The 54,747-nt window shown below is 59.5% G+C and carries 47 protein-coding genes and 1 riboswitch; of the genes, 16 read left to right on the forward strand and 31 right to left on the reverse strand.

The genetic code is table 11. From position 1 onward, the window contains the following. Together NV64_RS17255 and NV64_RS17260 are read right to left on the reverse strand one after the other, a co-directional pair. The coding region (locus tag NV64_RS17255) for an MFS transporter (protein WP_233209026.1) at window positions 1–596 on the reverse strand (596 nt) is incomplete at its 3' end. A 265-nt stretch (window positions 597–861) separates the two neighbouring features. Beyond that, a complete protein-coding gene (locus NV64_RS17260) occupies window positions 862–1,863 on the reverse strand; it encodes an Rpn family recombination-promoting nuclease/putative transposase (RefSeq protein WP_056236353.1) in 1,002 nt (333 codons plus the stop codon). Between the two features lie 353 nt (window positions 1,864–2,216). On the opposite strand from NV64_RS17260, the gene NV64_RS17265 reads away from it, so the two are divergent. Both NV64_RS17265 and NV64_RS17270 read left to right on the forward strand, forming a co-directional pair. After that, the gene (locus NV64_RS17265; RefSeq protein WP_056235113.1) at window positions 2,217–3,608 is read left to right on the forward strand and encodes an amino acid permease; all 1,392 of its coding nucleotides are present in this window, start codon (window positions 2,217–2,219) and stop codon (window positions 3,606–3,608) included. 12 nt (window positions 3,609–3,620) lie between these two features. Beyond that, window positions 3,621–4,376, forward strand: a complete 756-nt coding sequence (locus NV64_RS17270) for a transporter substrate-binding domain-containing protein (RefSeq protein WP_101506415.1) — start codon at window positions 3,621–3,623, stop codon at window positions 4,374–4,376. A 139-nt stretch (window positions 4,377–4,515) separates the two neighbouring features. Here the strand turns inward: NV64_RS17270 and ssb1 are convergent, their stop codons facing one another. Further along, window positions 4,516–5,070: a single-stranded DNA-binding protein SSB1 gene (gene ssb1, locus NV64_RS17275; protein WP_056235107.1), complete on the reverse strand. Its 555-nt coding sequence runs from the start codon at window positions 5,068–5,070 to the stop codon at window positions 4,516–4,518. A 281-nt stretch (window positions 5,071–5,351) separates the two neighbouring features. On the opposite strand from ssb1, the gene uvrA reads away from it, so the two are divergent. The 3 genes from uvrA (at window position 5,352) to NV64_RS17290 (ending at window position 10,778) form a co-directional block, all read left to right on the forward strand. After that, a complete protein-coding gene (gene uvrA, locus NV64_RS17280) occupies window positions 5,352–8,180 on the forward strand; it encodes an excinuclease ABC subunit UvrA (protein WP_101506416.1) in 2,829 nt (942 codons plus the stop codon). A gap of 404 nt (window positions 8,181–8,584) precedes the next feature. Further along, window positions 8,585–9,637, forward strand: a complete 1,053-nt coding sequence (locus NV64_RS17285; RefSeq protein WP_056235101.1) for an NAD(P)-dependent alcohol dehydrogenase — start codon at window positions 8,585–8,587, stop codon at window positions 9,635–9,637. Window positions 9,638–9,779: 142 nt separating this feature from the next. After that, complete coding sequence (locus NV64_RS17290) at window positions 9,780–10,778, forward strand: aldo/keto reductase (RefSeq protein WP_056235098.1); 999 nt, start codon at window positions 9,780–9,782, stop codon at window positions 10,776–10,778. Window positions 10,779–10,851: 73 nt separating this feature from the next. Here the strand turns inward: NV64_RS17290 and NV64_RS17295 are convergent, their stop codons facing one another. From NV64_RS17295 to NV64_RS17325, 7 genes are all read right to left on the reverse strand, one after another. Continuing rightward, a complete protein-coding gene (locus NV64_RS17295; RefSeq protein WP_056235094.1) occupies window positions 10,852–12,030 on the reverse strand; it encodes an acetyl-CoA C-acetyltransferase in 1,179 nt (392 codons plus the stop codon). A 112-nt stretch (window positions 12,031–12,142) separates the two neighbouring features. Then, window positions 12,143–13,351 (reverse strand): MFS transporter, encoded by a 1,209-nt coding sequence (locus tag NV64_RS17300; protein ID WP_056235090.1) that lies wholly within the window; start codon window positions 13,349–13,351, stop codon window positions 12,143–12,145. Window positions 13,352–13,375: 24 nt separating this feature from the next. Continuing rightward, complete coding sequence (locus NV64_RS17305; RefSeq protein WP_056236350.1) at window positions 13,376–14,026, reverse strand: HAD family phosphatase; 651 nt, start codon at window positions 14,024–14,026, stop codon at window positions 13,376–13,378. Window positions 14,027–14,028: 2 nt separating this feature from the next. Then, complete coding sequence (locus NV64_RS17310; RefSeq protein WP_056235087.1) at window positions 14,029–14,253, reverse strand: tautomerase family protein; 225 nt, start codon at window positions 14,251–14,253, stop codon at window positions 14,029–14,031. 9 nt (window positions 14,254–14,262) lie between these two features. Then, window positions 14,263–15,093 (reverse strand): hypothetical protein, encoded by an 831-nt coding sequence (locus NV64_RS17315; protein ID WP_101506417.1) that lies wholly within the window; start codon window positions 15,091–15,093, stop codon window positions 14,263–14,265. Further along, complete coding sequence (locus NV64_RS17320; RefSeq protein WP_056235081.1) at window positions 15,086–15,856, reverse strand: AfsA-related hotdog domain-containing protein; 771 nt, start codon at window positions 15,854–15,856, stop codon at window positions 15,086–15,088. Before NV64_RS17320 ends, NV64_RS17315 begins: the two co-directional genes overlap by 8 nt. A gap of 15 nt (window positions 15,857–15,871) precedes the next feature. Further along, the gene (locus NV64_RS17325; protein ID WP_056235078.1) at window positions 15,872–16,480 is read right to left on the reverse strand and encodes a hypothetical protein; all 609 of its coding nucleotides are present in this window, start codon (window positions 16,478–16,480) and stop codon (window positions 15,872–15,874) included. A gap of 210 nt (window positions 16,481–16,690) precedes the next feature. Here NV64_RS17325 and NV64_RS17330 point away from each other — a divergent pair, with 210 nt between their 5' ends. Next, window positions 16,691–17,635, forward strand: a complete 945-nt coding sequence (locus NV64_RS17330; protein ID WP_101506418.1) for a LysR family transcriptional regulator — start codon at window positions 16,691–16,693, stop codon at window positions 17,633–17,635. An 83-nt stretch (window positions 17,636–17,718) separates the two neighbouring features. Here NV64_RS17330 and NV64_RS17335 read toward each other — a convergent pair whose 3' ends face one another. The 4 genes from NV64_RS17335 to dnaB all read right to left on the reverse strand — a co-directional run bounded on the left by NV64_RS17335 (window position 17,719) and on the right by dnaB (window position 21,907). Further along, window positions 17,719–18,912, reverse strand: coding sequence for an amino acid aminotransferase (locus NV64_RS17335; protein ID WP_199177689.1), 1,194 nt, complete (start codon window positions 18,910–18,912; stop codon window positions 17,719–17,721). 73 nt (window positions 18,913–18,985) lie between these two features. Further along, window positions 18,986–19,603 carry a YitT family protein gene (locus NV64_RS17340; protein ID WP_056235070.1) on the reverse strand — a complete coding sequence of 206 codons (618 nt, stop codon included), beginning with the start codon at window positions 19,601–19,603 and terminating at the stop codon, window positions 18,986–18,988. A 280-nt stretch (window positions 19,604–19,883) separates the two neighbouring features. After that, window positions 19,884–20,348: an Lrp/AsnC family transcriptional regulator gene (locus tag NV64_RS17345; protein ID WP_101506419.1), complete on the reverse strand. Its 465-nt coding sequence runs from the start codon at window positions 20,346–20,348 to the stop codon at window positions 19,884–19,886. Between the two features lie 143 nt (window positions 20,349–20,491). Next, complete coding sequence (gene dnaB, locus NV64_RS17350; RefSeq protein WP_056235065.1) at window positions 20,492–21,907, reverse strand: replicative DNA helicase; 1,416 nt, start codon at window positions 21,905–21,907, stop codon at window positions 20,492–20,494. A 100-nt stretch (window positions 21,908–22,007) separates the two neighbouring features. Here dnaB and NV64_RS17355 point away from each other — a divergent pair, with 100 nt between their 5' ends. Next, window positions 22,008–22,988 carry a quinone oxidoreductase gene (locus NV64_RS17355; protein ID WP_101506420.1) on the forward strand — a complete coding sequence of 327 codons (981 nt, stop codon included), beginning with the start codon at window positions 22,008–22,010 and terminating at the stop codon, window positions 22,986–22,988. 237 nt (window positions 22,989–23,225) lie between these two features. On the opposite strand, the gene pspG is transcribed toward NV64_RS17355, so the two are convergent. Together pspG and dusA are read right to left on the reverse strand one after the other, a co-directional pair. After that, window positions 23,226–23,459: an envelope stress response protein PspG gene (gene pspG / locus NV64_RS17360; protein WP_056235060.1), complete on the reverse strand. Its 234-nt coding sequence runs from the start codon at window positions 23,457–23,459 to the stop codon at window positions 23,226–23,228. A gap of 155 nt (window positions 23,460–23,614) precedes the next feature. Beyond that, window positions 23,615–24,613 carry a tRNA dihydrouridine(20/20a) synthase DusA gene (gene dusA, locus NV64_RS17365; protein ID WP_101506421.1) on the reverse strand — a complete coding sequence of 333 codons (999 nt, stop codon included), beginning with the start codon at window positions 24,611–24,613 and terminating at the stop codon, window positions 23,615–23,617. 194 nt (window positions 24,614–24,807) lie between these two features. Here dusA and zur point away from each other — a divergent pair, with 194 nt between their 5' ends. Next, window positions 24,808–25,323 (forward strand): zinc uptake transcriptional repressor Zur, encoded by a 516-nt coding sequence (gene zur, locus NV64_RS17370; RefSeq protein WP_056235055.1) that lies wholly within the window; start codon window positions 24,808–24,810, stop codon window positions 25,321–25,323. A gap of 237 nt (window positions 25,324–25,560) precedes the next feature. On the opposite strand, the gene NV64_RS17375 is transcribed toward zur, so the two are convergent. From NV64_RS17375 to NV64_RS17385, 3 genes are all read right to left on the reverse strand, one after another. Next, entirely contained in the window at window positions 25,561–25,770 is a 210-nt protein-coding gene (locus NV64_RS17375) for a CsbD family protein (RefSeq protein ID WP_056235052.1), read from the reverse strand. A 637-nt stretch (window positions 25,771–26,407) separates the two neighbouring features. Then, on the reverse strand, window positions 26,408–27,016 hold the full coding sequence (gene lexA / locus NV64_RS17380) for a transcriptional repressor LexA (RefSeq protein WP_056235050.1): 609 nt from the start codon (window positions 27,014–27,016) through the stop codon (window positions 26,408–26,410). A 161-nt stretch (window positions 27,017–27,177) separates the two neighbouring features. Next, window positions 27,178–27,546, reverse strand: a complete 369-nt coding sequence (locus NV64_RS17385) for a diacylglycerol kinase (RefSeq protein ID WP_056235047.1) — start codon at window positions 27,544–27,546, stop codon at window positions 27,178–27,180. Between the two features lie 127 nt (window positions 27,547–27,673). Here NV64_RS17385 and plsB point away from each other — a divergent pair, with 127 nt between their 5' ends. Both plsB and NV64_RS24380 read left to right on the forward strand, forming a co-directional pair. After that, window positions 27,674–30,139, forward strand: coding sequence for a glycerol-3-phosphate 1-O-acyltransferase PlsB (gene plsB / locus NV64_RS17390; RefSeq protein ID WP_056235045.1), 2,466 nt, complete (start codon window positions 27,674–27,676; stop codon window positions 30,137–30,139). Between the two features lie 12 nt (window positions 30,140–30,151). Continuing rightward, on the forward strand, window positions 30,152–30,283 hold the full coding sequence (locus NV64_RS24380; protein ID WP_255354427.1) for a hypothetical protein: 132 nt from the start codon (window positions 30,152–30,154) through the stop codon (window positions 30,281–30,283). Window positions 30,284–30,389: 106 nt separating this feature from the next. On the opposite strand, the gene ubiA is transcribed toward NV64_RS24380, so the two are convergent. The 8 genes from ubiA to pgi form a co-directional block, all read right to left on the reverse strand. Then, the gene (ubiA, locus tag NV64_RS17395; protein WP_101506422.1) at window positions 30,390–31,256 is read right to left on the reverse strand and encodes a 4-hydroxybenzoate octaprenyltransferase; all 867 of its coding nucleotides are present in this window, start codon (window positions 31,254–31,256) and stop codon (window positions 30,390–30,392) included. A gap of 1 nt (window position 31,257) precedes the next feature. Further along, window positions 31,258–31,785, reverse strand: coding sequence for a chorismate lyase (gene ubiC / locus NV64_RS17400; protein ID WP_056235041.1), 528 nt, complete (start codon window positions 31,783–31,785; stop codon window positions 31,258–31,260). A 45-nt stretch (window positions 31,786–31,830) separates the two neighbouring features. Continuing rightward, window positions 31,831–32,247 (reverse strand): phosphate-starvation-inducible protein PsiE, encoded by a 417-nt coding sequence (gene psiE / locus NV64_RS17405; RefSeq protein WP_056235038.1) that lies wholly within the window; start codon window positions 32,245–32,247, stop codon window positions 31,831–31,833. A gap of 158 nt (window positions 32,248–32,405) precedes the next feature. Continuing rightward, entirely contained in the window at window positions 32,406–34,499 is a 2,094-nt protein-coding gene (locus NV64_RS17410) for a YjbH domain-containing protein (RefSeq protein ID WP_056235036.1), read from the reverse strand. Then, window positions 34,499–35,254, reverse strand: a complete 756-nt coding sequence (locus NV64_RS17415) for a capsule biosynthesis GfcC D2 domain-containing protein (RefSeq protein ID WP_101506423.1) — start codon at window positions 35,252–35,254, stop codon at window positions 34,499–34,501. The genes NV64_RS17410 and NV64_RS17415 overlap by 1 nt, the downstream gene beginning before the upstream one ends. After that, window positions 35,251–35,898 (reverse strand): YjbF family lipoprotein, encoded by a 648-nt coding sequence (locus NV64_RS17420; RefSeq protein WP_101506424.1) that lies wholly within the window; start codon window positions 35,896–35,898, stop codon window positions 35,251–35,253. The genes NV64_RS17415 and NV64_RS17420 overlap by 4 nt, the downstream gene beginning before the upstream one ends. 75 nt (window positions 35,899–35,973) lie before the next feature. Continuing rightward, window positions 35,974–36,213, reverse strand: coding sequence for an exopolysaccharide production protein YjbE (yjbE, locus tag NV64_RS17425; RefSeq protein ID WP_072166337.1), 240 nt, complete (start codon window positions 36,211–36,213; stop codon window positions 35,974–35,976). A 526-nt stretch (window positions 36,214–36,739) separates the two neighbouring features. Continuing rightward, the gene (pgi, locus tag NV64_RS17430; protein WP_056235028.1) at window positions 36,740–38,386 is read right to left on the reverse strand and encodes a glucose-6-phosphate isomerase; all 1,647 of its coding nucleotides are present in this window, start codon (window positions 38,384–38,386) and stop codon (window positions 36,740–36,742) included. A 373-nt stretch (window positions 38,387–38,759) separates the two neighbouring features. Beyond that, window positions 38,760–38,952, forward strand: a riboswitch (Lysine riboswitch). Between the two features lie 81 nt (window positions 38,953–39,033). On the opposite strand from pgi, the gene lysC reads away from it, so the two are divergent. Both lysC and panS read left to right on the forward strand, forming a co-directional pair. Continuing rightward, window positions 39,034–40,386, forward strand: a complete 1,353-nt coding sequence (gene lysC, locus NV64_RS17435; RefSeq protein WP_056235025.1) for a lysine-sensitive aspartokinase 3 — start codon at window positions 39,034–39,036, stop codon at window positions 40,384–40,386. Window positions 40,387–40,690: 304 nt separating this feature from the next. Beyond that, the gene (panS, locus tag NV64_RS17440; RefSeq protein ID WP_056235022.1) at window positions 40,691–41,614 is read left to right on the forward strand and encodes a ketopantoate/pantoate/pantothenate transporter PanS; all 924 of its coding nucleotides are present in this window, start codon (window positions 40,691–40,693) and stop codon (window positions 41,612–41,614) included. Window positions 41,615–42,299: 685 nt separating this feature from the next. Here the strand turns inward: panS and NV64_RS17445 are convergent. Both NV64_RS17445 and metH read right to left on the reverse strand, forming a co-directional pair. Continuing rightward, window positions 42,300–43,934 carry a Na/Pi cotransporter family protein gene (locus NV64_RS17445; RefSeq protein ID WP_056235014.1) on the reverse strand — a complete coding sequence of 545 codons (1,635 nt, stop codon included), beginning with the start codon at window positions 43,932–43,934 and terminating at the stop codon, window positions 42,300–42,302. A 256-nt stretch (window positions 43,935–44,190) separates the two neighbouring features. Further along, window positions 44,191–47,874 carry a methionine synthase gene (gene metH, locus NV64_RS17450; protein ID WP_101506425.1) on the reverse strand — a complete coding sequence of 1,228 codons (3,684 nt, stop codon included), beginning with the start codon at window positions 47,872–47,874 and terminating at the stop codon, window positions 44,191–44,193. 199 nt (window positions 47,875–48,073) lie between these two features. On the opposite strand from metH, the gene iclR reads away from it, so the two are divergent. The 4 genes from iclR to NV64_RS17470 all read left to right on the forward strand — a co-directional run bounded on the left by iclR (window position 48,074) and on the right by NV64_RS17470 (window position 51,227). Continuing rightward, window positions 48,074–48,907, forward strand: coding sequence for a glyoxylate bypass operon transcriptional repressor IclR (iclR, locus tag NV64_RS17455; RefSeq protein ID WP_056235008.1), 834 nt, complete (start codon window positions 48,074–48,076; stop codon window positions 48,905–48,907). An 82-nt stretch (window positions 48,908–48,989) separates the two neighbouring features. Next, on the forward strand, window positions 48,990–49,655 hold the full coding sequence (locus NV64_RS17460; protein ID WP_056235004.1) for a CDP-alcohol phosphatidyltransferase family protein: 666 nt from the start codon (window positions 48,990–48,992) through the stop codon (window positions 49,653–49,655). Continuing rightward, complete coding sequence (locus NV64_RS17465; RefSeq protein ID WP_101506426.1) at window positions 49,648–50,298, forward strand: 1-acyl-sn-glycerol-3-phosphate acyltransferase; 651 nt, start codon at window positions 49,648–49,650, stop codon at window positions 50,296–50,298. The genes NV64_RS17460 and NV64_RS17465 overlap by 8 nt, the downstream gene beginning before the upstream one ends. Next, on the forward strand, window positions 50,295–51,227 hold the full coding sequence (locus tag NV64_RS17470) for a phosphatidate cytidylyltransferase (RefSeq protein WP_101506427.1): 933 nt from the start codon (window positions 50,295–50,297) through the stop codon (window positions 51,225–51,227). The genes NV64_RS17465 and NV64_RS17470 overlap by 4 nt, the downstream gene beginning before the upstream one ends. Here NV64_RS17470 and aceK read toward each other — a convergent pair. Together aceK and aceA are read right to left on the reverse strand one after the other, a co-directional pair. Beyond that, a complete protein-coding gene (gene aceK, locus NV64_RS17475) occupies window positions 51,218–52,957 on the reverse strand; it encodes a bifunctional isocitrate dehydrogenase kinase/phosphatase (RefSeq protein ID WP_101506428.1) in 1,740 nt (579 codons plus the stop codon). The genes NV64_RS17470 and aceK overlap by 10 nt on opposite strands. 334 nt (window positions 52,958–53,291) lie before the next feature. Continuing rightward, window positions 53,292–54,599, reverse strand: coding sequence for an isocitrate lyase (gene aceA / locus NV64_RS17480; RefSeq protein WP_056234991.1), 1,308 nt, complete (start codon window positions 54,597–54,599; stop codon window positions 53,292–53,294). Between the last annotated feature and the right edge of the window lie 148 nt (window positions 54,600–54,747).

Below are 54,747 nucleotides of genomic sequence, written 5' to 3' on the forward strand. Positions count from 1 at the left end.
AGGCCACCGACGATAAACGGAATGCGCCACGCCCAGTCGCGCATCTCGTCGGCGCTGAACAGCGTGGTGATCAGGGTAACGGTCAGCGCCGCCAGCATATAGCCGAAGGTCAGCCCGGCCTGCAGCATACCCAGCGCCAGACCACGGTGCCTGGCAGGCGTGTGCTCGGCAACAAACACCCAGGCATTCGGCACTTCGCCACCCAGCGCGGCGCCCTGAATAATGCGTGCCAGCAGCAGCAGCAGCGGCGCCCAGTAGCCGATCTGCGCATAGCCCGGTAGCAGCCCCATCGCCAGGCAGGGCAGCGCCATAAACAGCACGGTGAAGTTGAACATCCGCTTGCGGCCGTAGCGATCGGCATAGTGGGCAATCAGCAGGCCGCCGAGCGGGCGGGCCAGATAGCCCACCGAGAAGATAGTCATGCTCTGCAGCAGGCGCACCCACTCCGGCGTATCGGCGGGGAAGAAAACGTCGGCGATCACCGCAGACAGGAAAACAAAAATAATGAAGTCGAACACTTCAAGCGCCCCGCCTAACAGCGACAGGCCGATCATCTTGTAGTCGTGGCGGGTTAACTGATGGGTTGTTGTAGTCACGGAGACATCTCACTGCCATGCCGCAGACGCCGTCAAAGCCTGGCGGCTGCAGATCGGTTATACCGTAAATGCCGACCGGACCGGGCAAACCTCAGAGGCAGCGCGGCGCAGCTGGCATTCATGAAGGGCGCACGCCCTTATCACCGCCCGGCACACTCCGCCGGACGGTGCAGCAGTCTGCCACAAAATTGTCTTAAGGCGTCAGTTATCCGTACCCGGCGACCGGATCAGGAGTACAGCGTCGACGAGGCGAGCAGTCGGCGGCTTAACCCGCGTGCTGCTCAACGAGTCCGTCCAGCGCGTCTTGCGCCAGTCCGGTGGCTTGCAGGATAGTTCCCTCATCCAGTCCCATCTGTAACATTGTTCGGGCAATGCCTAACTGAGCCAGGTGCTGGCCTTCTTTAATTCCTTTCTCTATCCCTTTCTCTATCCCTTTCTCTATCCCTTTCTCTATCCCTTTCTCAATCCCTTCCTCTACCCCATTCGCTATGCCTTTCTGATAGCCAGTAAGTTCAAATTGCTCAGCAAGCGTCATCATTTCATCACCTCGTTGCGGCATCCGCCGCTTCAGTTCAGCTAATACGGCCTGTGCATCAGTCGACTTACCCATTTTAATCATATAGCTGATTAACAGCCTGAACTGCTCCCTGCTGAGCAGGCTGGACTGGATGACGGTGGTCAGCCGGTCAATAAGCGTCAGGAGGTCACGCTGCTGCGCATGTTTCAGTATCAGCGTCAGCGCAGCCATGCGGCGATGGTGCATGATTTCATCGTCCGGAATCACCGTCACATCCACCAGCGGAAAAGCGCAGTTGTAGAGCTGTTCTGCCACATCGGGGTGGCGAAACTCATCCAGCCACTTAGTCGAGTGAGGGTAGCCCTTACGCTTACCGGCATAAAACAGGATGGGGATCACCAGCGGTAAGTACTTATTACCGGCATCAAGATGGCGCTGCATCGCGGCAACCGCGTAACGCATTAACCGGAAAGCCATATGTTTATCCGGTGTGCTCTGGTGTTCGATCAGCACCTGAATGTAGCTATCTCCGGCGATGGTTTTAAGGCTGTAGAGCACATCGCTGAAACAGGATCGCAAATCCTCATCGACGAAGGAACCCTGTTCCAGCCGGAGAGTGCTGAGATCGCACATTTCCTGCAGCCGGGCAGGTAGATGCAGCGCAATAAAGTCCCGGGCAACATCGGGATCGGACAAATACTGTCGGAAGGTCGCATCGTGCGGCGTGGGCGTACTCTGACTCTGTTTCATCATCCCTGCTCCTGAAGATAAGAAGAACTCAACTTATCAGAATTATTTTCCATAAATTACCTAAAGGTGCTTGTTATTGCAGCAGCCGCGCTTGCACACCCTATTGCACCTTTATGGTTCACATCAGTCATTAAAGAGGCATCAACCGCTCGATTCGTGCATATAAATACGGAAAAAAGCACAGCATCAGAACCAAATCCCTGTGTAATGCATATCCTGTGAATTGACAGAAAAAAATAATTCTCTCTGTTTTTCATCGCCTTGAGTCAAAACGATTACTGAATAATTCTGCGCTGGCCTGGGAATTGCAAATTCTCCTGCAGACAATTATCGATACCTTTGGGGAAAGACGTATGGGCACCAGTCAGTCAGCAGGTCAGCTGCAAAGAGGTTTGAAAAATCGCCATATTCAGCTGATAGCGCTGGGAGGCGCCATCGGCACCGGGCTGTTTCTCGGTATTGCACAAACCATAAAAATGGCCGGCCCGTCGGTGCTGCTCGGTTACGCCATTGCCGGCACGATCGCCTTCTTTATTATGCGCCAGCTCGGCGAGATGGTGGTGCACGAGCCGGTCGCCGGATCCTTCAGTCATTTCGCCAGCCAGTACTGGGGCCGCTTTGCCGGTTTCGTGTCGGGCTGGAACTACTGGGTGCTGTATGTGCTGGTCAGCATGGCCGAGCTCACCGCGGTCGGGATTTACGTGCAGTACTGGTGGCCGGAAATCCCGACCTGGGTCTCTGCCGGGGTGTTCTTTATCGCCATCAACGTTATCAATATGACCAGCGTGAAAATCTACGGTGAGGTCGAGTTCTGGTTCTCAATCATTAAAGTCGCGGCGATTGTCGGTATGATCGGCTTCGGTGCCTGGCTGCTGGCCAGCGGTCACGGCGGCCCGGAGGCGAGCGTCGCCAACCTGTGGCAGTATGGCGGATTTTTCCCTAACGGCATCAAAGGGCTGGTGATGGCGATGGCGGTGATCATGTTCTCATTCGGTGGGCTTGAGCTGATCGGCATTACCGCCGCCGAGGCCGACAATCCACAGCACAGCATTCCGAAAGCCACCAATCAGGTGATCTATCGCATCCTGCTGTTCTATGTCGGCGCGCTGGCGGTGCTGCTGTCGCTCTATCCGTGGCAGAAAGTGATCGAAGGCGGCAGCCCGTTCGTACTGATTTTCCACGCCCTCGACAGCAATCTGGTGGCCACGCTGCTTAACGCAGTGGTACTTTCGGCTGCCCTGTCCGTGTATAACAGCTGCGTGTTCAGCAACAGCCGTATGCTGTTTGGCCTGGCGAAACAGGGTAACGCCCCGGCCTCCCTGTTAAAAATTAACCGTCGCGGCATTCCTTTTAACGCACTCAGCGTCTCGGCGCTGGTTACCGCGCTCTGCGTGCTGCTCAACTATCTGATGCCGGGCAAGGCCTTTGGACTGCTGATGTCGCTGGTGGTCTCTGCGCTGGTGATCAACTGGGCGATGATTAGCATCACCCACCTGAAATTCCGCCGCGCCATGCACGCCGCCAGACAAAAAACTCATTTCGCCAGCCTGGGTTATCCACTGACCAATATCCTGTGCCTGCTGTTCCTGGCCGCTATTCTGGTGATTATGCTGATGACCCCGGGCATTGAGATTTCAGTCTGGCTGATCCCCGTCTGGCTGCTGGTGCTGACCGTGAGCTATCAGTTAAGAAAAAAGAAAAACACCGAACCAACAGGCAAAATTGTTGAAACCAGCCACCTCTGAGACAGGAACAAAATGAAAAAACTATTACCTTTGCTGTTACTGGCAGCCGCCGGGAGCGCCAGCGCAGAATCACATCTGCAAACCGTGGTTAAACAGGGCACGTTAAACGTCTGCACCACCGGTGATTACAAGCCTTACACCTTTCTCAAACCCGACGGTAGTTATGAAGGAATTGATACGTCGATGGCAGAATCGCTGGCGAAAAGCCTCGGTGTAAAGGTTAACTTCGTGAAGTCGACGTGGAAAACCCTGACACCGGATCTGGTGGCGGGCAAGTGCGATATCGCGATGGGCGGGATTTCGGTCACGCTGGCGCGTCAGAAGCAGGCTTTCTTCGCGGAAAAGATCGACGTGGACGGTAAGATCCCGCTGGTACGCTGCGAGGATGTGAAAAAATATCAGACGATTGCGCAGATCAACCAGCCTTCAGTGCGTCTGATCGAGCCTGCGGGCGGCACCAACGAGGCGTTCGCACACGCCTTTTTACCGAAAAGTACGCTGATCCTGTCGCACGATAACGCCGGTATCTTCCAGCAGCTGGTCGATAAAAAGGCCGATGTGATGATCACCGAGGCGTCTGAAGCGCTGTATCAGAAGAAGTCGCACCCTGCACTTTGCGCGGTGAATCCGGATAAACCGATGCAGTATGGCGAGAAGTCTTACATGCTGCCGACCGACGATATCAGCTGGAAGCTTTACGTCGACCAGTGGTTGCATCTGGCCCGCGCCACCGGCGAATACCAGAAGATCGTCGCCGACTGGATGTAAGTGCTACCGCAGTCGGTGGCATGTGAGAGGCCGGGGAGCCCGCCACGGCCAGTCGTCATCCACTAAAAAGGGGCCATCAGGCCCCTTTCGATTGTTGTACCTGAAGCGGCACAACAGTCAGTCTGAACGACATTCAGCCTCAGAACGGAATATCGTCATCAAAGTCCATCGGCGGTTCATTGTTCGCCGGTGCGCTGTTCTGCTGTGGCTGCTGCTGCGGGCGAGACTGCTGCGCGCCGCCGCTGAACTGGTTGCCGCCCTGTGGCTGCTGTGGCTGGCCCCAGCCGTTGTTATTGTTGTTGCTGCCGCCCTGGCCGCCGCCTGCCGGTGCGCCGCCGCCCTGGCCACGGCCACCCAGCATCTGCATGGTGCCGCCGACGTTCACCACCACTTCGGTGGTGTATTTTTCCACGCCGGCCTGGTCGGTCCATTTGCGGGTCTGCAGGGCGCCTTCGATATAGACCTGAGAGCCTTTACGCAGGTACTCACCGGCCACTTCGGCCAGTTTGCCGAACAGCACCACGCGGTGCCACTCGGTCTTCTCTTTGGTTTCGCCGGTTTGCTTGTCACGCCAGCTTTCAGAGGTGGCCAGAGTGATGTTGGCAACGGCACCGCCGTTCGGCATGTAGCGGACTTCCGGATCCTGACCCAGATTCCCGACTAAAATTACTTTGTTTACGCCTCTGCTGGCCATGTTGCTCTCTCCGGTTAATGATCTGCTTTAAGTCTAGGCGCAAAATTCTAGCATGACACCCCCGCAGATCCTACTTTCGGATCGCGATCCGCGGGTAACGGCCTGACGTGCAGCGTTACATGCCGCCGTGGAAGCAGGTTCACACGGAACGCTGCTTTCCTGCGCACAGGCCGACAAAGCACTGTATATCCATTCAGGTTTTTTTGTGCCATAATTACTCGTTTCGTTTCTGGCCATGCCGGGCAGGCATGGTGAGGTTTGTGCTAATCCGGGAAGTGTGAATGGATAAGATCGAAGTACGGGGTGCCCGCACCCACAATTTGAAAAACATTAACCTGACCATTCCGCGTGACAAGCTGATCGTGGTCACCGGCCTGTCGGGTTCCGGCAAATCGTCGCTGGCGTTTGACACGCTGTATGCCGAAGGGCAGCGCCGCTACGTTGAGTCGCTCTCCGCCTACGCCCGTCAGTTCCTGTCGCTGATGGAAAAACCGGACGTCGACCATATCGAGGGGCTGTCTCCGGCGATCTCCATCGAGCAGAAATCCACCTCGCATAACCCGCGATCCACCGTCGGCACCATCACCGAGATCCACGATTACCTGCGCCTGCTGTTTGCCCGCGTGGGCGAACCGCGCTGCCCGGATCACGATGTGACGCTGGCGGCGCAAACCGTCAGCCAGATGGTGGATAACGTGCTGGCACAGCCGGAAGGCCGCCGCCTGATGCTGCTGGCGCCGATTATTAAAGAGCGTAAGGGTGAGCACACCAAAACGCTGGAAAACCTCGCCAGCCAGGGCTATATCCGCGCGCGTATCGACGGTGAAGTGTGCGATCTCTCGGATCCACCGAAGCTGGAGCTGCAGAAGAAACACACCATAGAGGTGGTCATCGATCGCTTTAAGGTGCGAGAGGATCTGGCGCAGCGGCTGGCCGAGTCGTTTGAAACCGCGCTGGAGCTCTCCGGCGGCACCGCCGTGGTGGCGGATATGGACGATCCTAAGGCCGAGGAGCTGCTGTTCTCCGCCAACTTCGCCTGTCCGGTGTGCGGCTACAGCATGAGCGAGCTGGAGCCGCGCCTGTTCTCCTTCAACAATCCGGCCGGTGCCTGCCCAACCTGCGACGGGCTGGGCGTGCAGCAGTACTTTGACCCGGACCGCGTGGTGCAGAACCCCGAGCTGTCGCTGGCCGGCGGGGCGATCCGCGGCTGGGACCGCCGCAACTTCTACTACTTCCAGATGCTGCGTTCGCTGGCCGAGCACCTGGATTTTGATATCGAAGCGCCGTTCAACACGCTGGATGCTTACAGCCGCAAGGTGATCCTCAACGGCTCCGGCAAAGAGAATATCGAGTTTAAGTACGTCAACGATCGCGGTGATACCTCGGTGCGTCGCCATCCGTTTGAGGGCGTGCTGCACAACATGGAGCGCCGTTATAAAGAGACGGAGTCCAGCGCCGTGCGTGAGGATCTGGCGAAGTTTATCAGCAACCGCGCCTGCGCCAGCTGTGACGGTACCCGTCTGCGTCGCGAAGCGCGCCACGTATTTGTGGAAGACACCACGCTGCCGACCATCTCGGATATGAGCATCGGCCATGCGATGGAGTTCTTCCAGAACCTGAAGCTCAGCGGCCAGCGCGCCCAAATCGCTGAGAAAGTGCTGAAAGAGATTGGCGATCGCCTGAAGTTCCTGGTCAACGTCGGGCTGAACTACCTGTCGATGTCGCGCTCCGCGGAGACCCTCTCCGGCGGCGAAGCGCAGCGTATTCGCCTGGCCAGCCAGATCGGGGCCGGGCTGGTCGGCGTGATGTACGTGCTGGATGAGCCGTCGATCGGTCTGCATCAGCGCGATAACGAACGGCTGCTGGAGACGCTGGTCCACCTGCGTAACCTCGGCAACACGGTGATCGTGGTTGAACACGATGAGGATGCGATCCGCGCCGCCGACCACGTGATCGATATCGGCCCCGGTGCCGGCGTGCACGGCGGGCAGATCGTCGCCGAAGGCACGGTGGACGACATAATGGCGGTGGACGCCTCGCTGACCGGCCAGTACCTGAGCGGCAAGCGCGGCATCCGCATCCCGGAAGAACGGGTTAAAGGCGATCCGTCGAAGGTGCTGCAGATCACCGGCGCGCGCGGTAACAACCTGAAAGATGTGACCTTAACGCTGCCGGTCGGGCTGTTTACCTGCGTTACCGGGGTTTCCGGTTCGGGCAAATCGACGCTGATTAACGATACGCTGTTCCCGATCGCCCAGCGTCAGCTGAACGGTGCGACCATCGCCGAACCGGCCCCCTACCGCGACGTCAGCGGCATGGAGCATTTCGACAAGGTGATCGACATCGATCAGAGCCCGATTGGCCGCACGCCGCGCTCTAACCCGGCCACTTACACCGGCATCTTTACCCCGGTGCGGGAGCTGTTTGCCGGGGTACCGGAGTCGCGCACCCGTGGCTACACGCCGGGCCGCTTCAGCTTTAACGTGCGCGGCGGGCGTTGCGAAGCCTGTCAGGGCGACGGGGTGATTAAGGTAGAGATGCACTTCCTGCCGGATATCTACGTGCCGTGCGACCAGTGTAAAGGCAAGCGCTATAACCGCGAGACGCTGGAAGTGAAGTACAAGGGCAAGAGCATCCACGAAGTGCTGGAGATGACCATCGAAGAAGCGCGCGAGTTCTTCGATGCCGTACCGGCGCTGGCGCGTAAGCTGCAGACGCTGATCGACGTTGGCCTCTCCTACATCCGCCTTGGCCAGTCGGCCACCACCCTGTCCGGCGGTGAGGCGCAGCGCGTTAAGCTGGCGCGCGAGCTGTCGAAGCGCGGTACCGGCCAGACGCTCTATATCCTCGATGAGCCGACCACCGGCCTGCACTTCGCCGATATCCAGCAGCTGCTGGAAGTGCTGCACCAGCTGCGCGACCAGGGCAACACCATCGTGGTGATTGAGCACAACCTTGACGTGATCAAAACCGCCGACTGGATCGTTGACCTGGGGCCGGAAGGCGGCAGCGGCGGCGGGGAGATCCTCGTGTCCGGCACGCCGGAAACCGTGGCAGAGTGCGAGCGTTCGCACACCGCGCGCTTCCTGAAGCCGCTGCTGGCGAAGTAACTCTCTGGCCGGACCGGTTTGCTGACCGGCTGGCCACGGCGGGGCAGATTATTCTGCCCCGCTCACTTCTTATGCGTTCTCGGCCGTCGATTCTGCCCATTTTTCCGCGGGTTCGTCAGGGTTCAGCGACACGCCGGCCCCTTCTTTACCACGCTAACCGGCTTTACCAATGGCCCGCTTGCGCCGCTATCCGCTGGCTTGTTCCTCCTGCGTATTCGCCCACTGGCCGCAGACGAAAATTGCCGGGTTCAGCAGGATCAGGCAAGATTTAGCGACATACTGACATATCCCGGTCACTCTCCGCTGGCTATGCTTACTCCTCAGCTTTAACGGAACGGGTAACGCTTGCCTGCCCGCCTTCCTTCCCTGGCCTCAGCGCCATCTGTGATTAACCGGAGACACCGATGAATATTACGCACGCTTATGCCGCCCAGGACGCGACCTCTCCACTGGCGCCTTTCCAGTATCAGCCGCGTGAACTGCGCGAACATGATGTGCAGATTGACGTGCTGTATTGCGGCGTCTGCCACTCGGACCTGCATCAGGCGCGCAACGAGTGGCGCAACACCGTGTTCCCGGTGGTGCCGGGCCATGAGATCGTCGGCCGCGTCAGCGCGGTGGGCGCGCACGGCCATAAATATCAGGTCGGCGACCTGGTGGGCGTTGGCTGTATGGTCGACTCCTGTCGCACCTGCGACAGCTGTCAGGAAGATCTTGAGCAGTACTGCGAAGAGGGCTTTGTCGGCACCTATAACGGCCAGGATCGCCACAGCGGCGACATCACCTACGGCGGCTATGCCACTTCCGTTGTCGTTCACGAAGATTTCGTGCTGCGCGTGCCGGAGAACCTCGACCCGGCGGCCGCTGCACCGCTGCTGTGCGCCGGCATCACCACCTTCTCACCGCTTAACCACTGGAACGTGGGTCCCGGCAAAAAAGTGGGCATCGTCGGCCTCGGCGGACTCGGCCATATGGGCGTGAAGATTGCCCATGCGATGGGCGCGCACGTGGTGCTGTTTACCACTTCGCCGTCAAAGATTGAGGACGGTAAACGTCTCGGTGCCGATGAAGTGGTGATTTCGAAAGATGCCGACCAGATGGCGCAGCATGCCAACAGCTTCGACTTTATTCTCAATACGGTGGCGGCCCAGCACGATCTCAACCCGTTTATCTCGCTGCTGCGCCGCGACGGCACCCTGACGCTGGTCGGCGCGCCGGAGCACGACCACCCGTCACCGCAGGTGTTTAACCTGATTATGAAACGCCGCAGCGTGGCCGGTTCACTGATCGGCGGCATCAAAGAGACCCAGGAGATGCTGGATTTCTGCGGCAAACACAACATCACCTCAGATATTGAGCTGATTGATATCAAAGAAATTAACAACGCCTACGAGCGCATCCTGAAAAGCGATGTGAAATACCGCTTTGTGATCGATATCGATTCACTGCGCGGATAAGCCTTAAGGGTGGGCGTTAGCCCACCCTCACTCTGTCCCCCCCCTTCCTTCCCTGAATTGATACTAAAAAAGTATCGCCATAATTGAAATTCAGCGCGGGATCCCGTTGTGAAACAATCACCTTCCACAATCAGGAGGGATTATGCAAACCAGACACTTATCTCAGGATCTTCACGTTGGCGCGATCGGCTTTGGCGCAATGGGGCTGAGCGAGTTTTACGGCGAGACTGACGATCGGCAGTCGCTGGCGCTGCTGAATCAGCTGGCGGAACAGGGCGTAAATTTTATCGACAGTGCCAATCTGTACGGGCGTGGTCATAATGAGCGACTGATCGGCCACTTTCTGGCGAAGCTGGATAATTCTGTCCGTCAGCAGTTTAAAATCGCCACCAAGTGCGGCATCGATCGCGACCCGAATGCGGCCTATGCCCGCAGAATCAATAACCGCCCGGACTACATCGTCCAGTGCTGCAACGAATCGCTGCAGCGGCTGGGTATGGAGCGCATCGATCTGTTTTATCTGCACCGCGTCGATAGCGCTGCCTGCATTGAAGAGAGCATGCACACGCTGGGCGAACTGGTGAAGGCGGGGAAAATTGGCCATATCGGCCTGTGTGAAGTGTCGGCCGCCACCCTGCAGAAAGCCCACGCCGTGTTTCCGGTCACCGCGCTGCAAACCGAATACTCGCTGTGGACGCGGGATATTGAAGAGAGCATTCTGCCAGTGGTGAAAGCGCTGGATATCGGGCTGGTGCCTTATTCCCCTCTGGGGCGCGGTTTTCTGACCGGCAAATATCTTAACCACGCCGATTTTGGTGACGGTGATTTCCGCAAGCACAATGCCCGTTTCCAGCAGGAAAGCATCGAGCACAACCGCCAGTTACTGGATGCGATTACCCCGCTGACCGCAAAATACCGCTGCACCTCCGGGCAGATCGCACTGGCGTGGCTGCTGGCACAGTATGAAAAAACGGTGCCGATTCCGGGCACCAAAAATCCGCGTTATCTGGCGGAAAACGCCGCGGCCGCCGATCTGGTGCTGGATGCAGAAGATGTGCTGACGCTGAATCAGATCCACCAGCGCATGTCGATCAAAGGTAACCGCTACAGCGAGGAAGGGATGAAAGGGGTTAATGCGTAACGCCTGTTTTCTGTGAGTCACAGAGGCCGCAACGTTCTGCGCTGCGGCCTGCGGGTTTAACCGGTCTTCCTCTTTAACGACGCACCAGGCTCAGCGCCACCCCTTCACCGCCGCCGATGCACAGCGCGGCCATGCCACGCTGACGGTTTTCGCGGATCATGGTATGAATCAGCGTCACCAGAATACGACAGCCGGAGGCACCAATGGCATGCCCCAGCGCAATGGCGCCGCCATGCGGGTTGATGCGTTCGGCCGGCACACCGCAGCCGTGCACCACCGCCAGCGCCTGGGCAGCAAATGCTTCATTCGACTCCAGAATATCAACCTGCTCCGGCGACCAGTTCATACGCTTCAGGTTCATCTCAATGGCTTCGAGCGGCGCGGCCCCCATCATTGCAGGTTCAATCCCGCTGTTAGTGAAAGCCCCCACCGAGGCAAGGATCTCCAGCCCCCGTTGTTCGGCCGTTTCGCGGCGGCACATCAGTACGGCGGCTGCGCCGTCATTCAGTGACGAGGCGTTGCCGGCGGTGACGGTCCCCTCCTGCTTAAACAGGGGTTTCAGCGCCGAGAGTTTCTCAATACTGCTATGGCGCGGGCATTCGTCCTGGCTGACGATTTTGCTTTCACCTTTAGTGGTGAGCCCGCTGACCGGCACGATCTCTTCCGAGAAGAAGCCATCGCCCTGCGCTTTCAGCGCCCGGCGATGGGAGAGCAGCGCGTACTCGTCCTGCATACTGCGCGTAATGTTGTAGCGCTGCGCGATATTTTCCGCCGTCACGCCCATATGATAGTGGTTGAAGGCATCGGTCAGGCCGTCAGCAATCACGCTGTCCTGCAGCATCCCCTCGCCAAGACGGATGCCCTGTCTGGAGTTCTGCAGAAGGTGTGGCGCACCGGACATGCTCTCCTGCCCACCGGCAATCACAAACTCCGCTTCCCCCAGCGCCAGAGCCTGCATGGCCAGATGAACGGCTTTCAGCCCGGAGCCGCAGACTTTGTTGATGGTCAGCGCATTAACGGCAACGGCCAGACCGGCACGTAATGCTGCCTGTCTGGCCGGATTCTGACCGCACCCGGCGGTCAGCACCTGCCCCATTACCACCTGGTCGATCGCTTCTGCCGCCACCCCGCTCTCTTTGAGCAGCGCTTTGATCACAATACTGCCCAGGCTGGCGGCCGAGTGCCCGGACAGTCCGCCAAGGAAGGCACCGGTGGCCGTCCTTTTGGCTGCAATAATAACGATATCATTCATGGTGTAACTCTCCGGGAGGTAGAAACGAAAACAGCCGCAGAGGCGGCGGCGCGAAAAACAGTGAATGGGTTAACGCAGGCCGGCAGGCCTGCGTACACCAATAGCGGAATTATCATGCAACGCTCTCCTTCAGGGCGGCCGCCGGTTGGTTACCCGGGATAAACGCCACCAGCAGGAAGGAGATCGCAATGGCGAGGCCGGCGACGATAAACAGTGTCGGCAGCGACAATGCGGCAACCATCCAGGCACCGACGGAAGCACCGATACCGATGGCAGCATTAAAGAAGGAGACATAGATGGCCGAAGCCGGAAACGCCTGCTCCCCCGCGGTGCGCAGTACCCAGGTCTGGAAACCGACAAAGATGCCTGATACCGCGACGCCCCAGACAGCCATAGCCGCCAGCAGCAGCGGACGGGAAAGCGCCTGGCCCTGGGTGCCCAGCAGCACCAGCACCGCACCGATCAGCAGTACCGACAGCGCAACGGTGGTTTTGAGATGGCGATCGATGATGGCACCGGTCAGGAAGTTCCCTGCCAGCCCGGCCACGCCATAAACAAATAACACCAGCGGAATAAACGCCGCTGAGAGGGCGGGCTGGGTCTGCAGCCAGGGTTCAATAAAGGTGAAAGCCGCAAAGTGCGCGGTGATGGCCAGCAGCGTGGCCGAATAGATTTTCCACAGCGTGGACGATCGCAGCACGCTTTTCAACGCAGCCACCCCAATCGCACTGCGGGCGGTGACGTTAGGCAGCGCCCAGATCATCCCCACCAGCGCGACCACGCTCAGGGCAGACATCAGCCAGAACGCCTGTCGCCAGCCAAGGTTCAGGCCAATGTAGTTAGCCAGCGGCACGCCAAACACGCTGGCGGCAGAAACGCCGCCGAAGACGATCGAGGTCGCGGTTCCCAGATACCGGGCCGGTACCATTGCCACGGCCGTGGCGCCGATCATCGCCCAGAACGCCCCGTGCGCCAGCGCCCCCACCACCCGTGCGGCCAGCAGCGCGCTGAACGTATCCACCGTAGCCGACCAGACGTTGGAGATAAACAGCACCAGCGTCAGCGCCAGCAGCAGCATTTTTTTCGGCAGATTGCCCAGAAAGACCGAGGCAAACAGCGCACTCAGGGCACCGACCCAGGCATAGAGCGACACGGTCAGGCCAATTTCCGCTTCCGATGCCTGCAGGCCGCAGGCGATAGGCGTCAGCAGGCCCACCGGTGCCAGCTCGGTGGTGACAATGGTGAAGGTGGAGAGCGCCAGAATAAACAATGCCACCCAGATACGTAGCGTCATGGCCGACTCTTTAATAACAGCAGACATAATAACAACCTTTGTTTTCAGACTTTAAATGGTGCGCCAGCCCCTGAGCTGCGCATAATTCAGCAGCGCGGGATTTTCACCCACGCAAACCGGGTGACCGGTGGCTTCCAGCATCGGCACATCCGAGATGTCATCGCCGTAGGCATAGCAGTGCGCCGGCTGCAGACCCTGCCGCTGACAGAACGCCAGCAGCGCCTCTTTTTTGCCGTTGCCGATGGTCTGGGGGGTGCCAATTCCCCCGGTCAGGTACCCCCGTTCATTAATAATCAGCGGCGCGCAGAGCAGGTGTTCCACCGCTAAGCAGTCGGCGATCGGCTGCAGGATCGGTTGCATGGAACCCGATACAAACACCACCGTATCGCCCCGCTGCTGGTGCTGACGCAGCGCGCTGAGCCCGCTTTCAATAAAATGGCTCTCGTTCAGGCAGGTCAGGAACCAGCGCTGACCGAAGGTCACCAGCTCAGCGAGCGAAACGTTGATAAACTGCTGGTAATACTCCTGATTCAGCAGTTCCCGCCGCTTGCCCTCTTGCACATCCTGCTTAAAGCGGCGGGTGTATTCCTCGCGCTGTGGATTCAGCCCCTTCTCGTTGCACCAGTAGTCGTAGAAATGGAACATGCTTTTCAGGTTGATCAGGGTTTCATCGACATCAAAAAACGCCGCGACTGTGTTCACGCTCACTCCCCGTAACCCTTTCTGCGGCTTTTGACCGGGAATTCCGGGTCACTGCCCAGCACGCCGGCGTCGCACCAACGCGAGGGTTCCACCTCGCTTATCACCACCGAGATTTTGTCCAGCGGCGCACCGCTGGTGGTGTGCACCGCCAGCGTTACCGCCTCCACCATCGCTTTCACCTGGCTCTCATCACTCATTTTCCAGGTTGTGATTTGTACAAAGGGCATCGTTTTTCCTTAATCCTGCGTAGTGAACTCATCAAATGAGCGGGTTTTCAGTTTGAGCTGGGCGTGAATATCGCCGCCCAGGCCATAAAGTCCGATTGCGCCGCCATAGCTCTGGCGGGCGCTCATATACAGCACCACCACGTTGATAACGCGATTGCTCTCCTCACTGGCGGTGGGGAAAGGGTTGGGTAATTCAGCCCAGAAGCGGGCGCTGCCGCTGGCATCGGTGATAAAGACGTTAGGGATCCCCAGCGGCCCCGGCCGGGTCGGGTTCTCCGGGTGCAGGTCGCGCTCACGCAGGCTCATCACCGTATACAGGCTGTCCGGCACCAGATGGCTGAAGGTGAAGTCAAAGCGGGCGCTTTTCCGATCGGCCGCCACGCTGACCTGCAGCTCACCCTGCGCCTGTAACCAGTTGCCGAGGGTGATCGGCGCGGTGTGGCGCAGCCCGTCGCCGACGCGGTAATCCGCAATCCACCCCTGGTGCAACGGCAGGCTGTCGCGGCGATCGGCATGCGCATCCGGCCGCTGCTCCGGTGCAAACAGCATCGGATAGTTGTTCAGCGGGATCGGCAGCGGCAGCGTATACAGCACCGTGTCCTGCAACGCGGCGGGTGCTATGCCGTCCAGATGACGCACGATCTGATAGGGTGCAACCTGGCCGAATGCCGGCAGCGGGCTGTGTGCAGAGACCACCGCCGCCCCCCAGGACACTCCCTGCTCACCGGCGATCATCCCGACCACCACAAAGTTACCTTCGCTGTCCATCACCTCCGCAGGGGGGTACAGCGGCCCCTGCGTGGTGGCCGCCAGCTGATAGTGGCGGCGCTGTTCAGACACGGGTGGCCTCCTGCAGCGGGCTGTGTACGGCAGCAAGTGCGCTGAATGCGGCCTGGATCGCCAGCTCATGCTCTTTGTTGCTGATCACCTCGGACGGATAGACGGTAAACGACACCTCCATGGTGGCGCACAGGGTCTGCTGCTGCGTGACCCGGATTTGTGCTTTAAACCGCGCGCGGCGTTGGCGAACATCCTGGTCGACAATGTCGTAGTGGATCTGCGCCGGCAGCGGGAACAGGAAATTGCTGAAGTCGACCGCCATGCCGTTAATCACGTAGTACTTGTTGCTGTCACCGTTAAAGAAAAATTCTTCGGTCACGGCAATAAAGGTCTGTCGGCAGGCTTCCACCAGCAGCATGCCCTGGATGTGCTGCCCGGTCTGATGGTCTGCCATCAGCTCACAGCGCTCATCAATCAGCAGCGGCAGGGTATAGAGGGTATCGCCGACCTTCTCCGCGCTGCCAATCAGCACGTTATGTTTTAATTTTTTATGCGTGTGTGCGTTCTTACTGGTCGAGGCCAGTTTGTCTAATGACGCAAGATCTAACTTATTATTATGAATCTGATTACGCTTATGATTATTCAGCACTTTTCTGGCGTAATCGTCCCGGACACCCTGGCCTACGATAAATTCATGTTCATTATCGATAATTTTCGCCGGGATCTGAGTCAGTAATTCCAGCTGAGAAATAGTCAGTACATCTTTCTCATTACTGAATTCGCTAAATTTATCACCGACAATAAAAACTTTTTTATTGGACATATTCTTCTACTCTCATCAGGATAAAGCACGATAAATACGGGTATACAGACCTTCATTGCCGCCGGTGATGTAGTTATCACCGGCCTGCTGAATGATGTGCTGGTAGCGCGCGTTGGTGAATGCTTCTTTATAGGCCGCTTTATCACCGTTAAAGGCGGAGATAAACATCACGCCCGGTTGCCCGCTAATCAGCGAGTGGAACGCCTCAAAGCTGGTGATCTTATCCTGATGGTCGCGCACCACATTAAAAATGGTCTGGTCGCGCCACTGGCGGTACTGTGCGTAGTTTTCTGCCGGAACTTCAACGTGACGCAGCTGGATATATTGCGTCTGCGGCAGCGGCAGATCCGTCTCAATCGGTGCTTCTACATATTTCAGCAGCTCGCGACGAATATCACCGGACAGGTGGGCCGCCAGGTGATGAAACTCGGCTTCGAGTTCTCCCTCAACCCAGGCAATCTCTTTAATATCGTTAAAAGCGCGCAGCTCCAGTAGCTCATGAATATTGTCTTCTTCACAGATGAAAAGTTTTTTTTCAGCTGAAGATTTAAGCGTCCTGAGCTCGGAAACATTAGCGTTGCTTTTTAATGGGAAACGTGAAACCAGAATATATTTCGCTGACATGATTGTTGTTCTCTTAATTAGTGGTCTTCGGGAATGAATTTATCACCCCGATATTATTTGAGAATTGTTAATTTTGTAATACCTTTAAGGTATCACCGAACAGGGTATTACCAGCCTTGCGGCTGAATGTACAAAGCAGGTGGTGATAGGATAAAGTAGGATTGATCAGGAAAAGGCTGACAGATTCACCCCCCCAGCCACGGAGATGTTGTGGATAACCTCAATCGTAAATTGCCCAGTATTAAACAGTTGCAGTGCTTCCTGGTGGTTGCCCAGGAGCTGAACTTCAGGAAAGCGGCAGACCGCCTGCGTATGACGCAGCCGCCGTTAACCCGGCAAATAAAATCGCTGGAAGAGACGCTGGGCTACGATCTTTTTATCCGTAATACCCATGATGTCCGGCTGACGGAAAGTGGCGTGCAGCTGACTGGCCGGGCGGCAAAGCTGCTGGACGATCTGGGTAGTTTTATTGGCGATTCGCATCACGAGAAGGATCAGCTGCGTATTGGTCTGACCCGCACCCTCAATTTCAATAATATTCCGCAGGTCAGTGAGAAAATAAAACAGCTGATCAGCGAAGAGGAAATTGAAATACAGAACCAGACGTCTGCCCAGCTGCTGCAGTCGTTGTCTAAGGGCCAGATGGATATGGTGATAACCGGTGAGCGCAGCCTGCCCGGCGAAGAGGAGTTCAGCTTTTACTGGATTTACCAGGAACCACTGCTGGTGGCAATGCCCTCTGCCCACCCGGCCAGTCTGCAGGAGGAGGTTTCACTCGCGGATGTGGCAGACCTGCCGCTGTTCTGGTTTGCCCGCAATGCCAATCCGGCGTTCTACGATAAGTGCGAGCGTTACCTGCGCCAGCTGCCGTTTGTACTGAAACGGATTAAGGAACCGGATGACTCGCTGGTATTACTGGCAGGGGTGGCAAGAAGCAAAGGTTTTGCCCTGCTACCCCAATCGATGTGTACGTTTAATCAACAGGGGCTGTGTTACCGCAGGCTGAACACCACCGAGTCACAGTTGCTGAATATTGATGTCTATATCGCTATCCGCAAGCGGGAAAACCGGGAACGGGTGATTCATGGCATTGGAAATCTGACGGCAGAAGAGTGGGAAGAGCCGCAAGGCAGGCAGGCGCGTCGATCGTACTGAAATAACGGACGGGAATATCGCGGCGAGCAACCGGCGGGGTAAAAATGGCGAAAAACTGGCCGGGCTGCCCCGGCCAGTCAACATCAGACAACGGCCGCGATAGCTTCCGCCACCTGACGCACGTTACTGTGGTTCAGGCCGGACATGCAGATACGGCCGCTGGCGATCAGGTAGACGCCGAACTCGTTACGCAGGCGATCCACCTGTGCCGCGCTCAGGCCGGTGTAGCTGAACATGCCGCGTTGCTGCAGCAGATAGCTGAAGTCTTTACCCGGCAGCGCTTCCGCCAGCACGTTAACCAGCGTCTGGCGCATCTCAAGGATGCGGGTGCGCATGCCTTCCACTTCCGCCAGCCAGTTGGCTTTCAGATCCGCGTCGTTCAGCACGCATGAGACCACCTGCGCACCAAAGTTTGGCGGGCTGGAGTAGTTGCGGCGCACGGTGGCTTTCAGCTGGCCAAGCACGCGTGCGGCTTCATCGGCGTCGTCACAGACGATCGACAGGCCGCCGACGCGCTCGCCGTACAGCGAGAAGATTTTTGAGAAGGAGTTGCTAACCAGCGCCGGCAGGCCGGCCGCGGCGATAGCGCGGATCGCATAAGCGTCCTCTTCCATGCCCGCGCCAAAGCCCTGGTAGGCGATGTCGAGGAACGGGATCAGCTCGCGCGCCTTCAGCACCTCAGTGACGGCATCCCACTGATCGTTAGTCAGATCGGCACCGGTCGGGTTGTGGCAGCACGGGTGCAGCAGCACGATGCTCTGCGCCGGCAGGCCGTTGAGTTTTTCCAGCAGCGCGTCAAACTTCACGCCGTTAGTCTCCGGGTCATACCACGGATAGGTGTTAACGGTGAAGCCGGCACCGGCAAAAATCGCCTTGTGGTTATCCCACGTCGGGTCACTGACCCACACCTGCGAATTCGGGAAGTAGAACTTGAGGAAGTCCGCACCGACCTTCAGCGCGCCTGAGCCGCCCAGCGTCTGGATGGTCGCCACGCGGCCCGCTTTCAGCACCGGATGATCGGCACCGAACAGCAGCGGCGCCACCGCACCACGGTAAGCAGCAAGGCCTTCCATCGGCAGATAGAGCGAGGCGCTCTGCGGGCGGGCATTCAGTTCCGCTTCCGCTTTACCGACCGCATCCATCTGCGGAATTGCACCCTGTGCGTCGTAATACAGGCCAATGCTCAGGTTTACCTTATGCGCGCGGTCGTCCTGTTTGAAGGTCTCCATCAGGGAGAGAATTGGATCGCCGGCATAGGCATCAACGTTTTGAAACACGGTGCAGATCTCCATTGTATGTTCGGTGGTTCTGGCGATGCCGGTCGGGCACCGCCGCTATTTTTCAGCGGGGTTACACGTAGTAACGACCCGGACGGTGGTTCATGGCGATAATCAGATTGAGGATCACCGCACCGGCAATTGAGGCCACCAGCATCTCGCGCGACACCACAAACAGCGACGCCAGCACCACGCAGGTGTCGACGCCCATCTGCAGCTTACCGGCGCGGATGCCGTAACGGTCCTGCAGCCACAGCGCCAGAATATTGATCCCGCCCAGGCTGGCCTTGTGGCGGAACAACACTATAAACCCAATTCCGGTCACCACGTTACCGAACAGTGTCGCATAAAACGGATCCAGCGCCGCAAAATGAATAAACAGCGGGTGCAGCTGGGTAAACAGCGAGACCAGCGCCACCGCGCAGAAGGTCTTGATGGTAAACGCCCAGCCCATACGCTTCACCGCCAGCCAGTAAAACGGCAGGTTGATGGCGAAGAACGCCAGGCCAAACGAGCTTTTGGTCAGGTAGCTGATCAGGAAGGCGATGCCGGCGGTGCTGCCGGTTAACGCGCCGGCCTGCTTCATCAGCGTGACGCCGAAAGAGACCATCAGCGTGCCGAGCACGATAGCCATAACATCTTCGACCAGGCTGTGGGGGACTTTTGCGGGTTGTTCTACTACGTTATCCATCGATCGTGATTTCCGGTGATTAATGCCAGATGCTGGCTGACTCTACGCCAGACACTTTGCAAGAATCGCACCAGAAGCGGGCCCGCAGAGGGTTCTCTGAAAGATATAAGAATTAACTGATTGAATGCAGAACGCTTTAAATCGTGATTCTGTGCATGTATTTATTCATAAGCGCCAGAATCACGCATTAAAGCGGCAAATCACGCACAGAAAACGCACCATCCGCAGAGCAGGTGCACCATGATGGTGCGCCATTTGCGCTATCATGGTGCATAGCCGGTCAGGTGTGGGTCAGCACGCCGTTCTCTTTCAGCCGGTTCAGCACCACCGAGGTTTTAACATGGGCGATGCTCTGCTGCCCGGCCACCAGCTGGCTGATCAGCGCGCTCAGCCCGGCCAGATCCCCTACCGCCACCTTCAGCAGGTAGTCAGCGTCACCGGTAGTTTTATAGGCGTCCACGATAGCGGATTGCCCCGCCACCATGCGGTGGAAGCTGTCGACGTAGTCGGCGGTGTGGTTAATCAGGCGCACTTCAATCAGGCCAATCACCCCCAGCCCCACCGCATCCGGCGACAGGCGGGCGTGATAGCCGAGGATCATCCCCGACTGCTCAAGGCTGATGCGGCGGCGCGAGCACTGCGAGGCAGAGAGCCCCACCAGATCGCTCAGCTCCTGATTGGTCAGGCGGCCGTTGGTTTCCAGCAGGGTGAGAATTTTAAGGTCGAAATCATCAATCTGGGTCATCGTATTTCCGGCCGGTGTGAGGAACAAACGGCTGACAGATAACCGCATTTTTCCTGCGGATGTCCAACGTTATTTCAGGCAGCGTGCTGAAATGCACGGTGGATCCGCCCGTTTCAGCGGCTGAAACGGGCGGCAAAGGTGGGTTACTCGTCGTCGTACTGCGGGCCGGCATAGTTATCAAAGCGTGACCACTGGCCGTTAAAGGTCAGGCGCACAGTGCCGATCGGGCCGTTACGCTGTTTGCCGAGGATAATTTCCGCCACCCCTTTCTGGTCGCTGTTTTCGTGATAGACCTCATCACGGTAGATAAACATGATTAAGTCGGCATCCTGCTCGATAGAGCCGGACTCACGCAGGTCGGAGTTGACCGGGCGTTTGTCGGCACGCTGCTCCAGTGAGCGGTTCAGCTGCGACAGCGCCACTACCGGCACCTGCAGCTCTTTCGCCAGCGCTTTGAGCGAGCGGGAGATCTCGGCGATCTCCAGCGTACGGTTATCCGACAGCGCCGGTACGCGCATCAGCTGCAGGTAGTCGATCATAATCAGGCTCAGGCCGCCGTGCTCGCGGAAGATGCGGCGGGCGCGGGAGCGCACCTCGGTCGGGGTCAGGCCGGAGGAGTCATCGATAAACATGTTCTTCTTCTCCAGCAGGATGCCCATGGTGCTGGAGATACGCGCCCAGTCCTCGTCATCAAGCTGGCCGGTACGGATTTTGGTCTGATCGACGCGCGACAGCGAGGCCAGCATACGCATCATGATCTGCTCGCCGGGCATCTCGAGGCTGAAGATCAGCACCGGTTTCTCCTGCAGCATCGCCGCGTTTTCACACAGGTTCATGGCGAAGGTGGTTTTCCCCATCGACGGACGGGCGGCGACGATAATCAGATCCGAACGCTGCAGGCCGGCGGTCTTTTTATTCAGATCCTGGTAGCCGGTATCCACCCCGGTGACGCCGTCGTGCGGCGTCTGGTACAGCGACTCGATGCGCGAGATGGTAGCTTCGAGGATCTGATCGACGCTTTTCGGCCCTTCATCCTTGTTGGCGCGGTTTTCGGCGATCTGGAACACCCGCGACTCGGCCAGATCCAGCAGATCTTCGCTGCTGCGCCCCTGCGGATCGTAACCGGCATCGGCGATTTCGTTAGCCACGGCGATCATTTCACGCACCACCGCGCGCTCGCGCACGATATCGGCGTAGGCACCGATGTTGGCGGCGCTCGGGGTGTTTTTCGACAGTTCGGCCAGATAGGCAAAGCCGCCCACCAGGCTCAGCTCACCTTTGGTTTCCAGCGACTCAGAGAGAGTGATCAGGTCGATCGGTTTGCCCAGTTCCAGCAGGCGCTGCATTTCGCCGAAGATCGTGCGGTGCGGACGGCTGAAGAAATCTTTCGCCACCACGCGCTCCGAGACGTTATCCCAGCGTTCGTTATCCAGCATTAAACCGCCCAACACCGATTGCTCGGCTTCCAGCGAGTGCGGCGGCAGCTTGAGGCCTTCCATCTGTCGGTCGCGGGGCTCGCGGTTTTCCCAGGATTTGTTGGTGGGTTTATTTCCTGCCATAGTGATGCAATTACCGAAAATCGTGTGAGGGGACGGGCAAGTATACCCGTTTGCACCCTTTCCGTCCTCCTCCATTCAGACGCAATCCACAGGAGCTATGATGGCAAAACGTATAGAGTTTCATCAGCACGGCGGTCCGGACGTGCTGCAGCTGGTGAACGTCGATCCACGCGATCCCGCCGCCGGCGAAGTGCAGGTTGAGAACAAGGCGATCGGCATTAACTACATCGATACCTACATGCGCAGCGGGCTCTATCCGTCATCGCTGCCGGCGGCGCTGGGCAGCGAAGCGGCGGGTATTGTTACCCGCGTCGGGCCGGGGGTGGAGGTGCTGAAGGTCGGCGACCGCGTGGTTTACGCCCAGTCCGCGCCGGGTGCCTACAGCGAGGTGCATAACGTGCCGGTGGATAAGCTGGCGCTGCTGCCGGACGCCATCTCCTTCGAACAGGCAGCTGCCTCATTCCTCAAGGGGCTGACGGTTCACTACCTGCTGCGCCAGACCTATGTGATTCAGCCGGACGAAGCCTTTCTGTTCCACGCCGCTGCCGGCGGCGTAGGGCTGATCGCCTGCCAGTGGGCGAAGGCGCTCGGCGCACGGCTGATCGGCACGGTGGGTTCCGCTGAAAAGGCCGAACGGGCGCTGCAGGCCGGTGCCTGGCAGACCATCAACTACCGCGAAGAGGACATTGCCGCGCGCGTCAGCGAGCTGACCGATGGCAAGAAACTGCGCGTGGTGTATGACTCGGTAGGGAAAGATACCTGGGAAGCCTCGCTGGACTGCCTGCAGCGCCGCGGCCTGATGGTCAGCTTTGGCAACGCCTCCGGCCCGGTGACCGGCGTTAACCTGGCGATCCTCAACCAGAAAGGCTCGCTGTACGTGACCCGCCCGTCGCTGAACGGCTATATCACCACCCGCGAAGCGCTGGCGCAGGCCAGCAACGAGCTGTTCTCGCTGATCGCCAGCGGCGCGATCAATGTTGACGTGCCCGAGTCGCAGAAGTTTGCCCTCGCCGATGCGCAGCAGGCGCACCGCGCGCTGGAGAGCCGCAGCACCCAGGGCTCCAGCCTGCTGATCCCCTGAGCCACAGGCATAAAAAAAAGAGCCTCCTTGCGGAGGCTCTTTTTTGTTTCTTATTTTATTTTTTGTTTTCGCACTGGTTGTAGGGTCAGCGGCGATGAAGTCGTTTTGATTCAGTGCAGGCATCCTGACAGAAACAGGATGTAAAAAATATGTTTTATTGCCGATCGCGTCCGCCAATGTGCCACGATGTGATCCACTCCGCATTAGCTCAGCCCGCACCGCCATGCCGGGTTGATTTCAGCGTAAGAAACGGTCATGCCGCGCCGAATCGGGTTTAAAAAAGGTGCGGTACAGCCAGACGGCGGCCAGCGCCAGCAGCAGCCACGGCAGCAGTTTGATCACCATGGCAAACAGCCCGCCGACAAACATCACCAGCGTCGCCACCGCCAGCGCCGCCAGGATGCCCAGCAGCGAAATGCCGGTCAGCAACAGCATCATAAAAAAGCCAATGACAAACAGGATCTCCAGCATGTTGCTCTCCACAGAAACAGGGGGTATAGCAGGATATTACAAGAAGCGTGCCAGGTTGGGGGAATGCGTAACTAACTGAATTATCTGGGCAGGGATGACCAGGACAGCGGTTGCCCTGGTCAATTTAACGAAGGTGTGGTCAAAAAATCAGGCGATTACTCAACGTCCGCCGGCACGCGGTCAGCCACCAGCGCGAGGGCTTTCTCCACCACGTCGACGCCGGCGCCGGGCTTGTGCGCGTTCTCACTCAGGTAACGACGCCACTGGCGCGCGCCGGGAATGCCCTGGAACAGGCCAAGCATATGCCGCGTTACGTGGCCGAGGTAAGTGCCCTGCGACAGCTCCTGTTCGATGTAAGGGTACATGGCGCGCACCACGGCGATCGGATCCGCCGCCGGCCCGTCGCAGCCAAACAGTTCGCGATCCACCTGCGCCAGCAGGATCGGGTTCTGGTAGGCTTCGCGCCCCATCATCACCCCGTCCAGATGCTGCAGATGGGTTTTCGCTTCTTCCAGCGTCTTCACGCCGCCGTTAATCGCCAGCGTCAGCTGCGGGAAGTCGCGCTTCAGCTGATACACGCGCGGGTAGTCCAGCGGCGGGATCTCACGGTTCTCTTTCGGGCTGAGGCCAGAGAGCCAAGCCTTGCGGGCGTGGATGATAAAGGTGTCGCAGCCGCCCTGCTCCGCCACCGTGCGGATAAAGTCACAGAGGAATTCGTAGCTGTCCTGCTCGTCGATGCCAATACGGGTTTTCACCGTCACCGGGATCGACACCACGTCGCGCATCGCCCTGATGCCGTCGGCCACCAGCTGCGCTTCGCCCATCAGGCAGGCACCAAAGCGACCGTTCTGCACGCGATCGGACGGGCAACCGACGTTGAGGTTGACCTCGTTGTAGCCGCGCTGTTCGGCCAACTTCGCACACTGGGCCAGCGCCGCCGGATCGCTGCCGCCGAGCTGCAGCGCGATCGGCTGCTCTTCCGGGCTGAAGGCCAGATAGTCGCCCTTGCCGTGAATAATCGCACCGGTGGTAACCATCTCGGTGTAGAGCAGCGTCTGGCGGGTCAGCTGGCGGTGGAAGTAACGGCAGTGACGGTCGGTCCAGTCAAGCATCGGGGCAATCGAAAAGCGGTGTGCAGGGAATTTTTCAGTCATGAAACGCGCAAACTCTGTAGCAAAAGGGGTGACGATATTGTGCGCAATGATAGCACGCTGGTGGACAGGGATATAGCGTTCAGGCGCGGTTTGCCCGCCACGCCAGGCGGACGGTGGCAGCAGCGGTATGCAAACTCGGCGTTTTAGCACAGACGTGATAAAATAACGTTTCAGTCTGGCCTGAGGAGGGAATAATGAACACCACGACTACAGAAAATATCCTGACGCAGGCGGAAGTCATTTGTCAGCAGCGCAGCGTGCGCCTGACGCCACAGCGGCTGGAAGTGCTGCGCCTGATGAGCGTGCAGAACGGCGCGATCAGCGCCTACGATCTGCTGGACCTGCTGCGCGAGTCCGAGCCGCAGGCCAAGCCACCGACCGTCTATCGCGCGCTGGATTTCCTGCTGGAACAGGGCTTTATTCACCGCGTAGAGTCAACCAACAGTTACGTAGTCTGCCACCATTTCGAAGAGCACTCCCACACGTCGGCGATGCTGATTTGCGATCGCTGTGGGTCGGTGAGCGAACAACATGCCGACGGCGTTGAGGCGATCCTGACATCGCTGGCGCTGAAAACCGGCTTCACCCTGGGCCACAGCGTGATTGAAGCGCATGGCTTCTGCTCGGGCTGTGCGGAGATTGAAACCTGCTCTCACCATGAGGCCTGCGATCACGATCACAGCGCACCGGCGAAAAAACGCGGACGTTGAGTTCAGTTCCCCTGTATGCCGGGTGCGGATGCGATCGCTGGCAGGGTTACCTGTTGGATAAACGGGATATTTCTGCAGGCAGGTCTGTTAAAGAGAAAACGGGGTTAGTGACGACAGAGCTGTAGCCAGTACAGTAACGGGTCAGTACTCAGTGAGTCAGGGGATCTGTTACGGGGTTGGTGAGAGTTGGCACGATCCTTGTGCCTGGGGTAGGAGCCCAATTCTCAGAGGCAGAGATTACCAGCGGTGATCGTTGCGGGTTTCCCAGTCCTTCAGTTCTTTTTCGGCCTGATCTTTCTGGTAGCCGTAACGTTCCTGAATTTTTCCGACCAGCTGATCGCGTTTACCTTCCACGACCGTCAGGTCGTCGTCGGTCAGCTTGCCCCACTGTTCTTTCACTTTACCTTTGAACTGCTTCCAGTTACCGCTCGCTTCGTCTTTATTCATCATATAACTCCTTCAGCTTAGGTTTAGAACAGCCTTTAGCGTATTCGTCTTGTAAGTGCGCCTGATTACCAGATAAAAATCTGGATTAGCGCTGAACACAGAGTTAATTATAGTAGAAACGCGCGGATATGCGCTGAATGGACGATTTAAAGATAAAATCGGCTCTCCCGCAGGCAGAAAAACGATAAAAGTGAATGTAAATCAGAGACTAAGACTGGGCATCATGTAAGTAACTAAATATTTCCATTATCGTTCAGCGCTGAACCAGGTGTCCCGCCGCCAGTGACGCCGCCAGATCGCCCACAGCGCCAGCCGCCAGCCGCCAGAGCTGCTTATCGGCAACGGAAAGTAGTTTCATATTGGAGCGTTATCCTTGCCTGTGCGGAACCTGTATCTGGAACTTCACCTGTCACTGCCTGTCGACCCCTGACGAGCTGGACGCGTTCGCCGGGTCACAGGCATCGATCGGTCAGGGCTATATGTCAGCACGTCAGCACGTCAGCACAAAGGATATGATCGGTAAGATTGCTGATTCAGGCAGGCTGTCATGCAGCAGGAAAGCGTGCGCAGGAATTCAAAGGGGAAATGCGCAGCGGCGGGGAGGAGGCCGCTGCGTGATGAGCCGTGGTGGGTCGCGCTACTGCCAGTTGCCGTTGCGGATCACGCCCACGGCCAGGCCTTCGATGGTGAGCGTCTGCTCACGCAGGTCGACCACGATCGGCTGGAAGTCCGGGTTTTCCGGCAGCAGCTGCACGGTGTTGCCCTGCTTCTTCAGACGTTTTACCGTCACTTCATCGTCGATACGCGCCACGACCACCTGGCCATTGCGCACGTCTTCGGTCTTGTGCACCGCCAGCAGGTCACCGTCGAGAATACCGATGTCGCGCATCGACATACCGCTGACGCGCAGCAGGAAGTCCGCGCTCGGTTTGAACATTTCCGGGTCCACCTGATAGTGCCCTTCAATATGCTCTTCCGCCAGCAGCGGTTCACCGGCTGCCACGCGGCCGATCAGCGGCAGGCCGTTGACCTCTTCCATCATCAGGCGAATGCCGCGCGAGGCGCCGGAGACGATCTCAATCACGCCTTTACGCGCCAGCGCTTTCAGGTGCTCTTCGGCGGCATTGGGGGAACGGAAGCCGAGCTGCGAGGCAATTTCTGCCCGCGTCGGTGGCATACCGGTCTGGTTAATATGGTCGCGAATCAGGTCATAGACCTGCTGCTGCCGTGCCGTTAATGCTTTCATCCCGCCCCCTGGTTGTTTATACAGTCGACTGTGAGTATATACAGCTATTTCGCCCTTGGGAACCCAAACCCGCCCCGCTGGCGATCAATTTTGCATCAGAGGGGCGTTGCAGAGGTCGGCTGGCGCACTTTCGCCGCATGAAAGTGCCTTTTTTGGATAACTCATCGCAGATTCGGCAGTAACAACATGGCCCAGACAGCGATTGCCAGTAAGATGCTCAGCAGGACGGCGGCGGAGCCCATATCTTTTGCGCGCCCGGCCAGCGGATGCATTTCACTGCCGATGCGGTCTACCACCGCCTCAATCGCGCTGTTGAGAACTTCGACGATAATCACCAGCACCACCGAACCGATCAGCAGTACGCGCGTGACGGCATCAACATCCAGCCAGCAGGCCACCGCCACCGCGATAATCGCCGCGATCGCTTCCTGGCGAAAGGCCGCTTCATGCTGCCAGGCGGCGCGTAATCCTTGCCACGAATAACCGGCTGCTTTTACGATTCGTGTCAGGCCGGTGGCGTTATTTGCCATAATCAGGGAACCCTTTGAGAAGTTTGACGTCGGAGACGGGTGTAGCACAATTTGCAACACCACAGATTCTGTTGGCGCTTTCTGGTATGCTTGCGGCGCTTTGCTAACAAGAGGCTTCATGTTGTCTATGTCAGGTTGGCGTAATTTATATTATAACCTTTTGAATCTGCCAGTTAAATTTCTGGTAAAGAGTAAGGCAATTCCGGCCGAGCCGGTTGCTGAGCTCGGGCTCGATACGTCGCGCCCTATTATGTATGTGCTGCCTTATGATTCAAAGGCCGATCTCCTGGCGCTGCGTGAGCAGTGTCGCAAACAGGAGCTGCCGGATCCGCTGCAGCCGCTGGAGATCGATGGCACCCTGTTGCCGCGTTATGTGTTTATCCATGACGGCCCGCGCCTGTTCCCTTACTACGTGCCAAACCCGGATTCGGTCAAGCTGTTCCATGACTATCTGGACCTGCACCGCAGCCATCCTGACCTTGATGTGCAGATGGTGCCGGTGTCGGTGATGTTTGGCCGTGCGCCGGGACGCGAGGTGCAGGGCGAAAGCCAGCCGCATCTGCGGGTGCTGAACGGCATTCAAAAATTCTTTGCGGTGCTGTGGCTGGGGCGCGACAGCTTCGTGCGCTTCTCGCCGATGGTCTCGCTGCGCCATATGGCCACCGAGCACGGCACGGATAAAACCATCGCTCAGAAGCTGGCCCGCGTGGCGCGTATGCATTTCGCCCGCCAGCGCCTGGCGGCGATCGGCCCGCGTCTGCCGGTGCGTCAGGACCTGTTTAACAAGCTGCTGCAGTCGAAAGCCATCGCCAAGGCGGTGGAAGACGAGGCGCGCAGCAAGAAAATCTCCCATGAGAAGGCCCAGCAGAACGCCATCGAACTGATGGAAGAGGTGGCGGCCGACTTCTCCTATGAGGCGATCCGCCTGACCGACCGCATCATGGGCTGGACCTGGAGCAAGCTTTACCAGGGGATCAACGTCAACGGCGGTGAACGCGTACGCCAGCTGGCGCAGGACGGCCACGAGATCGTCTACGTGCCGTGCCACCGCAGCCATATGGATTACCTGCTGCTCTCCTACGTGCTCTATCACCAGGGGCTGGTGCCCCCGCATATCGCGGCCGGAATTAACCTGAACTTCTGGCCGGCCGGGCCGATTTTCCGCCGGCTGGGGGCGTTCTTTATCCGTCGCACCTTTAAGGGTAATAAACTCTACTCGACGGTATTCCGCGAATACCTCGGCGAGCTGTTTACCCGCGGCTATTCGGTGGAGTACTTCGTGGAGGGCGGACGCTCACGCACCGGCCGCCTGCTCGATCCGAAAACCGGCACGCTGTCGATGACCATTCAGGCGATGCTGCGCGGCGGCAACCGGCCAATCACCCTGGTGCCGATCTATATCGGCTACGAGCACGTGATGGAAGTAGGTACCTACGCTAAAGAGCTGCGCGGCGCGACCAAAGAGAAAGAGGGCTTCCTGTCGATGGTGCGCGGGCTGCGTAAGCTGCGGAATCTCGGCCAGGGCTACGTCAACTTTGGCGAACCGCTGCCGCTGGTCGCGTATCTTAACCAGCAGGTGCCGGAGTGGCGCGAGGCGATTGACCCGATTGAGGCCCAGCGCCCGGCGTGGTTAACCCCGGCGGTGAACGATATCGCCCAGAAAGTGATGGTGCGCATCAACAACGCCGGGGCGGCGAACGCCATGAACCTGTGCGTGACCGCGCTGCTGGCTTCGCGCCAGCGCTCGATGACCCGTGACCAGCTGACCGAACAGCTCGGCTGCTACGTCGAACTGCTGCGCAATGTGCCCTATTCGCCGGATGCCACCGTGCCGGATATGACGCCGGAAGCGCTGCTGGAACACGCGCTGAGCATGAATAAGTTTGAGCTGGAGCAGGACAGCATCGGTGAGATCGTGATTCTGCCGCGCGAGCAGGCGGTGCTGATGACCTACTACCGCAACAACATTCATCATATGCTGGTGCTGCCGTCGCTGATTGCCGCGATCCTGATGCAGCACCGCGAGCTGAGCCGTGATGAGCTGCTGCGCCAGGTCAGCGTGATCTACCCGATGCTGAAAAGCGAGCTGTTCCTGCGCTGGGATGCCGCAGAACTGCCGCAGGTGATTGAGCCGCTGGTGGCCGAGATGGCGCGTCAGGGCCTGCTGCTGGTGGAAGACCAGCATCTGCGCCTGAACCCGCCGCGTTTCCGCACCCTGCAGCTGCTGGCCGCCGGCGTACGCGAAACCCTGCAGCGTTATGCCATTACCTTCTCGATCCTCAGCGCGAACCCGGCGATTAACCGCGGCACGCTGGAGAAAGAGAGCCGCACCATGGCCCAGCGCCTGTCGGTGCTGCACGGCATTAACGCGCCGGAGTTCTTCGACAAGGCGGTGTTCACCTCGCTGGTGCTGACGCTGCGTGATGAAGGCTACATCAGCGATTCCGGTGATGCCCAGGTTGAACGGACCCAGCGCGTTTACCAGCTGCTGGCGGAGCTGATCACCCAGGACGTGCGGATGACGATTGAAAGTGCTGTGGCACCGGAGCCCTCCGCCGCTGCCGTGACGGAGAGCGCGATCGCGCCGGAGTAATACGGTGACGCGGTGACGGAGAGTGCGGTTGCCCCGGAGTCATGGGGCAACGCCCTGACCACCAGCCACGCCCGCGGTAAAAATCAGTTAAACGGCAACCCGGTGTTGCCTGCAACGAAAAGGCCGGTCGCACTGGCGCAGTAAATCATGGGGTTTCCCCTCTTTACTGGCTCAGCGCGACCGGCCTTTTTTTCGCCTGTCCCGGCGGGAGCCTGATGATGCTAAGGCTCGCCACCGGCGCAGAACACGGCTACCAGAGGCTGATAGCGATGCCGGCAAACAGCACCATACCGACGTAGTTGTTGTTAAGGAACGCTTTAAAACAGGCGTCCCGATCGCGCCCCGCCACCTGCTGCTGCTGATACACGAATAGCCCGGCCGCCAGCAGCATGGACCACCAGAACGCCCCGCCCAGCCCGCTCAGCCAGCCGACCAGCGCCATCAGCGCCAGCGTTGCCAGCTGCAGCAGTCCGACGATCAGCTTATCGAAGCGGCCAAACAGGATCGCCGTCGACTTGACGCCAATCTTCAGGTCGTCGTCGCGATCGACCATCGCGTACAGGGTGTCGTAAGCCACCGTCCAGCAGACGTTAGCAAAAAACAGCAGCCAGCAGACCAGCGGCACGCTCTCGCTGACCGCCGCCCAGCCCATCGGGATCGCCCAGCCAAACGCCGCGCCCAGCACCACCTGCGGCAGGTGGGTGTGACGCTTCATAAACGGGTACATCCACGCCAGCGCCAGGCCGCCGAACGACAGCAGGATAGTCATGCGGTTCATGGTCAGCACCAGCGCGAAGGAGACCAGCACCAGCCCGGCAAACAGCAGTTTGGCCTCACGGCTGGTGACCGCCCCGCTCGGCAGCGGGCGCAGCCGGGTGCGTTTGACGTGGCCGTCGATTTTGCGGTCGGCGAAGTCGTTAATCACGCAGCCGGCAGCGCGCATGGTAATTACCCCCAGCGTAAACACCAGCAGCACGTTCAGCGGCGGCACGCCGTCCGCCGCCAGCCACAGCGCCCACAGCGTCGGCCACAGCAGTAGCACCGTGCCGATCGGCTTATCGATGCGCATCAGGCGGCAGTACGCCGCTAATTTACTCATTGGCAGACTTCTCTCCACGTCAGGATCTCTGCTCTGGCGCCAGGCTGGCATACAGCGGCGAAGCGGGTAAAAACAGTTCGGTCAGCAGCAGCGGCTTGCCCGTGAGGCGCAGGCGCGAGCGCCGTGCCCACAGCGCGCCGTGGTGGCCGACGTCAATAAAATCGCGGGTCAGGGTTGAGCTGGCAAACAGATAGCGCCCCAGCGGCACGCTGCCCAGCTGCTGCAGCTTCTGCTCCGGCCCGACCAGCGTTGACTCCGGCACCAGCGTGCGCGCCACCAGCCAGGGTACGCCGTCGCCGCACAGCTCAATTTCACGCAGCCAGTAGCGCGGCTCGTCAGGCAACAGCGCTGACTCTTCCGGCCAGGCGTCTCCGCCGACAAAGCCTTCGCGCAGCACGTTGACCGTCACCTCACCGCAGTAGCGTTCAAAACGCCGGGTCATTGAGTCAACTTCCATCAGCCAGTCAAGCAGGGGGGCGGTCAGCAGGGGTGAGGATTCGGGCAGCCAGTCGATCGCGCGCAATGGCGACAGCGCGTTCTCAGCCATAACACTTCTCCGTAAAAATGGGGTACCCGAGTGTACCCCATTTTCTTACTCGCGTTTCAGGCGGTTACTGTTCGCCAGCCACAGAGTGCACACCAGGATAAGAATGGCGAAGGTGTAGGCCAGCGTATCCAGCGGATTTTTATGGTCGACGATAATCAGGCGGATAATCGCCGTGATGCCGATATAGACGAAGTAGCGTAGCGGGAAGTGGTAGCCCGACTGGAAGTATTTGACGATCAACGCGATAAATTCAAAGTAGAGAAAATAGATCACGATGCCTTCAATCAGCAGGTAAGACGAGGTCTGCTCGCCGGTGTTCAGCAGCACGTTGGCCAGGTGGATGGTCTCTTTACCGAGAAAAATCACCAGGATCACGGCCAGCGCAATCAGGCCGGCGTTCAGCACCATCTGCAGGGCAAAAGCCAGCCGGGTGGCCGGGGTGTTATGGGCGGGGGGAGTCATGGGTCATACCTCAACGTCATTGTTATCTGGCGGGAAAACCGCTGCTGATACTATGCTTGAGTGTGACACAGATCACAAGACACCCCGCCGGATGCGGGGCAATAGCGGGGTCAGCGCCGGCCCGTACGGCTAACCGTGGCGGGCCGGCGCTGGCAGGATCAGCGGTAGTTAATATCGCGATCGCTGGTCAGGTCATAGAGGTTGTACTTACGACCCAGCTGCTGGCCACCGTCACGCGTCAGCGGTGTCCAGTTGATCTGGGCGCGGCCGCGGATCGGGTCGAGGCTGAACAGATCCATCGGGATGGAGACGTAGAACCCTTTGGTGAAGTCCCCTTCGCCATACTCTTCCGACGAGACGTTGGTTTTGGTGGCGTAGACGCCGACGGCCACGCCGCTGTCGAAGCGTTTGGAGACGTCAACGGTCACGCCCTTATCCTCCGCCAGATACTGCCCGACGCTGGCCTTGACCAGCACGCCCTCGAAGAACCACGGCTGCCAGTAACCGGTCAGATTGCCCACCTTGGCCTTGTAGTTGGTGAACTTCATCATGTTGTCCCAGTCACGCTGCTTAACGTAGTTGGCATCGACGCCAATCGCCCAGCTGGCGTCCAGCGGACGATAGAGCAGTTCACCGCCGACGCCGCCGTACATGGTCTCCAGATAACCACCGTACACCTGGCCGTAGAAATCACCGCCGAGGTGGCGCATGTAGTTGGCCTGCAGGTTGTTGACGTAGGCGTCGTTTTCCACGTACTCGCGGATGTGGGTACGCACCCGCGGCAGGCTCGAGTCGCCCGGCGCGCCGTCGTAGTTAAAGCGGTTGTAGTTGTTGGCCACGTTGACGAACACGCTGCCGTCAATCAGCAGGTGGTTGGTCAGCCAGTAGCTGGCGTTAGCCGACACGCCCACCTGGTACATGTAGAAGCTTTCCGGGCCGCCAACCGACTGGTTGAGCACCGGCGACAGGCTGTAGTCGAGGCGATCGCCGTCGATGTAGAAGCCCTGCTCGGCGTTCTCCGGCAGGTGCGGGTTGATACGCACCTGACGCAGCGTCTCTTCATGCCCCAGCGGATAGCCTTCCAGCTGGCGCTTCAGGCTGACAACGTCGGTTTCGGTGGTCACCTGCGGCATATTATTGCGGATCTCGGTGACGCGGATCTTCTCTACGCCTTCCGGCAGATGGTTGGCGAGAATCACGTTTGCGCGCTCCACGCCGCGAGCGGTGTCGCGGTATTTGGTCTGCTCACCACTTGCGTACAACGTGTCGCCTTTCACCTGAATGCGCGGCGCGTCGAAGCCGGCGTTGTATTTCAGGTCGGTCAGCTGCGCGGCGGTGGTGGTCGGCTCGAGGAACCGCTCCTGCGGCTGCGGGTTGTAAGCCGGTACCGGCTTATCACGCTGCACCTGGGTATTGTCGTTAAAGTTGGTGCGCAGGGTGAAGCCCGCCATAAAGGTGTTGCCACGCTCGTAGCTGACGTTGACGTCCGCCCAGTCGGTGACGCGGTAAATGGCTCCGACGTTGAACTTACTTTTCTGCTCCAGCTTGCCGGCAAAGTCACCCTGGTAATCGTTGCCTTCGTATTCGGCCTTCAGGCGCAGCGGCTGCCACGGCGTCTGGTATTCGATACCGCCGAAGATCGCAGCCGGACCGTGGAAGGCGTTGCTGATGCTGACCGACCCCGGCGTGCCGTTGCTGCCGTCACGGTAGCAGTATTTATCGCTGGCCCGGCAGAACGGGTTAGTCACGTTGCCGCTGTTGCCCAGGTAGCCAAAGCCCATGCCGAGGGTGAAGTCAAACGGCCCCCAGGCCTTGGTCGCCACCAGGTATTCACTGTCAAACAGGCCGGTACCGCCCAGATCGCGGGTGCCGACCGCCACTTCCGGCAGCCAGAAGCCCTCTTCCCACAGGCGCAGCTTGAGGTCAAACGCCTTGTCTTTGTAGCTCTGATTGCCGCTGAACTCTTCCGAGCCGCTGTATTGACGGGTACGGACGTCAGTGTAGCGCACGGTCGCTTCCAGCCACGGGAACAGCGCTACCGAAGCCGAGTAGAAGCGATACTGATCGTTGTTACGGTAGTTGAGGCTGAACTCGCCCTCTTTCGCCATCCGCGCGGTCGGCACCTGCATCAGGCCGACGCCGCCGAAGTCAGACTGTGACGGACCGACAGGTTCCGGGTAAGAAGCCGCCTGTGCCTGCAACGCGCAGGTGACAGAGAATGAGAGCAGGCTGAGAAGGTAACGTTTTTTCATCAGTCAGGGATCCGGTGCGTCAGAACAGATACGATCTGCTGGTTAAGATCGGCCAGGTCGCGCGGCAGCGTCCAGGAGGAGAAGCCTACAAAGATAATGCTGCCCGCGGCGGGCTCAACGTGGCGGCGGTTCCAGTAGGCGACCGGCACCTCGCTCACCTGCCCGTCCGGCGTTATCAGCTGCGCCGTATTGCGCTCCGCGCCGCGCACATGGTCACGCGGCTGCAGGTAGTCAGCCACGCTGCGCCCGGCCGCCCACGGCGTTGTTCCGGCACCGTCTACCGCACCGAACAGGGTCACGGAGGTCGGTTCGGCCAGGGTGTAGACGCTGTAGTCACCCACCAGCCGGCGGTTGGCGGAGGACGAGAGGCGAACCCGATCCGGGTCGAGGGATACCAGCTGACGGCCGGTAACCTTCAGCGCGGCAACCTGCTGACGCACGTTCTCGACCACCGCGGCCTGGGCGGCATCATCATCGCCGCGCAGCGCATCACGCCAGCCCGCCAGGCGTGCCAGCAGCTGCTGCTGTTGCTGCAGCGCCACCGCAGTGGCCTGTTTTTCAGCAATGACCGTGCCGGGCCACCAGGTTTTCCCCTGTAGCGCCGGGCTGGCCACCAGCTGGGCGAGGTTAGCGGCGTGGCTGACCTGTGCGGTCTGCTGCTGGCCGGGATAAAACACCGTAACCTGGCTGTCGGCCAGGGCCTGCAGCGACAGCGAGGCCGCTATCCCTGCGCATAAAGCGATCAGTTTTTTCATGATTTTGCCGGCTTCAGGATAGTGGTGGTCACGGGAAGATAGTCTGCGCCAAGGTCTTGCTCAGTTTTACGCACCTGGCCGCTGGTGGTATCGATCCAGAAGGTATTGCGCCAGGACTTACCGTTGCTGACCATAGAGACCTCTTCCTGCCAGACGCGGCAGGCGACCGGCTTCCCGGCTAACTGCAGCACCTCATCCTTCAGACGGGTAAAGCGCGAGACGGCTTCGCCGGCGCGCAGCTGGCCCTGTTCGGTCCAGCTCAGCGTTCGGGTCCAGCCGGCCCCCTCGGTCAGCTGCAGCGGATTACGCAGCGGATCCTGCTGCAGGTTGCTGACCTGGTTCAGGTTGTCGCTCAGGCCCAGGGTTTTGATTACGCGACCGTTCTGCGTCACCACCATCGCTTTATCGCTGGTGATCCACTTCTGCTGGCCGTTTTCATTGAAGCCCAGTACCACGAAAATTTGCTGACCGTCAGCGACACGCAAATACATGCTGGCATAAGGCAGCGCGTTAATGCGTTCAGCGGTCACCTGAATATCATCGGGGCCAAGGAAAGCCTGGGTCGCGGCGTCACTCAAGCCTTTTTGAGTGGCGGTACAGGCCTGTAACAGCAGGCAGATTAGCAGCAGAGGTAGGTTTCGCACCGGTTAGGATCCCTGAGCAAATAGGTGACGTAAAAAATAACCACACGGACGTGTGGTTATGTTTAAAAGTGATACTTAGCGGGTGGTGCTGGTGGTGGTAGTAGTGGTGGTTCCGGTATTAGAACCGTTACTGCCACCTGCTGCACCGACTGCAACGCCAGCAACAACGGCAACAACGCCGACGCCGATTGCGGTTGCAGCACCAGAAGACAGCGCGCCAGCTTCAACGCCAGCAGCGTCACCAGGTGCAGCAAACGCAGCAGAAGCACCCACTAAATACACAGAGGCTGCAGCAGCCCATAACAGTTTTTTCATTGCACTTTCCTTCATGAAATGAATGAACACCGGGGCCAGAATGGAACCCGGCACTCATAGTATGGGGAATAAAACTCCAGAAATCAGCGGACTAATAATAGTCGCTTTAGCCGGTCAGTTTCACTAATCCATGCTCAACAAACCGCTTTTTTGCACATTAAATTATGCAAAATAGCCATTTTACGAAACTTAATGCCAATTAAAGGCGGCAACAACACCCTGTTATGGTAAAAGCGCCTTAAATCAGATTAAGCACGACATGATGGTAATAATTAGTCATTTTTGCAAATAAAAGTTTATAAAATCATCCAGTTAAACTTTACATTAGCGGACATAACTAGAGATAAACGCGGGATATTTTCAAAAAAATCGGCGTAAAATGCGAGGAAAAAAAACGCATTTTAAGATTAATCCTAGAGAGGAGACGCACAGTTTCCACACGCCGATGCTGGAAAAAACGAAAAAAGACGACTGTTAAAAAACCCCGGTTGCCCGGGGTGGTGATGCGGTTCTGCGATAAGCCCGATTAACGCCAGGACTTATAACGGTTAATCAGGCCGTTAGTTGAGCTGTCGTGGCTGGTTACCTCTGTACCATCGGCCAGTTCAGGCAGAATACGGTTCGCCAGCTGTTTGCCCAGCTCCACGCCCCACTGATCGAAGGTGAAGATGTTCAGAATCGCACCCTGAGTGAAAATCTTGTGCTCATACAGAGCAATTAACGCGCCGAGGCTGAACGGCGTCACGTCGCGCAGCAGGATCGAGTTGGTCGGACGGTTGCCTTCAAACACCTTGAACGGCGCCACGTGCTCAACGGCGCTGGCGGCCAGACCGGCATCGGCAAACTCTTTCTCCACCACGTCACGGCTCTTACCAAAGGCCAGCGCCTCGGTCTGCGCGAAGAAGTTGGACAGCAGCTTATTGTGATGGTCGCCCAGCTTGTTGTGGGTGATCGCCGGCGCGATAAAGTCGCACGGGATGAGCTTGGTGCCCTGGTGGATCAGCTGGTAGAACGCGTGCTGGCCGTTGGTGCCCGGCTCGCCCCAGATGATCGGGCCGGTCTGGTAATCCACCGGGTTGCCGTTACGGTCAACGTACTTGCCGTTAGACTCCATATTGCCCTGCTGGAAGTAGGCGGCAAAACGGTGCAGATACTGATCGTACGGCAGGATCGCTTCGGTTTCAGCACCGAAGAAGTTGTTGTACCAGATGCCGATCAGCGCCAGCAGCACCGGCAGGTTCTGCTCAGCCGGGGTATTGGCGAAGTGCTGATCCATCGCGTGTGCGCCGCTCAGCAGCTGCTCAAAGTTGTCATAACCGATGGAGAGCACGATCGACAGGCCAATCGCCGACCACAGCGAGTAGCGGCCGCCAACCCAGTCCCAGAACTCGAACATGTTGTCGGTATCGATACCGAACTCCGCCACCGCTTTGCCGTTGGTGGACAGCGCGGCGAAATGCTTCGCGACGTGCTGCTGGTCGCCGGCCGCTTTGAGGAACCAGTCGCGCGCGCTCAGGGCGTTGGTCATGGTCTCCTGGGTGGTGAAGGTTTTGGAGGCCACGAGGAACAGCGTGGTTTCCGGGCTGAGGTCCTTCAGCGTTTCGGCGATATGGGTGCCGTCCACGTTGGAGACGAAATGCATATTCAGGTGGTTTTTGTACGGGCGCAGCGCTTCGGTGGCCATAAACGGACCGAGATCCGAGCCGCCGATGCCGATATTCACCACATCGGTGATCGCTTTACCGGTATAGCCTTTCCAGTCACCGCTGATGATGCGCTCAGAGAAGCCCTTCATCTTTTCCAGCACCGCGTTGACTTCCGGCATCACGTCTTTGCCATCGACCAGGATTGGCGTGTTGCTGCGGTTACGCAGCGCAACGTGCAGTACCGCGCGATCTTCAGTGCGGTTGATCTTCTCACCGGAAAACATTGATTTGATTGCCGACTGCAGGTCAGTCTCTTTTGCCAGCGCCTGCAGCTTATCGAGGGTCTCGCGGGTGATACGGTTCTTGGAGTAGTCCACCAGGATCTGATCGTCGAAGGTGGCGGAGAACGCGGTGAAACGGGCGCTATCCTTAGCAAACAGGTCAGCAATTTGCACATCTTTCATCTGTTCAAAATGCTGCTGCAGATCCTGCCAGGCAGCGGTTTGTGTCGGATTGATATTTTTCATAGCAACACACTCTTTTTATTTAAGAATCGTAAATCAGCCGGACGACAGTGTACGCGTTCGTCGCGCGACGCTGACCTTTTCCTGTAACAGGCACGAGCTATCATTGCGGCGTCGTCCGGGCGGCATCGTTATGCTAACTGCGGATGATTCGCACTAATCGTTTCAGTATGACGGCATCAGGCTGAAAATTATAGTCCGTGATGTGCGCAGAAAAATTGATGTTTTCGCCCAGACGGGCGTTTTTTTTGCCGCTGGCGATTAGCAGCGGTAATACCGCCAGCCCCTTCAGGAATATCAGTAATCATCGGCCGACTGTCGTTGACAGCGGGGGGATAAACCGATATTTCTATGCGCCTGTTTGCGCACCCGTGCGCAACCTGGAAGAGGCGCGTCGCCCAGGCAGTGTGTTGGAGGAACCGTATCCAGCGAAGGCATATGATGGGGTGCGACGCCGAGGTATTACCCACGCGGAGTGGGACGTATCGACCACAGGGGCTGAATCCTCTGGGTTGTCACCGGAACGTCTGATGAACAGACGTTTTGCAAGGTGGGGCGCTTCCGGGTGACTCGTAGTTTCTACGTCTGACCCGTTCCTGCTCTCCCCCTTGTGCCAAGGCTGATGGAAAATATCCTGACACGAGGTAGTCATGTCTCAAAATCTGATCGTAGCGAAGTTTGGCGGCACCAGCGTGGCCGATTTTACCGCTATGAATCGCAGCGCCGATGTGGTGCTGTCCAACCCGGACGTGCGTCTGGTCGTTCTCTCCGCCTCTGCGGGTGTAACCAATCTTTTAGTGACGCTGGCTGAAGGTAAACAGCTGGAGGAACGCGCGTACCTGCTGGACGATATCCGCCGCATTCAGTACGCCATTATCGACTGCCTGCAAGAGCCCGGCGTAATCAGCGATGAGATCGACCGCATGCTGGAGAATATCGCCATGCTGGCCGAGGCCACCGCGCTGGCGACCTCCACCGCGCTGACCGACGAGCTGGTCAGCCACGGCGAATTGATGTCGACCCTGCTGTTCGTTGAAATCCTGCGCGAGCGCCAGGTTAACGCCGAGTGGTTTGACGTGCGTAAAGTGATGCGCACCAACGATCGTTTTGGCCGTGCCGAGCCGGAGATCGCTACCCTGTCGACGCTGGCGTCGACCCAGCTGCAGCCACGTATTGCCGAAGCGCTGGTGGTAACCCAGGGCTTTATCGGTAGCGAAGATAAAGGCCGCACCACCACCCTTGGCCGCGGCGGCAGCGACTACACCGCTGCCCTGCTCGGCGAAGCGCTGGGTGCCAGCCGTATTGATATCTGGACCGACGTACCGGGCATCTACACCACCGATCCGCGCGTGGTGTCTGCCGCCAAGCGTATCGATGAGATTACCTTTGAAGAAGCCGCTGAGATGGCCACCTTCGGAGCCAAAGTGCTGCACCCGGCGACCATTCTGCCGGCCGTGCGCAGCGATATTCCGGTGTTTGTCGGTTCGAGCAAAGACCCGTCCGCCGGCGGCACGCTGGTGTGCAATAAGGGCCAGAACCCGCCGCTGTTCCGCGCGCTGGCGCTGCGTCGTCGCCAGACGCTGCTGACCCTGCACAGCATGAACATGCTGCACGCGCGCGGGTTCCTTGCCGAGGTGTTCAATATCCTCGCGCGCCACAGTATCTCTGTGGACCTGATCACCACCTCAGAAGTGAGCGTGGCGCTGACGCTGGATACCACCGGGTCGACCTCGACCGGCGACAGTCTGCTGACTCAGGCGCTGCTGACCGAGCTGTCATCGCTGTGCCGGGTGGAAGTGGAAGAGAACCTGGCGCTGATCGCGCTGATCGGCAACAAACTCTCCCAGGCCTGCGGCGTAGGCAAAGAGGTGTTTGGCGTGCTGGAAGGGTTCAATCTGCGGATGATCTGCTACGGTGCCAGCAGCTATAACCTGTGCTTCCTGGTCCCAGGCCAGGACGCGGAGCAGGTGGTTCAGCGGCTGCACCGCAACCTGTTCGAGTAATCGGGTCACTGAGTCATCGCGAAACCGGGCCTGGCCCGGTTTTTTTACGCCCGGAATAAACAGGCGGTCTCTGGCCCGCGCCTCGCCCCGCGTTAGCCGATCGCACTGCTTTCACCGCACTGACTTAGCTTTTTCTGCTGATATTCACCGCAGGTTTGCTGCTTTTTCACCCCACTTTTAATGCTATGATCTGTTCCCGCCGTTTCTGGTAACGGCGCCGTCTGCTATGGCAAATTGGGTTTACCGTCTTACCTGCGGAGTTTACACGCGGGATACATACAACATGATAAAAGGAAGTCTGGCTATGCTCGCCACCGTAACGCGACTGTTCCCCCTGTGGGCGGTCCTGCTCTCTGCTGCCGCCTACTATACGCCGGATACCTTTACCGGCTTTGGTCCGTACGTCACTTATCTGCTGATGCTGATTATGTTCGGCATGGGCGTGACGCTGAATATTGATGATTTTAAGCGGGTGCTGACCCGTCCGGCACCGGTGATTGCCGGGACGTTTCTGCACTATCTGGTGATGCCGCTGGCCGCGTGGGCGCTGGCGAAGCTGTTTAATATGCCGCCGGATCTGTCGGCGGGGATGATTCTGGTCGGCAGCGTGGCCAGCGGTACCGCGTCGAACGTGATGATCTATCTGTCGAAGGGCGACGTGGCGCTGTCGGTGACCATCTCTTCCGTTTCGGCGCTGGTCGGGGTGTTTGCCACGCCGCTGTTAACCAAATTCTACGTTGATACCCATATTCAGGTGGACGTGGTGGGCATGCTGTTGAGCATCGTGAAGATCGTGGTGGTGCCGATTAGCCTCGGTCTGGTGATCCACCATACGCTGAACGGCGTGGTGAAGCGCGTGGAACCGTATCTGCCGGCGTTTTCGATGGTCTGTATTCTGCTGATTATCAGCGCGGTGGTGGCGGGCAGTCAGAGCCATATTGCGTCGGTGGGTCTGGTGGTGATTATTGCGGTGATGCTGCATAACGCCATTGGCCTGCTGGGCGGTTACTGGGGCGGTAAGCTGTTCGGTTTTGATGAGTCAACCTGCCGCACGCTGGCGCTGGAGGTGGGGATGCAGAACTCCGGTCTGGCGGCGACGCTGGGCAAGCTGTACTTTTCACCGCTGGCGGCGTTGCCGGGCGCACTGTTCTCGGTGTGGCACAATCTGTCCGGGTCGCTGCTGGCGGGGTACTGGTCGGGTAAAGAGATTAAGGACGAGAAGAAGTAGCTTTCTCTCTTCAGGAAGAAGCCGGGGCGGGATGCTCCGGCTTTTTTTTGGGCGTTGCTGCTAAACCGGAGCCTCTGGTTAGGGGCATGGCTGCTAAACCGGCGCCTGGCTTATCGGGGCTGGGGCTGGGGCTGGGGCTGGGGCTGGGGCTGGGCGCAGATGATGGGTTGAGTTGGGTGCTTTTCTGATGCTTTCGTGCTTCTGGTTAGGGGCGTTGCTGCTAAACCGGCGCCTGGCTTATCGGGGGATGATGCGGAACGCGGACACGCCGTAAACCCGTCCCTGGGGGCTTGGCATCGCCCATCCATGGGCGCTGACAGTCCGCTTATCCGCATCACCCCCCGATTGCCTTTTTGCGATTGAATCGCTTTATCGGCATTCAAGCTTTGGGGATCATATCGTTCCCGACGAGCTGAACACTGGAATTAGCAGCGAAGCCCTTAACAGCAACAATGCAGCCTAAAAGGGAGTCCGTTGGGGGACAGGTTAGCCGGGCGTACGGCGCACGGATGCGCCGTCCGAGCCCCCAAGGAAGGGTTCACGGCGACCCGGCGATCTGCCCGCAACGGGCGACCCGATCGCCGGAATCAGCAGCGATGCCCTGGCAGCAAATAGGCCGCCGAACCAGGCACCTGAGTACAAAGCCACAGCCAGACAGGAAGTCCGTTGGGAGGCAGGTGACGATTTATCCCCGATCGTCATCGTTCTTGTCATCGTCCGGCTGCTCCAGCACGCTGTAGGCCACCGCGCAGAACAGCGAGTTCAGGCGTTTCATATCCCCCAGCAGGCCGAGATGCAGCGAGCTGGTCTCAATGCTCTGCACGTTCTGCTGGTGCAGCCTGTCCACGTGGGCGTGGGAGAAACGCCGGTTGGTGATGCGGAAACGGTGCTTGGCGCGGCGCAGCCGCCGGGCGCTGGTGATATCACGGGATAAAAATACCGACAGGCTGAGGCGCAGGTTACTGCCCAGCAGCTCCAGCTGCTCGTCCAGCTCCTGCAGCCCTTCCACGGAGAATGCCCGCCGCGCGGTCAGCGACTTACTCGCCACGTCGCCGCCCATACGTTCAAGAATATCGCCGGCCATCTCCAGGTTCAGCGCCATCTCGATAATCTCCGCCCAGCGGCGGGAATCCTCCTCGGCCAGATCCTCCTTCGGCATCTGCGCCAGATAGAGCTTGATGGCGGTATACAGCACGTCGACGTCATCATCCAGCTTGCGGATCTCGCGTTCCTGGCGTACTTCGCCGTGGATTACCTTACTGAACGACGCCAGCATCTGCTCCATAACGTCGCCCATCCGCAGCGTCTCGCGGGAGGCATTCGCCAGCGCCAGCGTCGGCGTATCCAGCGCGGAGGCATCGAGATGGCGCGGTTTCAGCCGCAGGTCGTTTTCCGGCTCTTCACGGATCAGCCGTTCGCACAGCGCCGCCATCGCGCCGGCAAACGGCACCATCGCCAGGCAGCGGATCAGGTTGTAGAACACGTGGAAGAAGATCACCAGCTCTTCATCATCCACCGGCAGCCGGTCCAGCCACGCCGCCAGCGGCTCAACGAACGGCAGCACGATCAGCAGGCCGATAAATTTAAACAGCAGGCTGCCCAGCGCCACCCGCTTGCCGGCGGCGTTGGCGGTACTGTTGTTAAGCATCGCCAGCAGCCCGCTGCCGAGGTTGGCCCCGATCACCAGGCACAGCGCCACCTTAAACGAGATCACCCCGGTGGCGGTCAGCGTGGCGGTGATCAGCACCGCCGCGAGGCTGGAGTAGCTGATAATGGCAAACACCGCGCCGATCAGCGCATCGAGCATCACGTCACCGGTCAGCGACGAGAAGATCACCTTCACCCCGGAGGCCTGGGTGATCGGCGTGGCGGCGGCGACGATCAGCTGCAGGGCCAGCAGGATCAGCCCCAGCCCGATAAACACCCGCCCCACCTGCCCGGCGCGGCTCTGTTTGCGCCCGAGGAAGAACACCACGCCGAAGAAGATAAACAGCGGCGACAGCCACGAAAGATCGAAAGTCAGGATGCGCGCCATCACCGCGGTACCGACGTCGGCACCGAGAATGATCACCAGCGCCGGGGTCAGCCCCACAAGGTTCTGGGCGACAAACGAAGTGACCAGCAGCGTGGTGGCGTTGCTGCTCTGCACCAGCGCGGTCACGCCGATACCGGCCATAAAGGCCATCGGTTTTTTGGCCACGCTGTGGCTCAGCACCCGGCGCAGGTCGGCGCCGTAGACGCGCATAATGCCGGTACGCACGATATGGGTACCCCACACCAGCAGCGCCACGGCGGATAATAAGTTCAACAGGGTTAACACCGTTCTTTTACCTCACTTCTGTGCTGCCGTCCGACCGACGGCACGTTTTCAATCATAAACCTTCAGGTGAAAGTTTAGCTGCTAAATCAAAAATCAGGTTTTTAATCAGCATGATATGTGTGAGTAAGGGGCAAATGCAGTAAGGATTTTGCTGAAAATGTGAGGGTTATCATAGCGGGCCAGGTGCAGCTCAGACGCGCGGTCGGCAGCCGTTTACGCAGGCTGCCGACCGAACTAGTGGAGTGCCGATGGTGGGTTAGTCAGCGTCATACCCGAGGTTCGGTGCCAGCCAGCGCTCGACCTCGCTGACCGGCATGCCTTTACGGCGGGCGTAATCTTCTACCTGATCGCGCTGCAGCTGGGCGACGGCGAAATATTTACTGTCAGGGTGGCTGAAGTACCAGCCGGAGACCGCCGCGCCGGGCCACATGGCGAAGGACTCGGTCAGCTTCATCCCGGTGCGGGCTTCCACGTCCAGCAACTGCCAGATGGTGGCCTTTTCGGTGTGTTCCGGGCAGGCCGGGTAGCCGGGTGCCGGGCGGATGCCCCGGTAGTTTTCGCGGATCAGCTCCTCGTTGCTCAGGCTCTCGTCCGGTGCGAAGCCCCAGATCGTCTTACGCACCTGCTCGTGCAGGTATTCGGCAAAGCCCTCCGCCAGGCGGTCTGCCAGCGCCTTAAGCATGATTTTGTTGTAGTCGTCGTGCTGCGCGTCGTACGCCGCGGCCAGCGCATCCTCTTCCAGGCCGCCGGTGACCGCAAAAGCCCCCAGGTAATCGGCTTTGCCGCTCGACTTCGGCGCAACAAAATCGGCCAGGCAGTAGTTCGGGAAGTCCGTTTTCTCTGTCTGCTGGCGTAAGTGATGACTCACTTGCAAAATTTCCGTGCGCGACTCGTCGGTGTAGATTTCGATATCGTCATCCACCCGGTTAGCCGGGAAAAGACCAACCACCCCACGCGGATTGAGCGTGCCGTCGCGGCTCAGCTGGTCGAGCATTGCGTTGGCATCGGCAAACAGCCGCTGCGCCTCTTCGCCCACCACCTCATCCTGCAGAATGCGCGGATACTTGCCGGCCAGCGACCAGGTCATAAAGAACGGCGTCCAGTCGATGTAGTGGCGCAGGGTTTCGATGTTAGCGCTCACTTCGATGACGCCCTGCTGCCGGACAGGGGGTGGCGTGTAGTTTTCCCAGTCAATTTTCGTGTCGTTGGCGCGCGCCACAGCCAGGCTGACCGGCGGCGTGCGCGGCTTTTTGCGCGCGTGCTGGATGCGCACGGTGTCATACTCTTTGCGGGTGCGGGCAACAAACTCGTCGTGCTGGCCGGCAGAAAGCAGCGCGGAGACCACGCCCACCGTGCGCGAGGCGTTCTGCACGTAGACCGTCGGCCCGCTGTAGTTCTGCTCAATTTTTACCGCCGTATGCGCCTTCGAGGTGGTGGCTCCGCCGATCAGCAGCGGCAGGGTAAAGCCCTGGCGCTCCATCTCCTTCGCCACGTTGACCATCTCATCCAGCGACGGGGTGATCAGCCCGGAGAGGCCGATAATGTCGGCGTTGTGCTCGCGGGCGGTTTTGAGGATTTTCTCCCCCGGCACCATCACGCCGAGGTCGATAATTTCGTAGTTGTTACACTGCAGCACCACGCCAACGATGTTTTTACCGATGTCGTGTACGTCACCCTTCACCGTGGCGAGGACGATTTTACCGTTGGTGCTGCCCTTCTCTTTGCTGGCTTCAATATAGGGCTGCAGCCAGGCCACCGCCTGCTTCATCACGCGGGCCGATTTCACCACCTGCGGCAGGAACATTTTACCCTCACCGAACAGGTCACCGACCACGTTCATACCGGCCATCAGCGGGCCTTCGATCACTTCAATCGGCCGCGCAGCCTGCTGGCGGGCGGCTTCGGTGTCTTCTTCAATAAATTCGGTGATGCCCTTCACCAGCGAATACTCCAGCCGCTTCGCCACCTCCCAGCCGCGCCATTCGGCCTGCGGCCTGGTGCTGTCGTCGTCGCCCTTGCTGCCGCGGTATTTTTCCGCCAGCGCCAGCAGCCGTTCGGTGCCGTCGTCGCGGCGGTTCTGCACCACGTCCTCCACCGCTTCGCGCAGGTCGGCCGGCAGGTCGTCGTAGATCGCCAGCTGGCCGGCGTTAACGATGCCCATATCCATGCCGTTGCGGATGGCGTGATAGAGGAATACCGCGTGGATCGCCTCGCGCACCGGCTCGTTGCCGCGGAACGAGAACGAGACGTTGGAGACGCCGCCGGAGATCATCGCGTGCGGCAGTTCGCGTTTGATGTCCTCACAGGCGCCGATAAAGTCCACCGCGTAGTTGTTGTGCTCTTCAATGCCGGTGGCGACCGCGAAGATATTCGGGTCAAAGATGATGTCTTCCGGCGGGAAGCCCACCTGTTCGGTGAGAATGTTGTAGGCGCGGCGGCAGATCTCGATTTTGCGTTCGCGGGTGTCGGCCTGGCCGACCTCGTCAAAGGCCATCACCACCATCGCCGCGCCGTAGCGGCGCACCAGCCGCGCGTGGTGCAGGAACGGCTCAATGCCCTCTTTCATCGAGATCGAGTTGACGATGCCCTTGCCCTGGATGCACTGCAGGCCCTTCTCGATCACCTCCCACTTTGAGGAGTCGATCATAATCGGCACGCGGGCGATATCCGGCTCGCCGGCAATCAGGTTAAGAAAGCGCACCATCGCCGCTTCGGCGTCGAGCATCCCCTCATCCATGTTGATGTCGATGATCTGCGCGCCGCTCTGCACCTGCTGCAGCGCCACGTCCAGCGCTTCGTTGTACTTCTCTTCTTTGATCAGCCGCTTAAATCTGGCGGAGCCGGTGACGTTTGTGCGCTCGCCGACGTTAACGAACAGCGTTTCCGGGCTGATGGTCAGCGCTTCCAGCCCCGCCAGGCGGCAGGCGACCGGGATGGCCGGCAGCGGGCGCGGTGCCACGCCTTCCACCGCTCTGGCCATCGCCGCAATATGTTCCGGCGTGGTACCGCAGCAGCCGCCGACGATATTCAGGAAGCCCGCCCGCGCCCATTCGCCAATCTGCTCCGCCATGATGGCCGCGTCGAGATCGTATTCGCCAAAGGCGTTGGGCAGCCCGGCATTGGGGTGCGCGCTGACGTAACCTTCGGCAATACGCGACAGCTCGGCGACGTACTGGCGCAGTTCGTCCGGGCCCAGCGCACAGTTCAGGCCAAACGACAGCGGTTCAGCATGGCGCAGCGAGTTATAGAAGGCTTCGGTGGTCTGACCGGAGAGGGTACGGCCGGAGGCATCGGTAATGGTACCGGAGATCATCAGCGGCAGCGTCACGCCCAGCGCCTCAAACTCGCTCTGCACGGCGAAGATCGCCGCCTTGGCGTTGAGGGTGTCGAACACCGTTTCAATCATGATGATATCGCAACCGCCCTCGATCAGCGCCCGCGTTGATTCACGGTAGGCCTCCACCAGCTGGTTAAAGGTGACGTTACGGAAGGCGGGGTCGTTGACGTCCGGCGAGATCGAGCAGGTTCGGTTAGTGGGCCCTAACACACCGGCAACGTAGCGCGGGCGCTCGGGCGTTTTCGCCGTCCACGCATCGGCGCAGGCGCGGGCCAGCTGTGCGGCTACCCGGTTAATCTCCGCCGACAGCGATGCCATCTCATAGTCGGCCATGGCGATGGTGGTGGCGTTAAAGGTGTTGGTTTCGAGGATATCGGCACCCGCCGCGAGGTAGCCGTTATGGATATCGCGGATAATGTCGGGTTGGGTCAGCACCAGCAGATCGTTGTTGCCCTGCAGATCGCAGGGCCAGCCGGCGAAACGCGTACCGCGAAAATCGTCCTCCTGCAGCCTGTAGCTCTGGATCATGGTGCCCATACCGCCGTCCAGCAGCATAATGCGTTTTGCCAGCTGCTGATGCAGCGCTTCAGTCCTGTTGCTCACCGTTCCTGCCTCTTCGCCATCGCCTGCTGGCCCCAGCGCCAGTAAGCCATACTGGCACAACTTTTGTACGGGTAACAGCAATCGCAGTTGAGAGTTGTTCAGCTTGTGCCCTGCTGGTCAGACCTGATTCGTAGCCGTTGCATTATTAGCCAATAAAACGAAAATGATTTCCACAGGATGAAACGTTAAGGAGTTCGTTATGGCTACCCCCGTCGTGGCTAAACGCGGCAAAAAACCGCGCCAGACCACCGCGCAAGGACCTAATGCTACCGGTCAGGTGCAGTCGCTGACCCGTGGTCTGACGCTGCTGGAACTGATCGCCGAGTCCCACGGCAGCGTGGCGCTGACCGAACTGGCCCAGCAGGCCGGGCTGCCCAACTCCACCACCCACCGGCTGCTAAGCACCATGCAGCAGCAGGGCTTTGTGCGTCAGGTGGGCGATCTCGGGCTGTGGACCATCGGCGCGCACGCCTTTGTGGTCGGCAGCAGCTTCCTGCAGAGCCGCAACCTGCTGGCGCTGGTGCACCCGATGCTGCGCACGCTGATGGAGCAGTCGGGCGAAACCGTTAATCTGGCGGTGCTGGATCTCAGCGACCATCAGGCGGTGATCATCGATCAGGTACAGTGTACCCAGCTGATGCGCATGTCGGCACCGATCGGCGGCAAGCTGCCGATGCACGCCTCCGGGGCCGGCAAGGCGTTTCTGGCCAACCTGAGCGAGCAGCAGGTGACCGGGCTGCTGCACCGCCAGGGGCTGCATCACTACACGCCAAAAACGCTGATGTCGCCGCACAGCCTGAAAGAAGATCTGGCGCGGGTGCGCAAAAGCGGCTACGCCTTTGATGATGAAGAGCACGCGCTCGGCCTGCGCTGCGTGGCGGCCTGCATCTACGACGAACACCATGAGCCCTTTGCCGCGCTGTCGATCTCCGGGCCGATCTCGCGCATCACCGATGACCGCGTCACCGAGATCGGCGCTCTGGTGATCAAGGCAGCGAAAGAGATCACCCGCGAATACGGCGGCGTGCGCTGATAAAAAAAATCGTCCCGGGCCGCGCCGTCACGGCGGCACCGGGAGCCTGCCCCACCTTACTTTCATCCTCTGGAGGATAAATATGGATAAGGACGTTCAGGACCGCCGTCCGGTCAAAACGCGCGACGCGCGCTGGGCCACCGCCGCCGCGCGTTGGCTGCAGCGCGCCGGCGCCACCCCTAACGGAATCTCCGTCGCCAGTATCGTCTTTGCGCTGCTGGCCGCCGTCTGCTTTGCCGTTGCCTTCCGTGGCGACGGCGACGGGCTGACCCGGCTGGCGATGGCCGGTGCCATTATCGGCATTCAGGGCCGGCTGCTGTGTAACCTGTTTGACGGCATGGTCGCCGTTGAGGGCGGGCTGAAGAGCGCGGTGGGCGCAATCTATAACGATATGCCCGACCGCATCTCTGACTCGCTGATTCTGCTTGGCGTCGGCTACGGCCTGACCAGCCTGCCGCTCGGCCCGACGCTGGGCTGGGCCGCCGCGCTGCTGGCGATGATGACCGCCTATATCCGCCTGCTGGGCGGCAGCTGCGGCCTGGCGCAGCGCTTCGCCGGGCCGATGGCCAAGCAGCACCGTATGGCGCTGCTGACCCTGGCGGCGGTGATAACCCTGCTGCTGCCCGGCTGGGGCCAGACGCTGTTGAGCATCGCGCTGTGGCTGATTATCGCCGGTACGCTGGTGACCTGCGTGCGGCGTACCCGGCTGGTGGCCGCCGCGCTGCGTAAGGAGGTGCCACATGAGTAAGCGCCGTTTATCCGCACGGTTGGTCAGCAGGCTGCTGGTGACGGCGTGCCGCCTGCTGACCGGTATCCGCTCGCGCTGGCACAGCGAGCCGGACGCCGGTAAAAACCGCATCTACTTCGCCAACCACAGCAGCCACCTCGACGGGCTGGTGATCTGGGCCAGCCTGCCGAAGCCGCTGCGCGATACGGTGCATCCGGTGGCCGCCGCCGACTACTGGCTGGGCTCCCGCCTGCGCCGCTATCTGGCGCTGCAGGTGTTCCGCGCGGTGCTGGTGGAGCGCCGCAGCGCCGCCACGGCGCAGGCCGGTGCTGCGGTGCGCCCGGATCCGCTGGAACCGCTGAAACAGGCGCTGGCGCAGCAGCACTCGCTGATCCTGTTCCCGGAAGGGACTCGCGGCGACGGTGAACAGCTGAACCGTTTTAAAAGCGGGCTTTATCATCTGTCGAAAGCCTGGCCGGAGGTCGAACTGGTGCCGGTATGGCTGGATAATCTCAACCGCGTACTGCCGAAAGGCTCGCGGCTGGTGGTGCCGATCATCTGCAGCGCCACCTTCGGCAGTCCGCTGCCGGGCGTGCAGGACGGTGAAGATAAGCAGGCATTTCTGGACCGAACCCAATCCGCGCTGGAGGCGCTGGCACCATGACCCAATGGGATGATTCTCTGATCTGGCTGCTCAGCGGTCTGTTTGGCCTGCTGCTGTTCGCCAGCATCACCGGCGGCATCATCGCGCGCTTTAAGCAGAACGCCACCGTCAGCAACCTGAACGCCCGCATCCGCGCCTGGTGGGTGATGTGCATTATATCGGTGCTGGCGATGCTGATCGGGCCGATCGGCTCGGTGGTGCTGTTTATGCTGATGTCGTTCTTCGCCCTGCGCGAGTGCATCACCCTGCTGCCCACCCGCCGCAGCGATCACGAGACGCTGTTCTGGTGCTTCTTTATCATCCTGCCGCTGCAGTATCTGCTGGTGGGCGTGCAGTGGTATGGGGTTTTTGTCATTCTGATCCCGGTGTATGCCTGGCTGTTTATTCCGGCACGGCTGGCGGTGGCCGGTGATACGCAGCACTTCCTGGAGCGGGCGGCCAAGATCCAGTGGAGCATGATGATCGCCGTTTACTGCATCAGCCACGCCCCGGCGCTGCTGATGCTGCAGATCCCCGGCTTTGAGCAGCAGAACATCAAGCTGCTGCTGTTCCTGATGATTGTGGTGCAGATCTCCGACGTGCTGCAGTACGTGTTCGGCAAGCTGTTCGGTAAGCGGCCAATCGTGCCGAAGCTCAGCCCGAACAAAACCGTCGAGGGCTTTGTCGGCGGCATCCTTTCCGCCAGCCTGGTGGGAATGGGTCTGTGGTGGATCACGCCGTTTGCCCCGTGGCAGGCGTTTCTGATCTCGCTGCTGATCACCCTGCTCGGCTTCCTCGGTGGGCTGTGCATGTCCGCCATCAAGCGCGATCGCGGGGTGAAAGACTTCGGCGCGATGATCGAGGGGCACGGCGGCATGATGGATCGCATTGATTCCCTGTGCTTCGCCGCGCCGGTATTCTTCCACGTGGTGCGCTACTTCTACACCTGAGCCGTCACGCCGCTGCCGTAGCGCTGAGCAAAGCGCTGACGGCGGCGGTAGGCAAACACGTCCTCAATATGACCGTCGCGGATGCGCTGCTGCAGTCCGCGCCAGTACGCCGCGCTGAACAGTTCGCCGTGCATCTCGTCAAACAGCGCGGCAATCGCCGGATCGGCGCAGAGCCAGTGGCGGAATTCGGCGGGGAACACGTCTTCCGGCGCCACGCTGTACCAGGGTTCGGCGCTCAGCTCATCTTCCGGATAACGCGGCGGCGGCACATCGCGGAAGTTCACCTCGGTCATATAGCTGATTTCGTCGTAGTCATAGAACACCACCCGACCGTGGCGGGTGACGCCAAAGTTTTTATACAGCATATCGCCGGGAAAGATGTTGGCGGCGGCCAGCTGTTTCACCGCGTTGCCGTACTCTTCGATCGCCTCACGGCGCTGCAGCGGGCTGGCCTGCTCCAGCCACAGGTTGAGCGGCGTCATCCGCCGTTCCATATACAGGTGGCCTATCACCAGCATTTCACCCTCCTCACGCAGGATCGACGGCACGTCGCGCTGCAGCGCCGCCAGCAGCGGCGGGCTGATGCGGCCGCGTTCGATGGCAAAGTGCTCAAACTCCTGGGTGTCCGCCATGCGGCCAACGCGATCGTGCTCTTTGACCAGCTGATAGCACTGGCGCACGCGGGCCGGCGTGACCTCTTTCTGCGGCGCAAACTGGTCCTTAATCACCTTAAACACCCGATCGAACCCCGGCAGGGTAAACACCAGCATCACCAGCCCCGGCACGCCGGGCGCGATAACAAAAGCCTCCTCGCTGCCCGCCATATAGTTGAGGTACTCGCGGTAGCTTTCGGTTTTACCGTGCTTCTGGCAGCCAATCGCCATATACAGCTCGGCGGTGGTTTTGCCCGGTAAGATCTCGCGTAGCCACTCTACCAGCGCGGCGGGCAGCGGCGCGTAAACCATAAAGTAGGAACGGGCAAAGCCGAACACGATGCTGGCTTCGCGCGGCTGGGTCAGGCAGGTATCGATCCACAGCTCGCCCTCGTCGCTGCGATGGATCGGCAGCAGAAAGGGGAAAACGCCGGAAGGCAGGCGCAGTTTGCCCACCAGCCAGGCGGCCTTGTTACGGTAAAACAATTCGTTAGCCACCTGCAGCGTGGCCTGCTGCAGCGCCGCCGCCGGGAAATGCTCCTGCAGATGCGCGAGGATAAAACCGACGTCGCGCGGCAGATCCTGCCACGTCAGGCGCAGCGGCAGGTCGGCCAGCAGCGCCGCCAGCAGCGGCCGCCAGCCCTGCGCGGCGTTAAAGGATTTCGCCAGCGGCCGTGGGATAGTACGGAAACGACGTTCAGGCTGTGAGCTGAAGATAAACAGCCGCTCCTCGGTCAGCGACTGATGGCTGAACAGGCGGCAGTAAACCGAGTTAAAAAAGCTTTCGGCAATTTCAAAGCGTGGATAGTCCGGCAGCAGGCCGGTGTAGACGGCTTTGACCTGCTGCAGAAAATGCTGGTCCGCCACCTCCGGCCCGGCCATGCAGCGCAGCTGCTCGGTCACCAGCCCGACGTGATGGTCGTAGAGGTGGATACGCGCCTTCATCGCCGCCTGTACTGCCGGCCAGTCGGCCTGCTCAAAGCGCTGCTGCGCCCCGGCGGTCACCTCCAGAAAACGCCCGTACTGGGCGTCAAATCCCTGCAGAATCGTCTGTGCAATCAATGTTTCTGAAGCCATCGGCTACCTCCACCCGCTATGACATCAATGATTTAGAGCATCCTGCTGGCGCGATCGCTCCAATACGTTAGCCCGTACACCCTCCGTTCCCCTGCGTTCAATAAGGCATCAGAGGAACACCGTTAGCCTCTCTGCTGGCGCGACCGCCCCGCTGCGTTGGTCCGTGCGCCCTGCAATCCCGGCGTTCAATAAGGCATCAGATGAGCGCCGTTAGTCTCTCTGCTGGCACGACCGCCCCACTGCGTGAGTCCGTGCGCCCTCCAATCCCCAACGCTTAATAAGGCATCGGAGGAACGCCGTAAGCCTCTCTGGCGCGGTCTGCCGACGGTGCGACTCAGAACTGCTGCTCTTCGGTGGAGCCGGTCAGTGCGGTGACCGACGAAGCGCCGCCCTGGATAGTGTTGGTGACCCGGTCAAAATAGCCGGTGCCGACCTCCTGCTGGTGGGAGGAGAAGGTGTAGCCGCGCTCGATGGCGGCAAACTCCGGCTGCTGAACCTTTTCCACGTAGTGGCGCATCCCTTCCCCCTGCGCGTAGGCTTTTGCCAGGTCAAACATGTTGAACCACATGCTGTGGATGCCGGCCAGGGTGATGAACTGGTATTTGTAGCCCATCTCCGCCAGCGCCTGCTGGAAGCGGGCGATGGTGGCGTCATCGAGGTTCTTTTTCCAGTTGAACGACGGCGAGCAGTTATAGGCCAGCAGCTTGCCGGGGAAACGGGCGTGGATCGCCCCGGCGAAGCGCTGCGCCAGCGCCAGGTCCGGGGTCGAGGTTTCGCACCACACCACGTCGGCGTAAGGGGCGTAGGCCAGCCCACGGGCGATCGCCTGCTCCACCCCGGCGTGGGTGCGGAAGAAACCCTCGGCGGTGCGTTCGCCACTGATGAATTCGCGGTCATACGGGTCGCAGTCCGAGGTGATCAGGTCGGCGGCTTCAGCATCGGTGCGGGCAATCAGCACCGTCGGCACGCCCATCACGTCGGCGGCCAGCCGGGCGGCGACCAGCTTCTGAATCGCCTCCTGGGTTGGCACCAGCACCTTACCGCCCATATGGCCGCACTTCTTCACCGACGCCAGCTGATCTTCGAAATGCACCCCGCCCGCCCCCGCCTGAATCATCCCTTTCATCAGCTCAAAGGCGTTGAGTACGCCGCCAAAGCCCGCTTCGGCATCGGCGACGATCGGCAGGAAGTAGTCGGTATAGCGCGGGTCGCCCGGCTCAATGCCGGCGGCCCACTGGATCTGATCGGCGCGCAGGAAGCTGTTGTTGATGCGCTCCACCACCGACGGCACCGAGTTCGCCGGGTAGAGCGACTGATCCGGATACATGCTGCCCGCCAGGTTGGCATCCGCCGCCACCTGCCAGCCGGAGAGGTAGATCGCTTCAATGCCGGCCTTCGCCTGCTGCAACGCCTGGCCGCCGGTCAGCGCGCCGAGGCAGTTAACGTAGCCTTTGCCGGCACCGCCGTTAAGCAGCGCCCACAGCTTTTCCGCCCCCTGCTGCGCCAGCGTACAGGCCGGATTAACCGATCCGCGCAGCTGCACCACCTCTGCCGCGCTGTAGGGGCGCAGGATGCCGTTCCAGCGGCTGTCGCGCCAGGTCTGTTCGGTCTGCTGAATCTGTTCGGTACGAGAAGTCATCATGGTGCTCCTTGTCAGGGTTCAGGGTTCAGGGTTCAGGGTTCAGGGTTCAGGGTTCAGGGTTCAGGGTTCAGGGTTCAGGTTCAGGTTCAGGTTCAGGTTCAGGTAAGCAGCTCGTAACCGGGCAGGGTCAGAAACTCAACCAGTTCGC

The sequence above is a fragment of the Erwinia sp. B116 genome (assembly GCF_002865965.1).
In the GTDB taxonomy this organism is placed as follows: Bacteria; Pseudomonadota; Gammaproteobacteria; order Enterobacterales; family Enterobacteriaceae; genus Erwinia.

What these genes read in the sequence shown, in the direction of transcription:
- psiE (WP_056235038.1), bottom strand. Translation starts at nt 32,247, where the DNA reads ATGACTCCCCCCGCCCATAACACCCCGGCCACCCGGCTGGCTTTTGCC.
- NV64_RS17310 (WP_056235087.1), bottom strand. Translation starts at nt 14,253, where the DNA reads ATGCCCTTTGTACAAATCACAACCTGGAAAATGAGTGATGAGAGCCAG.
- NV64_RS17300 (WP_056235090.1), bottom strand. Translation starts at nt 13,351, where the DNA reads ATGTCTGCTGTTATTAAAGAGTCGGCCATGACGCTACGTATCTGGGTG.
- ubiC (WP_056235041.1), bottom strand. Translation starts at nt 31,785, where the DNA reads ATGGCTGAGAACGCGCTGTCGCCATTGCGCGCGATCGACTGGCTGCCC.
- NV64_RS17260 (WP_056236353.1), bottom strand. Translation starts at nt 1,863, where the DNA reads ATGAAACAGAGTCAGAGTACGCCCACGCCGCACGATGCGACCTTCCGA.
- NV64_RS17410 (WP_056235036.1), bottom strand. Translation starts at nt 34,499, where the DNA reads ATGAAAAAACGTTACCTTCTCAGCCTGCTCTCATTCTCTGTCACCTGC.
- zur (WP_056235055.1), top strand. Translation starts at nt 24,808, where the DNA reads ATGAACACCACGACTACAGAAAATATCCTGACGCAGGCGGAAGTCATT.
- ssb1 (WP_056235107.1), bottom strand. Translation starts at nt 5,070, where the DNA reads ATGGCCAGCAGAGGCGTAAACAAAGTAATTTTAGTCGGGAATCTGGGT.
- NV64_RS17285 (WP_056235101.1), top strand. Translation starts at nt 8,585, where the DNA reads ATGAATATTACGCACGCTTATGCCGCCCAGGACGCGACCTCTCCACTG.
- aceK (WP_101506428.1), bottom strand. Translation starts at nt 52,957, where the DNA reads ATGGCTTCAGAAACATTGATTGCACAGACGATTCTGCAGGGATTTGAC.
- uvrA (WP_101506416.1), top strand. Translation starts at nt 5,352, where the DNA reads ATGGATAAGATCGAAGTACGGGGTGCCCGCACCCACAATTTGAAAAAC.
- NV64_RS17345 (WP_101506419.1), bottom strand. Translation starts at nt 20,348, where the DNA reads ATGACCCAGATTGATGATTTCGACCTTAAAATTCTCACCCTGCTGGAA.
- dusA (WP_101506421.1), bottom strand. Translation starts at nt 24,613, where the DNA reads ATGACTGAAAAATTCCCTGCACACCGCTTTTCGATTGCCCCGATGCTT.
- NV64_RS17375 (WP_056235052.1), bottom strand. Translation starts at nt 25,770, where the DNA reads ATGAATAAAGACGAAGCGAGCGGTAACTGGAAGCAGTTCAAAGGTAAA.
- NV64_RS17265 (WP_056235113.1), top strand. Translation starts at nt 2,217, where the DNA reads ATGGGCACCAGTCAGTCAGCAGGTCAGCTGCAAAGAGGTTTGAAAAAT.
- NV64_RS17290 (WP_056235098.1), top strand. Translation starts at nt 9,780, where the DNA reads ATGCAAACCAGACACTTATCTCAGGATCTTCACGTTGGCGCGATCGGC.
- lexA (WP_056235050.1), bottom strand. Translation starts at nt 27,016, where the DNA reads ATGAAAGCATTAACGGCACGGCAGCAGCAGGTCTATGACCTGATTCGC.
- NV64_RS17465 (WP_101506426.1), top strand. Translation starts at nt 49,648, where the DNA reads ATGAGTAAGCGCCGTTTATCCGCACGGTTGGTCAGCAGGCTGCTGGTG.
- NV64_RS17460 (WP_056235004.1), top strand. Translation starts at nt 48,990, where the DNA reads ATGGATAAGGACGTTCAGGACCGCCGTCCGGTCAAAACGCGCGACGCG.
- NV64_RS17415 (WP_101506423.1), bottom strand. Translation starts at nt 35,254, where the DNA reads ATGAAAAAACTGATCGCTTTATGCGCAGGGATAGCGGCCTCGCTGTCG.
- NV64_RS17355 (WP_101506420.1), top strand. Translation starts at nt 22,008, where the DNA reads ATGGCAAAACGTATAGAGTTTCATCAGCACGGCGGTCCGGACGTGCTG.
- NV64_RS17320 (WP_056235081.1), bottom strand. Translation starts at nt 15,856, where the DNA reads ATGTCCAATAAAAAAGTTTTTATTGTCGGTGATAAATTTAGCGAATTC.
- iclR (WP_056235008.1), top strand. Translation starts at nt 48,074, where the DNA reads ATGGCTACCCCCGTCGTGGCTAAACGCGGCAAAAAACCGCGCCAGACC.
- NV64_RS17385 (WP_056235047.1), bottom strand. Translation starts at nt 27,546, where the DNA reads ATGGCAAATAACGCCACCGGCCTGACACGAATCGTAAAAGCAGCCGGT.
- NV64_RS17340 (WP_056235070.1), bottom strand. Translation starts at nt 19,603, where the DNA reads ATGGATAACGTAGTAGAACAACCCGCAAAAGTCCCCCACAGCCTGGTC.
- NV64_RS17295 (WP_056235094.1), bottom strand. Translation starts at nt 12,030, where the DNA reads ATGAATGATATCGTTATTATTGCAGCCAAAAGGACGGCCACCGGTGCC.
- dnaB (WP_056235065.1), bottom strand. Translation starts at nt 21,907, where the DNA reads ATGGCAGGAAATAAACCCACCAACAAATCCTGGGAAAACCGCGAGCCC.
- aceA (WP_056234991.1), bottom strand. Translation starts at nt 54,599, where the DNA reads ATGATGACTTCTCGTACCGAACAGATTCAGCAGACCGAACAGACCTGG.
- NV64_RS17325 (WP_056235078.1), bottom strand. Translation starts at nt 16,480, where the DNA reads ATGTCAGCGAAATATATTCTGGTTTCACGTTTCCCATTAAAAAGCAAC.
- plsB (WP_056235045.1), top strand. Translation starts at nt 27,674, where the DNA reads ATGTCAGGTTGGCGTAATTTATATTATAACCTTTTGAATCTGCCAGTT.
- panS (WP_056235022.1), top strand. Translation starts at nt 40,691, where the DNA reads ATGCTCGCCACCGTAACGCGACTGTTCCCCCTGTGGGCGGTCCTGCTC.
- NV64_RS17270 (WP_101506415.1), top strand. Translation starts at nt 3,621, where the DNA reads ATGAAAAAACTATTACCTTTGCTGTTACTGGCAGCCGCCGGGAGCGCC.
- NV64_RS17470 (WP_101506427.1), top strand. Translation starts at nt 50,295, where the DNA reads ATGACCCAATGGGATGATTCTCTGATCTGGCTGCTCAGCGGTCTGTTT.
- pspG (WP_056235060.1), bottom strand. Translation starts at nt 23,459, where the DNA reads ATGCTGGAGATCCTGTTTGTCATTGGCTTTTTTATGATGCTGTTGCTG.
- lysC (WP_056235025.1), top strand. Translation starts at nt 39,034, where the DNA reads ATGTCTCAAAATCTGATCGTAGCGAAGTTTGGCGGCACCAGCGTGGCC.
- pgi (WP_056235028.1), bottom strand. Translation starts at nt 38,386, where the DNA reads ATGAAAAATATCAATCCGACACAAACCGCTGCCTGGCAGGATCTGCAG.
- yjbE (WP_072166337.1), bottom strand. Translation starts at nt 36,213, where the DNA reads ATGAAAAAACTGTTATGGGCTGCTGCAGCCTCTGTGTATTTAGTGGGT.